The 56,971-nt window shown below is 59.4% G+C and carries 54 protein-coding genes and 4 tRNA genes (2 of these 58 cut by a window edge); 32 read left to right on the plus strand and 26 right to left on the minus strand.

What is annotated here, in order from left to right:
• The 6 genes from msrQ to QOL84_RS22640 all read right to left on the minus strand — a co-directional run.
• On the minus strand, positions 1-398 hold the 5' portion of the coding sequence (gene msrQ / locus QOL84_RS22615) for a protein-methionine-sulfoxide reductase heme-binding subunit MsrQ (RefSeq protein WP_129395522.1). The gene continues 226 nt to the left of window position 1, outside the view; the window shows 398 of its 624 coding nt (coding positions 1-398); it begins with the start codon at positions 396-398; its stop codon lies beyond the left edge, outside the window.
• Positions 398-1,411, minus strand: coding sequence for a protein-methionine-sulfoxide reductase catalytic subunit MsrP (gene msrP, locus QOL84_RS22620; protein WP_283438681.1), 1,014 nt, complete (start codon positions 1,409-1,411; stop codon positions 398-400). Before msrP ends, msrQ begins: the two co-directional genes overlap by 1 nt.
• Before the next feature lie 63 nt (positions 1,412-1,474).
• The gene (gene pssA / locus QOL84_RS22625; RefSeq protein ID WP_016983477.1) at positions 1,475-2,332 is read right to left on the minus strand and encodes a CDP-diacylglycerol--serine O-phosphatidyltransferase; all 858 of its coding nucleotides are present in this window, start codon (positions 2,330-2,332) and stop codon (positions 1,475-1,477) included.
• Positions 2,333-2,479: 147 nt separating this feature from the next.
• On the minus strand, positions 2,480-3,496 hold the full coding sequence (gene ilvC / locus QOL84_RS22630) for a ketol-acid reductoisomerase (protein WP_007948647.1): 1,017 nt from the start codon (positions 3,494-3,496) through the stop codon (positions 2,480-2,482).
• A 48-nt stretch (positions 3,497-3,544) separates the two neighbouring features.
• On the minus strand, positions 3,545-4,036 hold the full coding sequence (gene ilvN / locus QOL84_RS22635; protein ID WP_003176102.1) for an acetolactate synthase small subunit: 492 nt from the start codon (positions 4,034-4,036) through the stop codon (positions 3,545-3,547).
• 2 nt (positions 4,037-4,038) lie between these two features.
• Positions 4,039-5,763, minus strand: coding sequence for an acetolactate synthase 3 large subunit (locus QOL84_RS22640; protein ID WP_129395525.1), 1,725 nt, complete (start codon positions 5,761-5,763; stop codon positions 4,039-4,041).
• A 399-nt stretch (positions 5,764-6,162) separates the two neighbouring features.
• Between QOL84_RS22640 and QOL84_RS22645 the strand changes: the two genes are divergently transcribed.
• Complete coding sequence (locus tag QOL84_RS22645; RefSeq protein ID WP_283438682.1) at positions 6,163-6,579, plus strand: DUF4124 domain-containing protein; 417 nt, start codon at positions 6,163-6,165, stop codon at positions 6,577-6,579.
• A gap of 148 nt (positions 6,580-6,727) precedes the next feature.
• Here QOL84_RS22645 and QOL84_RS22650 read toward each other — a convergent pair whose 3' ends face one another.
• The 3 genes from QOL84_RS22650 to mrcB are packed head-to-tail and all read right to left on the minus strand — an operon-like array spanning position 6,728 to position 10,153.
• Entirely contained in the window at positions 6,728-7,063 is a 336-nt protein-coding gene (locus tag QOL84_RS22650) for a YqcC family protein (RefSeq protein WP_123535502.1), read from the minus strand.
• Positions 7,063-7,812: a tetratricopeptide repeat protein gene (locus QOL84_RS22655; RefSeq protein ID WP_283438683.1), complete on the minus strand. Its 750-nt coding sequence runs from the start codon at positions 7,810-7,812 to the stop codon at positions 7,063-7,065. The genes QOL84_RS22650 and QOL84_RS22655 overlap by 1 nt, the downstream gene beginning before the upstream one ends.
• A 16-nt stretch (positions 7,813-7,828) precedes the next feature.
• Positions 7,829-10,153, minus strand: a complete 2,325-nt coding sequence (gene mrcB / locus QOL84_RS22660) for a penicillin-binding protein 1B (protein ID WP_283438684.1) — start codon at positions 10,151-10,153, stop codon at positions 7,829-7,831.
• Between the two features lie 117 nt (positions 10,154-10,270).
• Here mrcB and QOL84_RS22665 point away from each other — a divergent pair, with 117 nt between their 5' ends.
• From QOL84_RS22665 to QOL84_RS22680, 4 genes are all read left to right on the plus strand, one after another.
• Positions 10,271-11,827: a bifunctional aminoglycoside phosphotransferase/ATP-binding protein gene (locus tag QOL84_RS22665; RefSeq protein ID WP_283438685.1), complete on the plus strand. Its 1,557-nt coding sequence runs from the start codon at positions 10,271-10,273 to the stop codon at positions 11,825-11,827.
• A gap of 90 nt (positions 11,828-11,917) precedes the next feature.
• Positions 11,918-12,262: a pentapeptide repeat-containing protein gene (locus tag QOL84_RS22670; protein ID WP_007909940.1), complete on the plus strand. Its 345-nt coding sequence runs from the start codon at positions 11,918-11,920 to the stop codon at positions 12,260-12,262.
• Between the two features lie 280 nt (positions 12,263-12,542).
• Positions 12,543-12,815 carry a TfoX/Sxy family protein gene (locus tag QOL84_RS22675; RefSeq protein WP_003228231.1) on the plus strand — a complete coding sequence of 91 codons (273 nt, stop codon included), beginning with the start codon at positions 12,543-12,545 and terminating at the stop codon, positions 12,813-12,815.
• Positions 12,816-12,831: 16 nt separating this feature from the next.
• Complete coding sequence (locus QOL84_RS22680; protein ID WP_283438686.1) at positions 12,832-13,626, plus strand: Crp/Fnr family transcriptional regulator; 795 nt, start codon at positions 12,832-12,834, stop codon at positions 13,624-13,626.
• Between the two features lie 233 nt (positions 13,627-13,859).
• Here the strand turns inward: QOL84_RS22680 and QOL84_RS22685 are convergent, their stop codons facing one another.
• From QOL84_RS22685 to QOL84_RS22700, 4 genes are read right to left on the minus strand one after another with little or no spacing between them, the layout of a single operon-like run.
• Positions 13,860-14,711: a ChaN family lipoprotein gene (locus QOL84_RS22685; protein ID WP_283438687.1), complete on the minus strand. Its 852-nt coding sequence runs from the start codon at positions 14,709-14,711 to the stop codon at positions 13,860-13,862.
• A gap of 21 nt (positions 14,712-14,732) precedes the next feature.
• Complete coding sequence (locus QOL84_RS22690) at positions 14,733-15,500, minus strand: heme ABC transporter ATP-binding protein (protein ID WP_283438688.1); 768 nt, start codon at positions 15,498-15,500, stop codon at positions 14,733-14,735.
• Positions 15,500-16,483 carry a FecCD family ABC transporter permease gene (locus QOL84_RS22695; protein WP_283439467.1) on the minus strand — a complete coding sequence of 328 codons (984 nt, stop codon included), beginning with the start codon at positions 16,481-16,483 and terminating at the stop codon, positions 15,500-15,502. Before QOL84_RS22695 ends, QOL84_RS22690 begins: the two co-directional genes overlap by 1 nt.
• Before the next feature lie 50 nt (positions 16,484-16,533).
• Positions 16,534-17,406, minus strand: coding sequence for a heme/hemin ABC transporter substrate-binding protein (locus tag QOL84_RS22700; protein ID WP_283438689.1), 873 nt, complete (start codon positions 17,404-17,406; stop codon positions 16,534-16,536).
• Between the two features lie 166 nt (positions 17,407-17,572).
• Here QOL84_RS22700 and QOL84_RS22705 point away from each other — a divergent pair, with 166 nt between their 5' ends.
• Positions 17,573-17,890, plus strand: a complete 318-nt coding sequence (locus QOL84_RS22705; protein WP_283438690.1) for a Rieske (2Fe-2S) protein — start codon at positions 17,573-17,575, stop codon at positions 17,888-17,890.
• On the opposite strand, the gene sfsA is transcribed toward QOL84_RS22705, so the two are convergent.
• Positions 17,887-18,600, minus strand: a complete 714-nt coding sequence (sfsA, locus tag QOL84_RS22710) for a DNA/RNA nuclease SfsA (RefSeq protein WP_283438691.1) — start codon at positions 18,598-18,600, stop codon at positions 17,887-17,889. The two genes, QOL84_RS22705 and sfsA, sit on opposite strands and share 4 nt — an antisense overlap.
• The gene (locus QOL84_RS22715) at positions 18,600-19,772 is read right to left on the minus strand and encodes a pyridoxal phosphate-dependent aminotransferase (RefSeq protein ID WP_283438692.1); all 1,173 of its coding nucleotides are present in this window, start codon (positions 19,770-19,772) and stop codon (positions 18,600-18,602) included. Before QOL84_RS22715 ends, sfsA begins: the two co-directional genes overlap by 1 nt.
• 334 nt (positions 19,773-20,106) lie before the next feature.
• Between QOL84_RS22715 and dksA the strand changes: the two genes are divergently transcribed.
• From dksA to QOL84_RS22795, 16 genes are all read left to right on the plus strand, one after another.
• Complete coding sequence (dksA, locus tag QOL84_RS22720; protein WP_008080850.1) at positions 20,107-20,550, plus strand: RNA polymerase-binding protein DksA; 444 nt, start codon at positions 20,107-20,109, stop codon at positions 20,548-20,550.
• A 197-nt stretch (positions 20,551-20,747) separates the two neighbouring features.
• Complete coding sequence (gene gluQRS, locus QOL84_RS22725) at positions 20,748-21,644, plus strand: tRNA glutamyl-Q(34) synthetase GluQRS (RefSeq protein WP_283438693.1); 897 nt, start codon at positions 20,748-20,750, stop codon at positions 21,642-21,644.
• A gap of 77 nt (positions 21,645-21,721) precedes the next feature.
• Positions 21,722-21,898: a hypothetical protein gene (locus QOL84_RS22730; RefSeq protein ID WP_003176118.1), complete on the plus strand. Its 177-nt coding sequence runs from the start codon at positions 21,722-21,724 to the stop codon at positions 21,896-21,898.
• The gene (locus QOL84_RS22735; RefSeq protein WP_283438694.1) at positions 21,882-24,836 is read left to right on the plus strand and encodes a sensor histidine kinase; all 2,955 of its coding nucleotides are present in this window, start codon (positions 21,882-21,884) and stop codon (positions 24,834-24,836) included. The genes QOL84_RS22730 and QOL84_RS22735 overlap by 17 nt, the downstream gene beginning before the upstream one ends.
• 22 nt (positions 24,837-24,858) lie before the next feature.
• Positions 24,859-26,292, plus strand: a complete 1,434-nt coding sequence (locus tag QOL84_RS22740; RefSeq protein ID WP_283438695.1) for a sigma-54-dependent transcriptional regulator — start codon at positions 24,859-24,861, stop codon at positions 26,290-26,292.
• A 734-nt stretch (positions 26,293-27,026) separates the two neighbouring features.
• Complete coding sequence (locus QOL84_RS22745) at positions 27,027-28,430, plus strand: polynucleotide adenylyltransferase PcnB (RefSeq protein WP_283438696.1); 1,404 nt, start codon at positions 27,027-27,029, stop codon at positions 28,428-28,430.
• A gap of 3 nt (positions 28,431-28,433) precedes the next feature.
• Positions 28,434-28,919 carry a 2-amino-4-hydroxy-6-hydroxymethyldihydropteridine diphosphokinase gene (gene folK / locus QOL84_RS22750; protein ID WP_283438697.1) on the plus strand — a complete coding sequence of 162 codons (486 nt, stop codon included), beginning with the start codon at positions 28,434-28,436 and terminating at the stop codon, positions 28,917-28,919.
• Positions 28,920-29,317: 398 nt separating this feature from the next.
• A complete protein-coding gene (gene panB / locus QOL84_RS22755) occupies positions 29,318-30,118 on the plus strand; it encodes a 3-methyl-2-oxobutanoate hydroxymethyltransferase (protein WP_129395543.1) in 801 nt (266 codons plus the stop codon).
• Positions 30,115-30,975, plus strand: coding sequence for a pantoate--beta-alanine ligase (gene panC, locus QOL84_RS22760; protein WP_283438698.1), 861 nt, complete (start codon positions 30,115-30,117; stop codon positions 30,973-30,975). The genes panB and panC overlap by 4 nt, the downstream gene beginning before the upstream one ends.
• 150 nt (positions 30,976-31,125) lie before the next feature.
• Positions 31,126-31,506, plus strand: coding sequence for an aspartate 1-decarboxylase (gene panD, locus QOL84_RS22765; RefSeq protein ID WP_003205654.1), 381 nt, complete (start codon positions 31,126-31,128; stop codon positions 31,504-31,506).
• 231 nt (positions 31,507-31,737) lie between these two features.
• Complete coding sequence (pgi, locus tag QOL84_RS22770; RefSeq protein ID WP_129395546.1) at positions 31,738-33,402, plus strand: glucose-6-phosphate isomerase; 1,665 nt, start codon at positions 31,738-31,740, stop codon at positions 33,400-33,402.
• 263 nt (positions 33,403-33,665) lie between these two features.
• Entirely contained in the window at positions 33,666-35,603 is a 1,938-nt protein-coding gene (acs, locus tag QOL84_RS22775) for an acetate--CoA ligase (protein WP_283438699.1), read from the plus strand.
• 51 nt (positions 35,604-35,654) lie between these two features.
• Positions 35,655-36,527 carry an oxygenase MpaB family protein gene (locus QOL84_RS22780; RefSeq protein WP_283438700.1) on the plus strand — a complete coding sequence of 291 codons (873 nt, stop codon included), beginning with the start codon at positions 35,655-35,657 and terminating at the stop codon, positions 36,525-36,527.
• Positions 36,528-36,675: 148 nt separating this feature from the next.
• Positions 36,676-37,692, plus strand: a complete 1,017-nt coding sequence (locus QOL84_RS22785) for a class I SAM-dependent rRNA methyltransferase (RefSeq protein ID WP_283438701.1) — start codon at positions 36,676-36,678, stop codon at positions 37,690-37,692.
• Between the two features lie 198 nt (positions 37,693-37,890).
• Positions 37,891-40,842, plus strand: a complete 2,952-nt coding sequence (locus QOL84_RS22790; protein ID WP_283438702.1) for a DUF748 domain-containing protein — start codon at positions 37,891-37,893, stop codon at positions 40,840-40,842.
• Positions 40,842-41,138 carry a DUF2845 domain-containing protein gene (locus tag QOL84_RS22795; protein ID WP_283438703.1) on the plus strand — a complete coding sequence of 99 codons (297 nt, stop codon included), beginning with the start codon at positions 40,842-40,844 and terminating at the stop codon, positions 41,136-41,138. Before QOL84_RS22790 ends, QOL84_RS22795 begins: the two co-directional genes overlap by 1 nt.
• Before the next feature lie 234 nt (positions 41,139-41,372).
• On the opposite strand, the gene QOL84_RS22800 is transcribed toward QOL84_RS22795, so the two are convergent.
• Both QOL84_RS22800 and QOL84_RS22805 read right to left on the minus strand, forming a co-directional pair.
• Complete coding sequence (locus QOL84_RS22800; protein ID WP_129395552.1) at positions 41,373-41,726, minus strand: BON domain-containing protein; 354 nt, start codon at positions 41,724-41,726, stop codon at positions 41,373-41,375.
• Between the two features lie 299 nt (positions 41,727-42,025).
• The gene (locus tag QOL84_RS22805) at positions 42,026-42,448 is read right to left on the minus strand and encodes a pilin (RefSeq protein ID WP_283438704.1); all 423 of its coding nucleotides are present in this window, start codon (positions 42,446-42,448) and stop codon (positions 42,026-42,028) included.
• A gap of 226 nt (positions 42,449-42,674) precedes the next feature.
• On the opposite strand from QOL84_RS22805, the gene pilB reads away from it, so the two are divergent.
• From pilB to yacG, 5 genes are read left to right on the plus strand one after another with little or no spacing between them, the layout of a single operon-like run.
• Positions 42,675-44,375, plus strand: coding sequence for a type IV-A pilus assembly ATPase PilB (gene pilB, locus QOL84_RS22810; RefSeq protein ID WP_283438705.1), 1,701 nt, complete (start codon positions 42,675-42,677; stop codon positions 44,373-44,375).
• A 2-nt stretch (positions 44,376-44,377) separates the two neighbouring features.
• Entirely contained in the window at positions 44,378-45,595 is a 1,218-nt protein-coding gene (locus QOL84_RS22815) for a type II secretion system F family protein (RefSeq protein WP_283438706.1), read from the plus strand.
• A 1-nt stretch (position 45,596) separates the two neighbouring features.
• Positions 45,597-46,469 carry a prepilin peptidase gene (locus QOL84_RS22820; protein ID WP_283438707.1) on the plus strand — a complete coding sequence of 291 codons (873 nt, stop codon included), beginning with the start codon at positions 45,597-45,599 and terminating at the stop codon, positions 46,467-46,469.
• Positions 46,466-47,089, plus strand: a complete 624-nt coding sequence (gene coaE / locus QOL84_RS22825) for a dephospho-CoA kinase (RefSeq protein WP_283438708.1) — start codon at positions 46,466-46,468, stop codon at positions 47,087-47,089. The genes QOL84_RS22820 and coaE overlap by 4 nt, the downstream gene beginning before the upstream one ends.
• Complete coding sequence (gene yacG / locus QOL84_RS22830; RefSeq protein ID WP_129395558.1) at positions 47,086-47,286, plus strand: DNA gyrase inhibitor YacG; 201 nt, start codon at positions 47,086-47,088, stop codon at positions 47,284-47,286. The genes coaE and yacG overlap by 4 nt, the downstream gene beginning before the upstream one ends.
• Before the next feature lie 6 nt (positions 47,287-47,292).
• Here the strand turns inward: yacG and QOL84_RS22835 are convergent, their stop codons facing one another.
• Positions 47,293-47,508, minus strand: coding sequence for a hypothetical protein (locus tag QOL84_RS22835; protein ID WP_007909901.1), 216 nt, complete (start codon positions 47,506-47,508; stop codon positions 47,293-47,295).
• Between the two features lie 65 nt (positions 47,509-47,573).
• Positions 47,574-48,263, minus strand: a complete 690-nt coding sequence (locus QOL84_RS22840; protein WP_283438709.1) for an energy-coupling factor ABC transporter permease — start codon at positions 48,261-48,263, stop codon at positions 47,574-47,576.
• A gap of 179 nt (positions 48,264-48,442) precedes the next feature.
• Here QOL84_RS22840 and QOL84_RS22845 point away from each other — a divergent pair, with 179 nt between their 5' ends.
• The 5 genes from QOL84_RS22845 to QOL84_RS22865 all read left to right on the plus strand — a co-directional run bounded on the left by QOL84_RS22845 (position 48,443) and on the right by QOL84_RS22865 (position 51,872).
• The gene (locus QOL84_RS22845) at positions 48,443-49,069 is read left to right on the plus strand and encodes a DUF1780 domain-containing protein (RefSeq protein ID WP_064392452.1); all 627 of its coding nucleotides are present in this window, start codon (positions 48,443-48,445) and stop codon (positions 49,067-49,069) included.
• Positions 49,066-49,593 (plus strand): MOSC domain-containing protein, encoded by a 528-nt coding sequence (locus tag QOL84_RS22850; RefSeq protein WP_129395560.1) that lies wholly within the window; start codon positions 49,066-49,068, stop codon positions 49,591-49,593. Before QOL84_RS22845 ends, QOL84_RS22850 begins: the two co-directional genes overlap by 4 nt.
• 51 nt (positions 49,594-49,644) lie before the next feature.
• Entirely contained in the window at positions 49,645-49,818 is a 174-nt protein-coding gene (locus tag QOL84_RS22855) for a DUF3094 family protein (RefSeq protein ID WP_003228304.1), read from the plus strand.
• A 63-nt stretch (positions 49,819-49,881) separates the two neighbouring features.
• Positions 49,882-51,180 carry an NAD(P)/FAD-dependent oxidoreductase gene (locus QOL84_RS22860; RefSeq protein WP_095121769.1) on the plus strand — a complete coding sequence of 433 codons (1,299 nt, stop codon included), beginning with the start codon at positions 49,882-49,884 and terminating at the stop codon, positions 51,178-51,180.
• A gap of 284 nt (positions 51,181-51,464) precedes the next feature.
• A complete protein-coding gene (locus tag QOL84_RS22865) occupies positions 51,465-51,872 on the plus strand; it encodes an HvfA family oxazolone/thioamide-modified RiPP metallophore (RefSeq protein WP_129395561.1) in 408 nt (135 codons plus the stop codon).
• Between the two features lie 121 nt (positions 51,873-51,993).
• Here the strand turns inward: QOL84_RS22865 and QOL84_RS22870 are convergent.
• The 7 genes from QOL84_RS22870 to rluD form a co-directional block, all read right to left on the minus strand.
• Positions 51,994-52,070 (minus strand) — tRNA-Pro (locus QOL84_RS22870).
• A 94-nt stretch (positions 52,071-52,164) separates the two neighbouring features.
• Positions 52,165-52,240, minus strand: a tRNA-Lys gene (locus tag QOL84_RS22875).
• Between the two features lie 5 nt (positions 52,241-52,245).
• Positions 52,246-52,322, minus strand: a tRNA-Pro gene (locus QOL84_RS22880).
• A gap of 9 nt (positions 52,323-52,331) precedes the next feature.
• A tRNA-Asn gene (locus QOL84_RS22885) sits at positions 52,332-52,407 on the minus strand.
• Positions 52,408-52,704: 297 nt separating this feature from the next.
• A complete protein-coding gene (clpB, locus tag QOL84_RS22890) occupies positions 52,705-55,269 on the minus strand; it encodes an ATP-dependent chaperone ClpB (protein WP_283438710.1) in 2,565 nt (854 codons plus the stop codon).
• Positions 55,270-55,398: 129 nt separating this feature from the next.
• A complete protein-coding gene (pgeF, locus tag QOL84_RS22895; protein WP_283438711.1) occupies positions 55,399-56,121 on the minus strand; it encodes a peptidoglycan editing factor PgeF in 723 nt (240 codons plus the stop codon).
• Positions 56,118-56,971 carry the 3' portion of a 23S rRNA pseudouridine(1911/1915/1917) synthase RluD gene (rluD, locus tag QOL84_RS22900; protein ID WP_122592797.1) on the minus strand. 109 nt of this gene lie beyond the right edge of the window, so 854 of the gene's 963 nt are visible here — the last part of the coding sequence; its start codon lies off the right edge, out of view; the stop codon is at positions 56,118-56,120. The genes pgeF and rluD overlap by 4 nt, the downstream gene beginning before the upstream one ends.

Below are 56,971 nucleotides of genomic sequence, written 5' to 3' on the forward strand. Positions count from 1 at the left end.
CTGTAGCGATTGGACGTCACCGCCAACGCCAACAAGCCAAGAAAACCCAACGCCCCTACTATTATGTATGGCCGCTTGCGCAACTCGACTGCCAACTGCGACCAATCGAAACCAAGGATAAACGCCATATAGCTGCACAGGTGCAGCACCACATAGGCGAAACACCAAAGCCCCAACTGCCGGCGTACGGCAATCCACCCCGCCCACCCGGTCAGCTTCTGCATAGGCGTCATGCTCAGGGTAATCAACAACAACACCAATGTTCCCAAGCCCAGCCGATCCACCAACACTTTGCCGGGATCGGGCCCAAGCAAATCCTCAAGCGCCTGATACAGCCAGAGCATCGGCCAGATTGCCGCCGCGATGAAAACGCCTATACGCCAGAACGGATACCGCATCAATAGTTCTTCCGCAGATCGAGCCCTGTATATAAAGAAGCGACTTCATCCGAGTAGCCATTGAACATCTGCGTATCGCGCACGTTCGGTTTAAACAGGCTGTTCGGCAACCGTCTCTCCCGCGCCTGCGTCCAGCGTGGGTGATCAACCGTTGGATTCACATTCGCGTAAAACCCATACTCATCCGCCGCGATGCTCTGCCAAGTGGTTTTCGGCTGCTCGCTGACCAGACTGATACGCACGATGGATTTGACGCTCTTGAAGCCATACTTCCAAGGCACTACCAAACGCAGCGGCGCACCGTTCTGATTCGGCAACTCGCGGCCATACATACCCACCGCCAGAATTGCCAACGGATTCATCGCCTCATCCAGACGCAAGCCTTCTACATAGGGCCAGTCGATCAAGGCGAACCCAGAGCGCTGCCCCGGCATGGTTTTGGGATCCTGCAGAGTCTCAAAGCGGATGTACTTTGCATTGGCGTTCGGCCCAACTTGCTTGAGCAGCGCCGAGATTGGAAAGCCGATCCACGGAATGACCATCGACCACGCTTCTACACAGCGCAGGCGATAGATACGCTCTTCCAGCTGATACGGTTTAATAAAGTCTTCCAGCGCATATCGCCCTGGCTTATCCACCTCCCCGTCTACCACCACACTCCACGGTTCAGTTTTCAGCGAACCAGCATTCGCCGCCGGATCACCCTTGTCGGTACCGAACTCATAGAAGTTGTTGTAGTGGGTTGCATCTTTATAAGGCGTGATCGCCTCATCCTTGACATTGACCGCCCCCCACTGGGTAGACGACAGCTTCTCGTCAAACCAGGCAGGCGCTTTGCCGGGCTCGACATCGGCGTATCGGGCGGCATCCTCGGCACTGGCCCAGCGCGGCAGGCTACTGACGGCAATACCGGCAGCAGTAGCCCCCAACAATTGGCGGCGAGAGAGATAGATATTTTCAGGCGTGACATCCGACTCATGGCAGTCAGACGCTTTGGGGATTTTGATCAGCATGACAACTCCGCAGCTTTGGAGGACAGATGCACCCATAGACTGCGGAGTATGCGTGAAATTACATCACTCGGCTTTTTTGTGCCGACGAAGATGCAACAGGTACTGCACCGGACCGGAAGCTGCGTAGGCGAGGAACACCAACAGCAGAATGCGCGGTGGGTCACTGAACACCACGGCAAACACCAGCACAACGGCGAGAATCGCTACGAACGGTACACGGCCCTTCAAGTCCAGCTCTTTGAAGCTGTTGTACTTGATGTTGCTGACCATCAGCATGCCGGCAGCCGCGACCATCAGTGCGACCAGAAACGACATCTTCGAACCCTGAATGCCGTAATCGCTGAACGCCCAGACAATACCCGCGACCACACCGGCAGCCGCCGGACTGGCCAGACCGATGAAGTAGCGTTTATCAGCCGTGCCAACCTGTGTATTGAAGCGCGCCAGACGCAACGCCGCCCCCGCCACATAGATGAAGGCGACCATCCAGCCGACCTTGCCCATGTCGCCCAATGCCCAACCGAACGCCAGCAACGCCGGCGCAACACCGAACGCGACCATGTCAGACAGGGAATCGTACTCGGCGCCGAAGGCACTCTGCGTATTGGTCATGCGCGCCACACGACCGTCGAGGCCGTCGAGCACCATGGCGACGAAAATCGCGATCGCGGCAAACGCGAAATACTTGCTCGCGTTCGCCGAGTCGCCAGCACTCAGGGCAGCCTGGGCGCTCATCGAGTTGATGATGGAATAAAACCCTGCGAACAGGTTCGCAGTGGTGAACAGATTCGGCAGCAGATAGATACCACGATGCCGGACTTTACGACCTTCTGCGTCGTGCCCTTCTTCGATGTGTTCATCGATGGGCAGCAGGCTTTCGGCGTCAGAAGCCTTGTTCGGCTCTTCGGGACGTTCGCTCATGGACATTACCTTGCAACGGTTTGGAGAAATTTCGACAGGTGCCTGAGGACGACAGTTCGGCCACAAACGCTGCAGCTTTATACCAGAACCACCAGCTCAAACGAAAAAACGCGGCCGAGGCCGCGTTTTCCCTACAAGAATGACGACTTAGTTTTTGGCTTTGTCGACGATCTTGTTGGCACCGATCCACGGCATCATGGAGCGCAGTTGCTCGCCGATGATTTCGATACCGTGAGCGGCGTTGTTACGACGCTTGGCGGTCATCGAAGGGTAGCCGGTTGCGCCTTCGCTGATGAACATTTTGGCGTATTCGCCGTCCTGAATACGTTTCAGGGCGTTGCGCATGGCCTGACGGGACTCGGCGTTGATCACTTCCGGGCCAGTCACGTACTCCCCGTATTCGGCGTTGTTGGAGATCGAGTAGTTCATGTTGGCGATACCGCCTTCGTACATGAGGTCAACGATCAGCTTCAGTTCGTGCAGGCATTCGAAGTAGGCCATTTCCGGCGCGTAGCCAGCTTCAACCAGGGTTTCGAAACCGGCTTTAACCAGTTCAACGGTACCGCCGCACAGAACGGCTTGTTCGCCGAACAGGTCGGTTTCAGTCTCGTCCTTGAAGGTGGTTTCGATGATGCCGGTACGACCGCCACCAACGCCAGCAGCGTAGGACAGTGCAACGTTTTTGGCGTTGCCCGAGGCGTCCTGGTAGATCGCGATCAGGTCAGGGATACCGCCGCCCTTGACGAACTCGGAACGTACGGTGTGGCCCGGAGCTTTCGGCGCGATCATGATCACGTCGAGGTCGGCACGCGGAACAACCTGGTTGTAGTGGATCGCGAAGCCGTGGGAGAAGGCCAGGGTGGCGCCTTTCTTGATGTTCGGCTCGATTTCGTTCTTGTACAGAGCAGACTGGAACTCGTCCGGAGTCAGGATCATGACCAGGTCGGCAGCAGCAACGGCGGAAGCAACGTCAGTCACTTTCAGGCCGTGAGCTTCAGCTTTGGCAACGGTGGCCGAACCTTTACGCAGACCAACAGTAACGTCAACGCCGGAGTCTTTCAGGTTGCACGCTTGGGCGTGGCCCTGGGAACCGTAACCGATGATGGCAACTTTCTTGCCCTGGATGATCGACAGGTCGCAGTCTTTTTCGTAATAAACTTTCATGAAATTCCCCTATATATCCAGGCCGTTCAGGCCATTCACTAATTTGGTTTAGATGCTGAGTACTTTGTCGCCGCGGGCAATGCCGGTCACGCCGCTGCGGACGGTTTCCAGAATCGATGCGGTGCCGATGGACTGAATGAAGCTGTCGAGCTTGTCGCTGGTACCGGTCAATTGAACGGTATACACGCTGGCACTGACATCGACGATCTGTCCACGGTAAATATCGGTGGTGCGTTTGATCTCGGCGCGCTGGGCGCCAGTGGCCTTGACCTTGACCAGCATCAGTTCGCGCTCGATGTGAGCGCTTTCCGACAGGTCCACCAGCTTGACCACTTCGATCAGCTTGTTCAGGTTTTTGGTGATCTGCTCGATGACTTCATCGTGGCCAACGGTGGTCAGCGTCAGACGCGACAGGGTCGGGTCTTCGGTCGGGGCCACGGTCAGGCTTTCGATGTTGTAGTTGCGCTGCGAGAACAGGCCGACTACGCGAGACAAAGCGCCGGGTTCGTTTTCCAGAAGCAAGGAAATAATGTGCCGCATGATTAAGTACGCTCCGTCTTGCTCAGCCACATGTCGCGCATCGAGCCGTCTTTGATCTGCATCGGATAGACGTGCTCGCTGGTGTCGACCGAAACGTCGATGATCACCAGGCGATCCTTCATGGCGAACGCTTCTGCCATCTTCGACTTCAGATCTTTCGATTCGGTGATGCGTACGCCGACGTGGCCGTAGGCTTCAGCCAGCTTGACGAAGTCAGGCAGCGATTCCATGTAGGAGTGCGAGTGACGGCTGCCGTAGCTCATGTCCTGCCACTGACGAACCATCCCCAGAACACCGTTGTTCAAGATGACGATTTTCACTGGCAAGCCATATTGCAGGCAGGTCGACAGTTCCTGGATGTTCATCTGGATACTGCCTTCGCCGGTGACGCAGGCAACGTCGTCATCCGGGAAGCTCAACTTGATACCCATGGCCGCCGGGAAACCGAAGCCCATGGTGCCCAGGCCACCGGAGTTGATCCAGCGATTCGGCTTGTTGAACGTGTAGTACTGCGCAGCGAACATCTGATGCTGGCCCACGTCGGAAGTGATGTAGGCATCGCCCTTGGTCACTTCGCAGAGGGTTTCGATCACGGTCTGCGGCTTGATCACGCTGCCGTCGCCCTTTTCGTAAGGGAACAGGCCGCGATCACCACGCCATTCATCAACCTGCTTCCACCAACTGGCCACGGACTCCTTGTTCGGGGTCTCGCCGATTTCCTTGAGGATCGCGACCATTTCGGTCAGGACGCTCTCAACCGGACCAACGATAGGCACGTCGGCCTTGATGGTCTTGGAAATCGAAGCCGGGTCGATGTCGATGTGAATGATCTTGGCGTTAGGGCAGAACTTCGCCGGGCCATTGATCACGCGATCGTCAAAACGCGCGCCGACCGCCAGGATCACGTCAGCGTGGTGCATCGCCAGGTTGGCGGTGTAGCTGCCGTGCATGCCGAGCATGCCGATGAACTGACGATCAGTACCAGGGAAACCGCCGAGGCCCATCAAGGTGTTGGTCACTGGCAGGTTGAGCATTTTCGCCAGTTCGGTCAGCGGTGCGGAACCGTTGCCGAGAATCACGCCGCCACCGGAGTACATGACCGGGCGCTTGGCCGCCAGGAGCATTTCTGCCGCCTTGCGAATTTGTCCGGAGTGACCGCGAACGGCCGGGCTGTAGGAACGCAGCTTGGCTTTCTTCGGGAAGATGTATTCGAACTTCTCGGCCGGGTTGGTCATGTCTTTCGGGATATCGACCACGACCGGGCCCGGACGACCGGATTGCGCCAGGTAGAAGGCCTTCTTCATGACTTCCGGGATTTCCGAAGCGTGTTTGATCATGAAGCTGTGCTTCACGATCGGCCGGGAAATACCGATCATGTCGGTTTCCTGGAACGCGTCGGTGCCGACCATGGTGCTTGGCACCTGACCGGAAATGATCACCATTGGAATCGAGTCCATATAGGCCGTGGCAATACCGGTGATGGCGTTTGTGGCGCCTGGACCGGAAGTCACCAATACCACGCCGGCTTTACCGGTGGCACGGGCATAGCCGTCAGCCATATGGGTTGCCGCTTGTTCGTGACGAACCAGGATGTGATTCACTTCCGGTTCTTTGAACAGGGCATCGTAAACATGCAGGAGAGCACCACCCGGGTACCCGTAGATATATTTGACGCCTTCGTCACGCAAAAAGCGGACGAGCATCTCACCGCCAGATAAAAGCTCCACGTTGTTCACCTCTAAAACGCCAGAATACCGTCCACAAAAAAGGGGCGGGTCTTAATAGGTTTACTTCTCGGCAGAGCATGAGCGACGGTGGTCGCCGACTACGTCAGCACTGACTGAGCAAGTATTGGGATCGTCCCAAGTGTTGCGGGCCTTTCCCACCCAGCGCGAGGTAACGCGTTGCGGGTGTAACAGGTCGGCGCGGATGTGCGCCTCATGATCTACCGAGTGGGTCTGCTTCTGGCAGTCCCTCTACAGCGGACTTTGGATTCTTCTGTTTCGCCCTCTCCAAGTCAAGTCGTCTGTGTGGTTAATTGTGGGTAAGCACATGAGAACGCAAGAAAAAACCTGAAAACCGCTACTCTGTTAGTGTCAATTGCGCAATTTTGCCAAGGAATCAGCATGCGAACGCTCCTTCTCACTCTGCTGATCGGCCTCAGCCCATGGTGCATGGCCGCTCAAATCTACAAATGGGTCGATGCCCAAGGGGTCACGCACTTCGATGCGCAGCCACCAGCGGGCCAATCATCCACTACCGTGCAGACGCCCTCCTCGCCCCCGCCGAAACCTGCGGCAATGCCGGGCAGCGGTGCGCTCGGTGATCAGAAGGCTATCGATGACAAGGTGAAGAAACAGGTGGCTGATCAACAGACGCAGCTCAAGCAGTTTTGCGAGCAGGCACGGACCAACCTTGCGCAATTGCAGAACAATCCGCGATTGAGGGAGGAAGTAGAGGGACAGTTACGCCGGCTGGATGATGCGCAGCGTCAGGAGCGCATCGTCGAGGCGCAGAAACAGATCGCACAGAATTGCGAGTAGACACCAATGTAGGAGCTGCCGAAGGCTGCGATCTGTTGATCTTGCTTTAAAAACAGGATCAAAAGATCGCAGCCTTCGGCAGCTCCTACAGTTATCCGCTGCCCGCCGTAAAAAGGATTGAGGCGGTGCCAGCCCGCAAAGGATCGGTTTAGCGCGAGGCGGTGATCAGCAGGTCGAACTCTTTGAGCAGTACCTGAAGCTGACGATCCTTGCCCTGCAGGTTGCGCTGGGCGAAGACCATTTCAGCCATTTCCTGAATACCCGAAGCGTTCGGCAATGGCAGGTCCTGTTCGAGGATCATCTTCATCCGCGGCAGGAAAATCCATTGCAGCCACTGTTCGAAGTCCAGCGTATCGACCGAAAACGGCTCAACACTGCTCAGCGCCTCGACCGACGGCGAAACCTCATCCCACCAGCCCTGCGTGCGCAGTTCACGCTCGATCAGCAACAGCTGATCGGCGATTTTCGGGAAACGGGCATCCATCACAGCGAAACCTTGGCCTTCTGACGGGCCTGAGCGGCGCCGGCGGAATCACCTTGTTTCTCACGGGACTGAGCGATGATTTCCCACAAGTTGGCCTGCAAGTCCGGACGGCCATTAGCCATGGTCAACGCACGACGGGCGAACTGTTCAGCTTGCGGCGCATCGCCCTGGGCCATGCGCACTTGCGCCAGGCGATAAAGGACTTGCGGCTCACGCGGAGCGACCCGTTGCGCACGCTCCAGGCTGGAGGACGCACCATTGAGATCGCCGCCGGCCTGTTGCTGTTGAGCGGTGGTCAGCAAGGCGAGCACCGGACCATCCAGTTGCTCGTCGGCCGACAAGCCACCGCCACTGCTGGCCGATGGAATCCCGCTCGGCGTCGAAGGCATGCTGTAGCTTCCGGAATTGACCGGAGCCGACTCTACCGGCGAAGGCGTGTACGGCCCCGACGTGATCCCACCGGACGCCGGACCCGGCACGATTGGCGAAGAGCTGATCGGCGTCGACACGGCGGCGCCACCACCCGGCACCATCACCACCACACCGGTATCGCCTTGCGGGATCGCCTGAGTCTGGCCCTGCACAGGACGTTTCACGGTCGTTTGACGGAAACCGCCATTGGCCGAAATGCGCTCGCTGTTGGACACCGCAGTCCCGGAGTCAACCACCGGAATCGAACCATGCTGTACGGTAGAGCAGCCGCTGAGCAAAGCCACGGCGGTCACCGCTGGAATCAACCACTTGTTCACTTGAAACCCTCTTTGCTTAATTCATCCAGCCCTTGACCCAATCCATCACCGATTCGCCGGAGGCAGGTGTTTCACCTGCACACGAGGCGCCGGGTGGCGGTTCGCTGCCGCGAATATACGGCATCTGCACCGCTCCGGGGCAGTTGGCATCGGAGCCCTGCCCGGTACGCGAATCGACCCACGCCTGTACGACGTTATCCGGCTGCGGCATGTCCAGCGGCAGCGGATCGGCCTTGCGCATGAAACTGGTCCAGACCTGCAGCGCACCGGTCGCACCGGTGAACGGCGTCTTGCCGTTGTCGTCGCGCCCCAGCCACACCACTGCCAGCAGATCCTGGCTGAAACCGGCAAACCAGCTGTCGCGGGAATCGTTACTGGTACCGGTCTTGCCGGCCAGCGTCAGAGTCTTGGGCAACACGTTGTAAACCGAGCTGCCGGTGCCTTCACGCATCACGCGCTGCATGGCGTTCTGGATCAGGTAGATAGACGCAGGGTCGAAGCGCTGTTCAATCTGGAACGGATAACGCTTGAGCGGCTCACCCTCGGCGGTCAGCACGCTGCGAATTCCGCGCATCGGCGTATTGAAACCGCCGTTGGCCAGCGTCTGGTACATGGTCGCGACTTCGATAGGAGTCATGCCGCCCGCACCGAGCAACATCGACGGGAACGCCGGAAACTCACGCGTCACGCCCAGCCGACTCAAGGTCTTGAGCACGTTCGGCACGCCGACTTCCAGGCCAAGACGCGAGGTCGACAGGTTGTAGGAATGCGCCAGCCCCTGATAAAGGAACACGGTGCCGTGGGAGCGACGGTCATAGTTCTGCGGTTTCCACACCTGGCCGTTCGCGCCTTTGACCGACAACGGATCGTCCGACAGCCAACTGGTCAGCGTGTACTGACTCGGTTTTTCCAGCGCCGTCAGATAAACCGCGGGCTTGATCAACGAGCCGACCGGCCGCACGGCATCCAGTGCCCGGTTGAACCCGGCGTAACTGGCCTGACGGCTGCCGATCATCGCCTGCACTTCGCCGGTTTCCGGATTGGTCACGACCATTGCCGCTTCGACGTCATCGGAACCCTTGCGCCCCGACAGACGCTTGAAGGTATCGTTGACCGACGCCTCGGCTTTCATCTGCAGGATCGGATCGAAACTGGTGAAGATGCGCAGGCCTTCTTCGGTCAAGTCTTCGTCGCGATAATCTTCACGCAGCTGACGTTTGACCAGATCGATAAAGCCCGGGAACGAGCTGTCGGCCAGTTTGCCGCGAGTGGTCACGCCCAGCGGCATGTTCTTCGCAGCGGCCACTTGCTCGGCAGTCGCAACGCCTTGTTGCTCAAGCACGTCGAGCACCAGGTTACGACGTTCCAGTGCACGCTCGGGGTTGCGACGCGGATTGTAATAGGACGGGCCTTTGACCATGCCGACCAACAGCGCAACTTGATGCAACTTCAGTTCGGACAACGGCTGACCGAAGAAGAACTGGCTGGCCAAGCCGAAACCGTGCACCGCGCGCTGGCCGTCCTGACCGACAAAGACTTCATTGAGGTACGCCTCAAGGATTTCCTTCTTGTCGTAATGCAGTTCCAGCAACAGCGCCATCATCGCTTCAGTGAGCTTGCGGGTCAGGCTGCGTTCGCTGGTCAGGTAGAAGTTTTTCACCAACTGCTGGGTCAGCGTACTGCCGCCCTGAGTCATCTTGCCGCCAGAAGTGTTGACCCAGACTGCCCGGGCAATCGATTTCGGCGACACACCCCAATGGCTGTAGAAATCGCGATCTTCCACAGCGACCAGGGTTTCGAGCAGGTACGGCGGCACTTGGTCGATCTTGATCAGGATTCGGTCTTCCAGGTTCTTCGGATAAATCCCGCCGATCATCAGCGGCTCGAGACGGACCACGGACAATTTCGAACCGTTGGTCGCCGACAGTTCAGCCACATAATCGCCGGAGAAACGCACGCGCACCGGTTGCGGTTTCTCCAGACCTTCATAGAACTGGAAGCCACGGGTGTTCAAGTCGACAGTATTGCCGCTGACGGCTGCGGCGCCGGGGCCGTTGCTCACGGCTTCGCGGCGATAGCCAAGGGCATCGAGTTCGGTGAGGAAATCTTCCTTGCTGAGCTTTTGTCCGACGAACAGCTCGAGCGGGCGCGCGTAGACCTTGGCCGGGATGGTCCAGCGCTTGCCGGAGAACTTCTCCTGCACCACGGCATCGAGGTAAACGGCGAAGCCGGCCAGCACCACAAGGCCGACCAGACTGAGTTTAATGGCCCAGCTCAACCACGGGCTCAGGCCCTTGGAAGGTGGTTTTTTCTTGGTACGGGGAGATCGGGTTCGAGTCATGGCGGCGGATTATACGCACTTTATTCACACTCAACAGGAGCGCTCCGAGGTTTGCGTAAGGCTGGCGAGCGGCCATAATGGCCGCCTCGAATTTCCCCCGTCTCTGAAGGATCGCCCGTGAGCCAATCACTGATCGCTGCCCTGCAAAACCCGGCCCTCTATCCGCACCCTGTCGAAGGGTTCCAGGTCATCGAAACCCATATTTCCTGGGTGATCCTCACCGGTCCCTTTGCCTATAAAGTGAAGAAGCCAGTGAATTTCGGCTTCCTCGACTTCACCGGTCTCGACGCGCGCGCACATTTTTGCGCTGAAGAGCTGCGCCTGAACCAACGCCTGACCGACGATTTGTATCTCGAAGTGTTGCCCGTCACCGGCAGCGTCGAGGCACCGCAACTGAACGGCGACGGCCCGGCCATCGAATACGTGCTGAAAATGCGCCAGTTCCCACAGACCGGGATGCTTAGCACCCTGCAAGCGAATGGCGAGCTGACCACCCAGCACATCGACGAAATGGCCGAGCAGATCGCCCGCTTCCACCTCACTGCACCCAAAGTCCCAGCCGAACACGACGCTGGCACCCCGGACAGCGTGATGGCGCCAGTTTCGCAAAACTTCGAGCAGATCCTGCCATTCCTCAGCGACAAGAACGATCTGCTGCAACTCAACGCACTGAAGGCCTGGGCCGAAAGCAGCTTCGAGCGTCTAAAACCACTGTTCGCTCAACGCAAGACCGAAGGCTTTACCCGTGAGTGCCACGGCGACATCCACTTGGGCAACGCCACCGTCATTGACGGTAAAGTGGTGATCTTCGACTGCATCGAATTCAACGAACCGTTCCGCTTCACTGACGTCTGGGCCGACACCGGTTTCCTCGCGATGGACCTCGAAGACCGTGGCCTGAAATCCCTCGCGCGTCGTTTGATCAGCCAGTACCTGGAGCTGACCGGCGACTATCAAGGCCTGGAGGTGCTGAACTTCTATAAAGCCTACCGCGCACTGGTTCGCGCCAAGGTTGCGCTGTTCAGCATGCCGGCAGACGCGACCCCGGTGCAGCGCGCAACCACCCTGCGCCAGTACCGCAACTACGCCAACCTGGCGGAAAGCTACAGCACCATTCCTTCGCGCTTCATGGCTATCACCCACGGTGTTTCCGCTGTCGGCAAGAGCCGCGTGGCCATGCGCTTGGTCGAAGCGCTGGGCGCGATTCGCCTGCGTTCCGACGTTGAACGCAAGCGCCTGTTCGGCGAGCAGACCGTTGCCAACGATGTGCAGGCCGGCATTTATAGCGCTGATGCCAGCGTTGCGACCTACGCCCGCCTGCACGAAATCGCTGAAGTGATCCTGCACGCCGGTTTCCCGGTGGTGATCGATGCGACTTATCTCAAACGCGAGCAGCGTGACAGCGCAGCGAAAATCGCTGAAGCCACCGGCACGCCTTTCCTGATTCTTGACTGCAATGCGCCGCAAGCGGTGATCGAGAGCTGGCTGGCGATTCGTCAGGCCGATAAACAGGATCCGTCCGACGCCACCCTGGCCGTGATCGAAGCACAACAGGCCAATCGCGAAGCGCTGACGCCGGAAGAAATTCTGCGCAGCAAACGCGTGCAGACCAATGAATCCGGCACGCTGGACACCGTGGTCGCGCAGATCCGTCAGCGCCTGCCAGGCCTGTAAGAAACTATTTCGGCCGTGAAGCCCTCGCTTGCTTCACGGCCGTCAAATAGTGGCACTATACTGGCGTCATAAAACCAACGGTGATATGACATGAGCCAGCCGAAACTTCTCGACACCCCGCTATATGCCTTGCTGCACAAAGACGACATCACAGGTTTCAACAAAGAGCGCCCACAGGATGGCCCGATCGACATGGTCGGCGGCGATTTTCGTGGTCTGGATCTGCGTGAACTGAACGCCGATGGCGTGGATTTCCGGGACGCGTACTTCCGATCTGCCGATCTGCGTGGCATCGATTTCCGCAATGCATCGCTGGAAGGTGCAAGCCTCGCGCACGCACAGATTTCCGGTGCGTACTTCCCGCCGGAGCTGAGTGCCGACGAGATTCTGATGTCGATGAATTTCGGTACGCGCCTGCGTTATCGCACTCGCTGATACTTTCAACTCTCTCTGACACGACACCTTTCCCCTGTGGGAGCGGGCTTGCTCGCGAAGGCGTAGTGTCAGTCGACACCTCTGGCGGCTGATCGGACGCCTTCGCGAGCAAGCCCGCTCCCACATTTGTTTCCGCATTTCCTCCCTCCTTTTTGCGTTCGCAGCCCCTTTCTTAGAAGCGTTTGCGTTGAATCCGACCAAACAACCACGCTTTTCCTACTGATGGCTACACTCCTGAGAAGCTCGCCCACGCACCATTCGGCCGTCGCAAGGAGGCTTGATGAATGATGAACTGCAACACCTGAAGAATCTTGGCAAGACGTCGGCGCAATGGCTGCATGCCGTGGGCATCCACAGCGCCTCGGACTTGCGTCGCCTGGGCGCGGTGGACGCCTACCGGGCCGTGCGTACCCGAGGGTTTCGCGCATCGAAGGTGTTGCTTTATGCGATTGAGGGCGCGTTGATGGATGTGCACTGGAACGACATCCCCGCCGAACGCAAGGACGCCCTGAACAAACAGCTCGAAGCCATTTCCTCGCGACACAAGAACTGAACGGGCGCTGACCGCCATGTATTTACTGGGGGAACAATCGGCGCACGCCGACGCACTGATCAATCGTTTGCAGAGTTTGCCTGGGCAATGGCTCGAAGGCCTGGCGCCGTGCGGGCCGACTGTCGAACTGCAGGCAACGGATGATCTGCTCGCGCAGTTGCCAGACGACCAATTGTTTCTGCTCAGCGAAGGCGTGATCAACGGCTGCATCGGCGCGCGGCCACTGTTTTATTGGCAGGAAGGTGATTTGATCGGCCTCCAGCAGGGTGATGATTGGGGTGACTGCCGCTTGTGCAGTGACGGGCCATTGCGCTTGCAACCCTACCGGCGCAATCAGTTTTTCCAGCACCTGTTTGCTGATTCTTCCCGAGCGGATCAATTCCTTGAATACCTGCTGGGGCAAATGGCGATCCTCGCCCACGCCGTGGCGGAACTGAAGCCGCGAGAGTTTCGCAGCACCAACGGCTTCAAGCGGGTCGAGGCGGGAGAGGTACTGATCCAGCAGGGGGACGCCGCCGATCATGTGTTTGTGATCATCGACGGGCATGCCGAGGCATTTGTCGATGGGCAAAAGGTTGGCGATGTGCCCAAGGACGAGATTTTCGGCGCCATGGCGGTATTCACTGGCGAGCCGCGCAACGCCACGGTAATCACTCGCGAGCCGAGCACGGTAATGCTGATTCCCGGCGATCAATTTTTGAGCATGACTCGCTCAAATCCGAAGATCGCGCACAGCCTGATCGAGAGCATGGCGCGGCGTATCGGCCAGCTCAACAAACAGATCACTCAATTGACGACCGCCAAGGGCTAGCGCGCAGCCCTTTGTTTTCGGGGCGTTCCGGCCATTCCACAGACTAAATCAAATAAATCCAGAATCAGTGGTTGACTCGGTAATGAGAATCGCTATGATTATCACAACTGGTCGCGAGATCAGTCGATATTCTGAAAAGCCCTTGGTTCGGACTCTCAGATTATCTCCTCATCAGGCTAATCACGGTTATTTGACCCGGTTTTTTACCGGGTCTTTTTTTGCCTGTGGAAAAGTCATTTGCCGAATTGTTTGCGCATCTGCTTGCAGTAATCCTGCTTCGGCGTCGCGGGTGTGTACCAGACGTAATCGGCCATCGCCGCCGTCATCTCGCTGCCCTGCTCCGCCAGCATCAACACTGTGGGTGCCTGAGCAGCGCCCAAATCCAGCAAGTGCACCGGCACCCCGACATCCTTGCGCGCATGCCAAGCGCCGGCCAGCAACATGGCTGGCGTCGGCGCAGCCAACAAACGCTGTGCCATACGCCGATCGCGCTGTTGCTGAACGGCGAGCATTGCCGGCATTTGCGACTTGGGCAGCAGACCACAGTGGGAATCGCTGATTTGTTCCAGTAACGTCGTCTTCACCGAATCGGCGTTACTGCGCTCACCACTTAACCCAGGCGGCTTGCGGTAAACGGCGCGGATTTCGCCGTCATCCAGATTGGCCGCCAGCAGTGGATAAGGTTGTGCAAGGGCGAAACGGACGATTGGCCCATAGAGGTTCCAGTCCCAACCGTCCTGCCAGGCCAATGCCGCAGGAAGATCAGCGGCGGGCGAGGCCGACTGGCGCTGGGCATCGACGTTGGGTTGCTGATCCGGCGTGAGCATTTCCAGCGACAGGCTGCCCTGCGGTCGCCTTTCACCCAGCGACTGCAATAACCATAACTGCACGGCGTGATGATCGGCGTTGTCGTGCTGCTCGCCAATGATCAGCCGTTCAGGCGCAGCGAGCCGGTCGATCAGTTCCTGCGCCGTCAGCAACTGACCACTGCGCAAATCGCGAATCTCGCCATTGACGGGCGGCGGCGCAACAACGTGCTGACACCCCGCAAGCACCACCAACGCCAACAGCCACAGCCCACGCATGCACTCACCTCGACGGGGAAATCAACGGGCGATGATCAGCGGATGCCCACGCTCCGGGTGCGGCTGCACCAATACTTCAAGACCGAACACCGCTTTCAGCGAGTCCGGCCGCAAGACTTGCTCGGGGGTATCCAGCGCCACCGGACGCCCACCCTCAAGCAGCAACACCCGATCACAATAACGCGCCGCCAGATTCAAATCATGCAGGATCACCAGCACCGCCGCCCCGCGATCGGCAAACTCGCGCACGGCCTGCAAGGTTGTGTGCTGATGCAGCGGGTCGAGCATCGACGTCGGTTCATCCAGCAACAGGGTTTGCCCGGCCTGACCCGGCCAGAGCTGTGCCAGCACCCGCGCCAGATGCACACGCTGGCGCTCGCCGCCGGACAACGCCAGATAACTGCGGCCGCTCAGATGCCCGGCATCCGCCGCGGTCAGTGCTGCGGCGACAATTTCCTCATCGCGCACCCGGCCGCTTTGATACGGCAAGCGGCCCATGCCGACGACTTCTTCAACGCGAAAGGCGAAGTCCAGGGTCGACACCTGCGGCAGTACCGCCAGACGTTGAGCGCGTTGTGTGCCCGTCCAGTGATTCAGCGCCTCGCCGTCGAGCGAGACCTCGCCCTCGCTGGCGCTCAGTTCACCGCACAGCGCCCCGAGCAACGTGCTTTTGCCAGCACCGTTCGGCCCCAACACGCCCAGCACCTCGCCCGGCTCAAGTTGCAGGGTGACGCCACTGAGTACCGTTTTGCGCCCACGCTGGATCTGCAGATTGTGCGTACGCAACATCAGGCACGCCCTCGCAGCAGCAGATAAAGAAAGAACGGTGCACCGATAAATGCCGTGACAATACCGATCGGTAACTCCGCCGGCGCCAGCGCCAGACGCGCGACCAGATCGGCGAGCAGCAACAGGCTCGCCCCGGCCAGCACCGATGCCGGCAGCAACACCCGATGATCAGGACCGGCCAGCAAACGCACCAGATGCGGCACCACCAGGCCAACGAAACCGATCATGCCCGCCGCTGCCACCGCCGCGCCGACACCCAGCGCGGTGCAGAACACCAATTCACGCTTGAGCCGCTCGACGTCGATGCCCAGGTGCCCGGCCTCCGACTCACCGAGCAGCAAGGCATTCAGTGCCTTGGCCCGACGCGGTAACCACAGCGCCACGCCAGCACTGATGATCAACAATGGCCACAACCGCGCATAACTGGCGCCATTGAGGCTGCCCAGGTTCCAGAACGTCAGCGTGCGTAACGTCGCGTCATCCGCCAGATAAGTGAACAGCCCCACCGCTGAGCTGGCCAGCGCCGTCAGGGCAATCCCCGCCAGCAACATGGTCGCGACGTTGGTCTGGCCGTTGCGTCGACCGAGTCGATAGACCAGCGCCGTCACCCCGAGGCCGCCGAGAAACGCGCAGACCGACAACAGATAGGGCCCGAACCATTCCGGCAAACCACCAAAAAACGATCCGCCGACAATCGCAATCGCCGCACCCAACGCCGCACCGCTGGAAACACCGACCAGCCCCGGATCCGCCAGCGGATTACGAAACAGGCCTTGCATCGCCACGCCAGACAAGGCCAACACACCGCCGACCGCCAGCCCGAGCAAAGTACGCGGCAGACGAATCTGCCCGAGAATCAGCTCAGCCTGCTCCAGACCCTCTGGCGCCAGTGGCACACCGAGCATGCGCAATCCCGCGCGCAACGTATCGAGCAACGGCAGGCTGACCGGCCCCAACGCCAGTGACAGCCAGATCGCCAGCAAACACAGGAGCGTCAGGCCGATGAACAAGCCACGGGGTTTTACCAATGTGGTCATTGGCCGCTCTTGGCCGGATAGAAACCGTCAGACAGGGTTTTCAGCGCTGTCGGCAGACGCGGACCGAGGCCACCGACCAGCAGCGTCGGGTCCAGCTCCAGCACGCGCCCGGTCTTGGCGGCGCGGCTTGAATTGAGAATCGGGTTTTCCTTGAACAGCGCAGCTTTCGCCGCCTCACCGGTCAACGCACGGTCAGCGAATACCAGCACCTCAGGATCGAGGCTGGCGAGGGACTCCACGGAAAACGGCTTATAGCCGGTGTGGGTGGCGAGATTGTGTCCGCCGGCCTGTTGCAGCAGCCAGTCGGCGGCCGTGTCCTTGCCCGCGATCAAAGGCTTGCCACCGGCATGACCGAGCAACAGCAACACGCCCGGCGCTTTCTGTTTGACCTGAGCTTGCGCGACACGCGACTTCTGCGCATCGAGTTGCTGTTGATAACTTTGCAGCAGTTGCGCAGCCTGTGGCTTGGCGCCCAGCAACTGGCCCAGATGAGTGACATTCTTCTCCAGCGTCGGCAGATCCGGCTGGGCCGAGAACAACTCGACCTGAACCTTCGCCGCTTTTACCTGCGCAAGCACTGGGGGCGGACCCATTTCTTCGGTGCCGATCAGGATGTCCGGGCGCAGACTGAGAATGCCCTCAGCGGAAAGGCTGCGCTGATAACCAATGCTCGGCAGCGCCTTCAATGACTGCGGATGCTGGCTGGTGGTGTCGACGCCGACCAGTTTCGACTCGCCACCCAAGGCGCTGACCCACTCTGACAATGCGCCGCCGGCACTGACCCAGCGTTGCGGCAAATCAGCCGCTGCAGCCTGGTGGCTGAGCAAAAGTGCGACACACAGCACAGCAACGCGGGTACTCAGGCGCATACACAGCTTCCTTGAACAAGGTTTTTCCCGGGCATCGGGATGACAGGCCAAGTATCCTCGACATCTGCCAGCCGCCCTGCGGACGAAGGCCGCCATTTGATAATTGTTTGCATTTAAACGTCAAGCTCGGACATATCCAGACACGAGCCGACACTAGAGGATAGTCATGAAGTTTCTCTGCGCAGGCGCCGATCTGGCTGAAGCGAAAAGCCGTGGTTTCGAGATCGACGGCAACAAGCTGTTCGCCGTGCGCCGCAGCGGCCAGGCCTATGTCTACCTCAACCGCTGTCCACACCGTGGGGTGGGACTGGAATGGCAACCCGACCAGTTTCTCGACCCGAGCAACAGCCTGATCCAGTGCGCCACCCACGGCGCCCTGTTTCTGATCGAGGACGGTGAATGCGTTGCCGGGCCTTGCGCCGGGCAAGCCCTCACCGCCATCCCGTGCCGCGAAGACGCGCAAGGCCTGTGGATCGATGTTTAACCGTTGAGCAACACGTCGAGGCGCCGGTCGATGACCATCTCTTCATGGCTCAAGCGCACGCCGTACGCTAGCACCTCGACGCCGCAAGCGACCGCCTCAAGCAGTGCGTCTGCGTAGGCCGAATCGATTTCCCTCGCAGGACGCACCGCTTCGATCCCGCTCAGATTGACGCAATACAACTGCACCGCCCGAATACCGTCACGCGCCAGATGCGCCAGCTCACGCAGATGCTTGGCGCCACGCTGGGTCACCGCATCGGGAAACGCCGCCACGGCCGTACCATCGAAGCCCAAGGTGACGCTCTTCACTTCGACATAAGCCGGGCCGCTTGGGTATTCGAGGCGGAAATCGATACGGCTTTTTTCCTGACCGTAAGCGACTTCACGCTTCAACGCGGTAAACCCGTTTAATTCGGTGATCACGCCAGCCTGCAAGGCCTCTTCGACCAAGCCGTTGGCGCGCCCGGTGTTCACACAAAACAGCCGCCCTTGCGGGGTTTCGCCGACTTCCCAAGTGCCGGGCAACTTGCGCTTGGGGTCATTGGAGCGACTGAACCAGACCTGCCCGCCCTCGACCTGACAGTTGAGCATCGAGCCAGTGTTTGGGCAGTGAATAGTCAACAACTCGCCGCTAACGGTTTCGATATCGGCGAGAAAACGCTTGTAACGACGAATCAGTCGCGCTTCTTCAAGAGGAGGATAAAAGCGCATCAGCCGTGCCAGCTATTCAGGCCACGCGCGATGCGCTCCACCGCTTCCTGTAAGCGAGGGAGGTTTTGCGTGTAGGCAAACCGCACATGGTGGCTGGCCTGATAGCGACCGAAGTCGAGTCCCGGGGTAAACGCGACATGCTCGGTTTCGAGGAAATGCCGGCAGAACGCGAAGGCATCGCCGCCGAACTGGCTGATATCGGCGTAAAGGTAGAAGGCGCCTTCAGGTTCAACGGCGATGTTGAAACCGAGCTCGCGCAATGCCGGCAGCAGGAAGTCGCGACGACGGCCGAACTCGGCGCGGCGCTCTTCCAGAATGGCGATGGTGTCTGCTTCGAAGCAGGCCAGTGCCGCGTATTGCGCCATGCTCGGGGCACTGATGTAGAGGTTTTGCGCGAGTTTTTCCAGCTCGCTGACTGCGGCATCAGGCGCTACCAGCCAACCAAGACGCCAGCCGGTCATGCCGAAGTATTTTGAGAAACTGTTCAACACAAAAGCGCTGTCATCGACTTCCAGCACGCTGGCGGCGTCAGTGCCGTAAGTCAGGCCGTGATAGATCTCATCCACCACCAGATGTCCGTGTCGGGCCTTGATGGCTGTGGATAACCCGGCCAGCTCATCGCGGGTCAGGATCGTACCGGTCGGATTGGCCGGCGATGCGACCAGTGCGCCGACGCTGTCGTGATCCCAATGTCGCGCAACCAGATCCGGGGTCAGTTGATAACGCACGTCCGGCCCCACAGGAACAAGCTGCGCCGCGCCTTCGACCAGGCGCAGGAAGTGCCGGTTGCACGGGTAACCCGGATCCGCCAGCAGCCAGTGTTTGCCGGGATCGACCAGCAAAGCGCTGGCCAGCAGCAGCGCGCCGGAGCCGCCCGGGGTGATCAGAATCCGCCGTGGATCGATGTTCAGGCCATATCGCGATTGATAAAACCCGGCAATGGCTTCGCGCAGCTCGGGAATGCCGCGCGCGGCGGTGTAACGCGTCTTGCCTGCCGTCAGCGCCGCTTGCCCGGCACGGATGATCGGCTCGGCCGTAGTGAAGTCCGGCTCGCCGATTTCCAGATGGATCACATCGTGGCCTTCGGCCTGCAATTCATTGGCCCGCGCCAGCAGCGCCATCACATGGAACGGTTCGATCGCACGACTGCGCGCACTGTAGGGCTGAGCCATTGGCTTTCCTTCGACGGGAAAAAAGAGACGATTCTACCCATCTGCCGGAACGAGCGAGAACCCGCAGCGGTCACAGCCTCAAGAACGCTGGACTGTAACGATACGAGCGTACGCTCCAGGATTGACTAAAATCAGTGATTGAACAGGTCTTCAACACCACCAGACACGGCTTGCCAAACATTTGCAAGCGCCACCCGCCGGGGCCTCGACATCCGGGAGTAGCGCAGGCCGAATTGATCTGGTAAGTTCGCCCGCTTGCAGCCGCAGGGCCGGCAGGTGTCGGTGATGGAGCAATCCTGCGCAATGGATTACAAGAGTAGAGGCGGTCCATTTCATGCCCACCCAAGCAAAGCAACAGCAGAATCAGACGATCAGCGGTTTCGAACCTTATGTTCCGGCGAAAGGTGAAGAGTACATGGGCGCCCCGATGCGCGCGCACTTCACCAAGGTCCTGAACAAGTGGAAACAGGAGTTGATGCAGGAAGTCGACCGCACCGTTGACCACATGAAGGACGAAGCAGCCAACTTCCCTGACCCGGCCGATCGTGCCAGCCAGGAAGAAGAGTTCGCCCTTGAGCTGCGCGCCCGCGACCGCGAGCGCAAGCTGATCAAGAAAATCGACAAGACGCTGCAACTGATCGAAGACGAAGAGTACGGTTGGTGTGATTCGTGCGGCGTCGAGATCGGTGTAAAGCGCCTCGAAGCACGCCCTACGGCCGACATGTGCGTCGACTGCAAGACCCTGGCGGAAATCAAGGAAAAGCAGGTCGGCAAGTAACCTCGACCTGAACGAAAAACGGAGCGTGCGAACGCTCCGTTTTTGTTTCTGACGTTTGCCATTGGCTCTTGTGGGAGCGAGCCTGCTCGCGAAAGCGCTGTGTCATTCAACATTTGATCGTCTGACACCACGCTTTCGCGAGCAGGCTCGCTCCCACAGGTTGACCTGCGTATAGCCTGAAAAGTAGCTTCGTTTCCATGACTGCCAAGACATCCCCCGCCTACATCGGCCGCTTCGCCCCAACCCCCAGTGGCCACCTGCACTTCGGTTCGCTGGTTGCCGCCCTCGCCTCCTACCTCGACGCCCGTTCGGTCGGCGGTCGCTGGCTGGTGCGCATGGAAGATCTCGATCCGCCCCGTGAAGAACCCGGAGCGCAAGCCGCGATCCTCAAGGCGCTGGAAAGCTATGGCTTCGAATGGGATGGCGACATGGTGCGCCAGAGCGATCGGCATGACGCTTACGCCGACGTGCTCAACAGCCTGTTCAATCATGGCCTGGCCTACGCGTGCACCTGCTCGCGCAAACAGCTCGAAGCGTACAACGGCATTTATCCTGGCCTGTGCCGCAATGCCGGCCACGATCAACAAGACGCGGCAATCCGCCTGCGCGTGCCGGAGCTGGAATACCACTTCATCGACCGCGTGCAGGGCGAGTACCGTCAACACCTCGGTCGCGACGTCGGCGATTTCGTCATCCGCCGGCGCGACGGCCTCTACGCCTATCAATTGGCCGTGGTGCTCGACGATGCCTGGCAAGGCATTACCGATATCGTCCGTGGCGCCGACCTGCTCGACTCGACACCGCGCCAGCTCTACCTACAAGAACTGCTCGGCATGCGCCAGCCGCGATACCTGCACTTGCCGCTGATTACCCAGCCGGACGGCAACAAACTCGGCAAGTCCTACCGTTCGCCGCCGCTTGAAGCCGATCAGGCCACACCGTTGTTACTACGAGCCTTGCGCGCTCTGGGGCAAAACCCTGGCGCCGAACTGGCCCACGCCTCACCTCAAGAGTTGCTCAACTGGGGCAGCGCGCACTGGGATGCCAGCAAGATCCCGCGCACACTGACCCTGCCCGAGGCGCAACTGCTATGACGACACTTGCAGTCGCGCGCCCATCCGTTACCATCGCCGCACGTTTTCGGGCACGCGCATAAAAAAGAGAGGCCGGGATGTACATCTATCGCTTGGTCCTGCTTTTAGTCGTGGGGATCTACCTGTTTTCCCCCGCCATCATGGATTGGTGGATCGACGCTACGGGCGCCTGGTATCGCCCCTATCTGCTTTGGCTGATCCTCATAGTCGTGACCTTCATCCTGCAGAGCCAAAAAGATGCCGATGAGCTTTAGTCTGACCCAGATGATCCTGATCAGCGCCGCGTACCTGGCGACGCTGTTCGGCGTTGCCTGGGTCAGCGAACGGGGCATGATCCCGCGCGCGATCATTCGTCACCCGCTGACCTACACCCTGTCGCTGGGGGTTTACGCCAGTGCGTGGGCGTTCTACGGCACGGTCGGCCTGGCGTATCAGTACGGCTACGGTTTTCTCTCCAGTTACCTCGGTGTGTCCGGCGCGTTTCTATTGGCGCCGGTGCTGCTCTATCCAATTCTGAAGATCACCCGCACCTATCAACTGTCGTCGCTGGCGGATCTGTTTGCCTTTCGTTTCCGCAGTACCTGGGCCGGCGCTCTGACCACGATCTTCATGCTGATTGGCGTGTTGCCGTTGCTGGCCTTGCAGATTCAAGCGGTGGCCGACTCCATCGGCATTCTCACCGGCGAACCGGTGCAGAGCCGCGTGGCGCTGGCGTTCTGTGCGCTGATCATCCTGTTCACGATTTTCTTTGGCTCCCGCCACATCGCAACTCGCGAGAAACACGAAGGCCTGGTGTTCGCGATTGCCTTTGAGTCGGTGATCAAACTGGTCGCCCTCGGCGGCGTCGGCCTCTATGCCTTGTACGGCGTGTTCGACGGCCCGCAGCAACTTGAGGTGTGGCTGCTGCAAAACCAGACCGCCCTTGCTGCGCTGCACACGCCATTGCAGGAAGGCCCGTGGCGCACGCTGCTGTTGGTGTTCTTCGCTTCGGCGATCGTGATGCCGCACATGTATCACATGACGTTTACCGAAAACCTCAACCCGCGCTCGCTGGTCAGCGCAAGTTGGGGTTTGCCGCTGTTCCTGCTGCTGATGAGCCTGGCAGTGCCACTGATTCTCTGGGCCGGCCTCAAGCTCGGCGCCACGACCAACCCGGAATATTTCACCCTCGGTATCGGTATTGCCGCTAACAGTAAACCGCTGGCATTGCTCGCCTATGTCGGCGGTTTATCGGCAGCCAGCGGCTTGATTATCGTCACCACGCTGGCGCTATCGGGAATGGCGCTGAACCATCTGGTGCTGCCGCTTTATCAGCCGCCGGCCGAAGGCAACATCTACCGCTGGCTGAAGTGGACGCGCCGCGCACTGATCGTCGCGATCATCATGGCCGGCTTCGGTTTCTATCTGATGCTCGGCGCCGAGCAGGATCTGGCCAACCTCGGCATCGTCGCATTTGTGGCGACCCTGCAATTCCTCCCTGGGGTGTTGTCGGTGTTGTACTGGCCGACCGCCAACCGTCGCGGCTTTATCGCCGGTCTGCTGGCGGGGATTCTGGTCTGGGTGGTGACCATGTTGTTGCCGCTGGTCGGCAATCTGCAGGGGTTCTACATCCCGCTGCTGAACATGATTTACGTGCTCGACGACACCAGTTGGCACATGGCCGCAATCGCCTCGCTCGCCGCCAACGTCTTGATGTTCACGCTGATCTCGCTGTTCACCAATGCCAGCCCGGAAGAGGCCAGTGCCGCCGAGGCCTGCGCGGTAGATAACGTCCGTCGCCCGCAACGTCGCGAACTGCACGCCGCCTCGCCGCAGGAATTCGCCACACAACTGGCCAAACCGCTGGGCGCCAAGGCGGCGCAGAAAGAAGTCGAGCAAGCACTGCGCGACCTTTATCTGCCCTTCGACGAGCGCCGCCCGTATGCCCTGCGCCGTTTGCGCGACCGCATCGAAGCCAACCTCTCAGGCCTGATGGGCCCGAGCGTGGCGCAGGACATGGTCGAAACCTTCCTGCCGTACAAGGCTGGCGGTGAAAACTATGTGACCGAAGACATCCACTTCATCGAAAGCCGCCTCGAGGATTACCACTCGCGCCTCACAGGACTGGCTGCCGAACTCGATGCCCTGCGCCGTTACCACCGCCAGACCTTGCAGGAACTGCCGATGGGCGTCTGCTCGCTGGCCAAGGATCAAGAGATCCTGATGTGGAACAAGGCCATGGAAGAACTCACCGGCATCGCCGCGCAACGCGTGGTCGGTTCGCGCCTGAGCACCATTGGCGAGCCGTGGAAAGAATTGCTGCAAGGCTTCATCAATCTGCCCGACGAGCATTTGCACAAACAACACTTGGCCCTCGACGGCCAGACGCGCTGGCTCAACCTGCACAAAGCGGCGATCGATGAGCCGTTGGCACCGGGTAACAGCGGTCTGGTGTTACTGGTCGAGGATTTGACCGAAACGCAGATGCTCGAAGACAAACTGGTGCACTCCGAACGTCTGGCCAGCATCGGTCGACTTGCGGCGGGCGTAGCTCATGAAATCGGCAACCCGGTCACCGGCATCGCCTGTCTGGCGCAAAACCTGCGCGAAGAGCGCGAAGAAGACGACGAGCTGACGGAAATCAGCGGCCAGATTCTCGAACAGACCAAACGCATATCGCGCATCGTTCAGTCGCTGATGAGTTTTGCCCACGCGGGCAGCCATCAGCACAGTGACGAGCCCGTCTGTCTGGCCGAAGTGGCCCAGGATGCCATCGGGCTGCTGGCGCTGAACCGGCGCAATTTCGAAGTGCAGTTCTACAACCTCTGCGATCCCGATCACTGGGTCGAAGGCGATCCGCAGCGACTCGCCCAGGTCTTGATCAATCTGCTCTCCAACGCCCGCGACGCCTCGCCGCCGCACAGTGCGGTACGGGTCAAGAGCGAAGCCGGCGAACACACGGTCGATCTGATCGTTGAAGACGAAGGCAGCGGTATTCCGAAGAACATCATGGACAGATTGTTCGAACCCTTCTTCACCACCAAGGATCCTGGCGAAGGCACCGGTCTGGGCCTTGCACTGGTCTATTCCATCGTTGAAGAGCATTATGGACAAATCACCATCGACAGCCCGGCTGATGTACAAAGCCAACGCGGCACCCGTATCCGGGTGACCTTACCGCGTCATGTCGAAGCGACGTCCGCTGTGAACTGAGACCGTCGAGAGTATCGAATCAATGCCGCACATTTTGATCGTCGAAGACGAAACAATTATCCGCTCCGCCTTGCGCCGCCTGCTGGAACGTAACCAGTACCAGGTCAGCGAAGCCGGTTCAGTGCAGGAAGCACAAGAACGCTTCACCATTCCTACGTTCGATCTGATCGTCAGCGATCTGCGTTTGCCGGGCGCTCCGGGCACCGAGCTGATCAAGCTCGGCCAGGGCACGCCGGTGCTGATCATGACCAGTTACGCCAGTCTGCGTTCAGCGGTCGACTCGATGAAGATGGGCGCGGTGGACTACATCGCCAAGCCTTTCGACCACGATGAAATGCTTCAGGCCGTTGCACGGATCCTGCGTGATCGCCAGTCGGCTCCGGCTGCCGGCGAAGCGGTTGCCAGCAAATCGGCCAATGGCAGCGGCAAATCCGCCGTCGACAACAGTAACGGCGAGATCGGCATCATCGGTTCCTGTCCACCCATGCAGGACCTGTACAGCAAGATCCGCAAAGTCGCACCGACCGATTCCAATGTGTTGATCCAGGGCGAGTCCGGTACCGGTAAGGAACTGGTGGCCCGTGCCCTGCACAATCTGTCGAAACGCGCCAAGGCGCCGATGATCTCGGTGAACTGCGCGGCCATCCCGGAAAGCCTGATCGAATCCGAACTGTTCGGCCACGAAAAAGGCGCGTTCACTGGCGCCAGCGCCGGGCGCGCGGGTCTGGTCGAAGCGGCGGATGGCGGCACCTTGTTCCTCGACGAAATCGGCGAACTGCCACTGGAAGCTCAGGCCCGCCTGCTGCGCGTGTTGCAGGAAGGCGAAATTCGCCGGGTTGGTTCAGTGCAATCGCAGAAAGTCGATGTGCGCCTGATTGCGGCCACCCACCGGGACCTGAAAAGCCTGGCGAAAATCGGCCAGTTCCGTGAAGACCTTTATTACCGCCTGCACGTGATCGCCCTGAAACTGCCTGCGCTGCGCGAGCGCGGTGCCGACGTCAACGAAATTGCCACGGCTTTCCTCGCTCGCCAGAGCGCACGCATCAACCGTACCGACCTGAAATTTGCTGCGGATGCCGAACAGGCCATCCGTCATTATTCCTGGCCAGGTAACGTGCGTGAGCTGGAGAACGCCGTCGAGCGCGCGGTGATTCTCAGCGAAAGCCCGGAAATCTCGGCCGAGCTGCTGGGCATCGACATCGAGCTGAGCGATCTGGAAGACGACGAGTTCATCGGTCTGCCGCCACAAACGGCGGGTAACGCCAGCAGCAGCCATGAGCCGACCGAAGACCTGTCGCTGGAAGACTACTTCCAGCACTTCGTCCTCGAACATCAGGACCACATGACCGAGACCGAACTGGCGCGCAAACTGGGTGTCAGCCGCAAATGTCTGTGGGAACGCCGTCAGCGCCTGGGCATCCCACGGCGCAAGACCGGGGTCGCCAGCGAGAGCTGAACGTTACCTGTCGAGTGTGCGGGTAACGCTTGAAGATGTGAAAAAACTGTTACCTCAGTCGATTCACGTAACAGAAGCCGGGGTTATCGGTAACGAAACCCCGGCTTTTTTTCGCCCCGAGAAAACGGTTATATCGACCTAACCCTTTGTTTTACTGGGTTTCGCAAAAGTTGGCACGACCCCTGCTATATGTTTGGTACAAGAACAATAACAAGCAATGCACAAGACAATAAAAATAAGACGAATCGACTCACGCACAATAAAAACAAGACGGCGAGAGGCGCAGCTAACTGATTCTTTTGGAGAGGCGTTGTATTTGGGGCTTGCCCCACGACCAGGCCGAGAACAACAAAAACTGTCCTAAGACAGAGCCTGTACTGGTTGGATCGTAAGATCACTGCAATTCAGCGACCAAAGCAATCCGTTTGCTCTTGGCTCCCGATTGGGAGGGTCATGAAGGTAAAGCTTCATGGCGAGGGCACTCAACAAAAACAAGAAGCCCGAATCAATAATAAAAAGAGCACGCAACTACTTCTTGGGGAGCTTCGGCTCCCCTTGTGGTTTCTCCCTCCCGGCAAAATCCTTCGAATTTCCCTTGCTCGACCCTTGCTGCTTGCGGCTTACAGCTCAAATCTGCCGTGTCCTACACCATCCCCCGACTAAATGCTAGAATCTGCGCCCATCATGCGGTCATTCTTTGGTATGGCCGAACATTCCTTCAAACAGTGCATCCCATGCTGAAGAAGTTGTTCCAGTCATTCCGAACTCCCGTGCGTCGTACGCAACACATCCGCAGCACCCCTGAAGTGCTCAACAGCGGCCAACATTCGCTGCAGAAAACGCAGTTCAGCCGCTATGCGGTGAATATCGTCGAACGTCTGCAAGGTGCCGGTTACCAGGCTTATCTGGTCGGCGGTTGCGTGCGTGACATGCTGCTGGGCATCACGCCCAAGGATTTCGACGTCGCCACCAGCGCCACACCCGAGCAAGTCCGTGCCGAATTCCGCAATGCGCGGATCATCGGCCGTCGCTTCAAACTGGTGCATATCCACTTCGGTCGCGAAATCATCGAAGTCGCGACCTTCCGCGCCAATCACCCGCAAAACGAAGACGACGAAGACAGCAACCAGTCTTCGCGTAACGAGAGCGGGCGGATTCTGCGCGACAACGTTTACGGCACCCTGGAAGAAGACGCGCAACGCCGCGATTTCACCATCAACGCCCTGTATTACGATCCGGTCAGCGAGCGCATCCTCGATTACGCCAATGGCGTACACGACATCCGCAATCACCTGATCCGCTTGATCGGCGATCCGAAGCAGCGTTACCAGGAAGACCCGGTACGCATGCTGCGCGCCGTGCGTTTTGCCGCCAAGCTCAACTTCGGCATCGAAAAGCACACTGTGCAGCCGATCCGTGAACTGGCACCGATGCTGCGCGAGATCCCTTCGGCGCGTCTGTTCGAAGAAGTACTCAAGCTGTTCCTCTCGGGGCACGGCGCGATCACCTTCGAAATGCTCGTCGATCTGCAACTGTTTGCGCCGCTGTTCCCGGCCAGTGCCGATGCACTGGAACACAACCCGGAATACACCCACACGCTGATCAGCGAAGCGCTGACCAACACCGACCTGCGCATCAAGCAGAACAAACCGGTGACCCCGGCGTTCCTGTTTGCCGCGCTGTTGTGGCCTGCCCTGCCGGCCCGCGTGTTGCGCTTGCAGGAACGGGGCATGCCGCCGATTCCGGCGATGCAGGAAGGCGCGCACGAGTTGATTGCTGAACAGTGCCAGCGTATCGCGATTCCGAAGCGCTTCACCATGCCGATCCGCGAGATCTGGGACATGCAGGAGCGCCTGCCACGTCGCAGCGGCAAACGTGCCGACCTGTTGCTGGACAATCCGCGTTTCCGCGCCGGTTACGACTTCCTGCTGCTGCGTGAAAGCGCTGGCGAGGAGACTGATGGCCTCGGCGAATGGTGGACGGACTATCAGGACGCCAACGAAAGTGAGCGTCGCGACATGATCCGCGACCTCAGCGGCAAGGACGAGGGCGGCAGCGGTGCTCCGCGCAAACGTCGCCGCAGTGGCGGTTCCAAGCGCAAACGCGCCGGCGCCCCGAGCGCTTCGACCGGCGAGTAACGCATGGAACGCATCTACATCGGCATGGGCAGCAACCTCGCTGACCCTGCCGAACAATTGCGCAGCGCCGTCGAGGCGCTGGGGCAATTGCCGCAGACGACCCTCGCCGGTGTTTCCGCCTTCTATCAAAGCGATTCGTTGTTGCCCGGCCAACCGCGTTACACCAACGCGGTTGCCGCGCTCGACAGCGCGCTCGCCCCTCTGCAACTGCTCGATGCGTTGCAGGCGATCGAGAATGATCAGGGCCGCGAACGTCTTGAGCGCTGGGGTCCGCGCACACTGGATCTGGACATTCTGCTGTTCGGCGATCGACTGATCGACGAGCCACGCCTGAAAGTCCCGCATTACCAGATTCAGGAACGCGCCTTCGTGCTCTATCCCCTCGCCGAACTGGCTCCGCCGGAGCTGCGCCTGCCCGACGGCCGCAGCCTTCCCGACCTGCTGGCCGCCTGCCCGTTCGTCGGCCTCGAACGCCTCCCGACAGATTGATTGCAATCCCCTGTGGGAGCGAGCCTGCTCGCGAAAGCGGTGTGTCATTCAACACCATGTTGACTGATCCGCCGCCTTCGCGAGCAGGCTCGCTCCCACATTGGTTTATTCCTCACCCAGGATTTTTGTCGGACAAAAAGCCCTCGAATCAGGCCCGTCGTGCCGCTGAATCGCATCAGTAACGCCGGTAACACTCCCCTCGTAACATTGCGGTAACACACGCAATTGACTTCCTGTTGGCTCATCACGACTATAGGCGTCCCGCTGCCGCCAACCCGGCACATACGGGCGCAATCCAGGCCTTATAAGCACGACAAAAGAGCGTGCGCCTGAGTAGATGAAGAATCACGCGCGTTACTCGCAGTAGTTTCCAGAGCGCCTGAACGAGGATTTTTTACATGCCAGCCATCACCCTGACCACGCTCCAGAGCCTCAAGCAGAAAGGTGAAAAGATCACCATGCTGACTTGCTATGACGCGACCTTCGCCCAAGCCTGCAACGAAGCTGGTGTCGAAGTGCTGCTGGTGGGCGACTCCCTCGGCATGGTCCTGCAAGGTCATGACAGCACTTTGCCGGTGACCACCGCAGAAATGGCCTACCACACCGCCAGCGTCAAACGCGGCAACACCGACGCGCTGATCCTCGCCGACCTGCCCTTCATGGCCAACGCCACCCTCGAACAAACCATGAGCAACAGCGCCATGCTGATGCAGGCCGGCGCGCACATGATCAAGGTCGAAGGTCAGTTGTGGCTGGCCGAGTCGATCCGTCTGCTCGCCGAACGCGGTGTGCCGGTCTGCGCGCACATGGGCCTGACCCCGCAAGCGGTGAACATTCTCGGCGGCTATAAAGTGCAGGGCCGCAACGAGAACCAGGCGCGGCAGATGCGTGCCGATGCGATCTCGCTGGAACAGGCCGGCGCGGCGATGCTGCTGCTCGAATGCGTACCGAGCGAACTGGCCGCAGAAATCAGTCAGGCAGTGAAGATCCCGGTCATCGGCATCGGCGCCGGTAACGCCACCGACGGTCAGGTGCTGGTACTGCACGACATGCTCGGCCTGTCGATCACTGGCCGCGTACCAAAATTCGTCAAGAACTTCATGCACGGCCAGGACAGCATCCAGTCCGCACTGAAGGCTTACGTCAGCGAAGTCAAAGCCACCACGTTCCCTGGTATCGAACACGGATTCTCTGCATGAACACCGTAAAAACCGTACGCGAACTGCGCGCCGCCGTCGCCCGCGCGCGCAAAGAAGGCAAGCGCATCGGCTTCGTGCCGACCATGGGCAACCTGCACAGCGGCCATGTTGCGCTGGTGACCAAAGCCACCCAACGCGTGGACTTCGTCGTCGCGAGTATTTTCGTCAACCCGCTGCAATTCGGCGCCGGCGAAGACCTCGACAAGTACCCTCGTACCCTCGCAGCCGATCAGGAAAAACTTCTTGAAGCCGGTTGCTCCCTGCTGTTCGCGCCGACGGTCGAGGAAATGTACCCCGACGGCATGGCCGGGCAGACCCGGGTCAGCGTGCCGCAACTGTCCGAAGGCCTCTGCGGCGCCAGTCGTCCGGGGCACTTCGAAGGTGTCGCGACGGTGGTCAGCAAGCTGTTCAACATGGTCCAGCCGGATCTGGCGATTTTCGGCCAGAAGGATTATCAGCAACTGGCGGTCATCCGCGCGTTGGTGCATGACCTGAACATGCCGATCCAGATCATTGGCGAGCCGACCGTACGCGCTGCCGACGGCCTGGCGCTGTCGTCGCGCAACGGCTTCCTCAATGAGGAGCAACGCGCGGTGGCTCCGGTGGTCTATCGCTCGCTGAGCAACATTGCCGAGTCGATCAAGCAAGGCGAACGCGACTTCCCGGCGCTGATCAACGCTCAGTTGCAACAACTCGAAGCCGCTGGCCTGCGTCCGGATTACCTGGAAATCCGTCACGCCCTGACCTTGCGTCCGGCGACGGCTGAAGACCGTGACCTGGTGATTCTGGTGGCCGCGTTCCTCGGCACTACACGGTTGATCGACAACCTGCACCTGAATCTCGATACCTCGGTTTAACGGCAAGATCAAAAGATCGCAGCCTGCGGCAGCTCCTACCTATTCGCTCTGTAGGAGCTGCCGCAGGCTGCGATCTTTTGCGTTGTATTGCCGGCCCCAAAGCCTTCGGGCACACTGCCCGCCGTTCGATTCCAACCCGGGAAACCCCTCATGCACGCGATCATGCTCAAGGCCAAACTGCACCGCGCCGAAGTCACTCATGCGGTGCTCGACTACGAAGGTTCGTGCGCCATCGATGGCGAATGGCTGGACTTGTCTGGCATCCGTGAATACGAGCAGATCCAGATTTACAACGTCGACAACGGCGAGCGTTTCACCACCTACGCAATCCGTGGCGAAGAAGGCTCGCGGATGATCTCGGTCAACGGCGCCGCCGCGCACAAGGCCAAGGTCGGCGACCGGGTGATCATCTGCGCCTACGCCCACTACAGCGAAGCGGAGCTGGTCAATTTCAAGCCGCGCATGCTCTACATGGCCCCGGGCAATGAGCTGAGCCATACCAGCAATGCCATCCCGGTTCAGCTCGCCTGATCGCGTTATCGCCCCGCTCACCCTCCGTTGGTCGGCCAGTTCCCGCTCTCGATGTTAAAAAAGTACAGGGATCTGGTCAGACAAAGTCAAGACAGAACGCAGCGCGAGGTTTACTGTATTCGCCCTGTGTCCAGAAATCGTGTCGACACAGTTGGCCCCACGCCCAAACATGGCGTGTCGTGGCTGTTCAGTGTTCAAAAGGCCGTTCAAGTAAAAAGGAAAACCGCAGCGATGGCGTACTACCGCACTCCTCACGACGTTACCGCTCTGCCCGCCTGGCAAGCGTTGAAAGATCACCGCCAAGCCATGCAGGATTTCAGCATGCGCGAAGCCTTCAACGCCGATCCGCAGCGCTTCAATCAGTTCACCCTCAGCAGTTGCGGACTGTTTCTCGATTATTCGAAGAATTTGATCAACGCCGAGACCCGCAATCTGCTGGTGGGTCTGGCCAATGAAGTCGATCTGAAGGGCGCAATCAAAGCGCTGTTCGACGGCGAAATCGTCAACTCGTCCGAAGGCCGCCCGGCGCTGCACACCGCCCTGCGCCGCCCGGTGGGCGACAAGCTGTCGGTCAACGGCGTCAACGTGATGCCGGAAGTCCACAAGGTGCTCAACCAGATCACCGATCTGGTCGGGCGCATTCATGACGGTCTGTGGCGTGGCTACACCGAGAAGCCGATCACCGACGTGGTCAATATCGGCATCGGTGGCTCGTTCCTCGGCCCTGAGCTGGTCTCCGAAGCGTTGTTGTCGTACGCGCAGAAAGGCGTGCGTTGCCACTATCTGGCGAACATCGACGGCAGCGAGTTCCACGAACTGACGCAAAAACTGCGTGCCGAAACTACGCTGTTCATCGTTTCGTCGAAGTCCTTCAACACCCTCGAAACCCTGAAAAACGCTCAGGCCGCACGTGCCTGGTACCTGGCGCAGGGCGGTTCGGAAGCCGAGCTGTATCGTCACTTCATCGCCGTTTCGAGCAACAACGCCGCTGCCGTGGCGTTCGGTATCCGCGAAGAAAACATCTTCCCGATGTGGGACTGGGTTGGCGGTCGTTATTCGCTGTGGTCGGCGATCGGTTTGCCAATTGCTCTGGCCATCGGCATGTCCAACTTCAAGGAACTGCTGTCCGGTGCCTACACCATGGACCAGCATTTCCAGACCGCGCCGTTCGAACAGAACATGCCGGTGCTGCTGGCGTTGCTCGGTGTCTGGTACGGCAACTTCTGGGGCGCGCAAAGCCACGCGATCCTGCCGTACGACCACTACCTGCGCAACATCACCAAGCACTTGCAACAGCTGGACATGGAATCCAACGGCAAGAGCGTGCGTCAGGACGGCACCGCCGTATCGACCGATACCGGTCCGGTGATCTGGGGCGGCGTCGGCTGCAACGGTCAGCACGCCTACCACCAGTTGCTGCATCAAGGTACCCAACTGATTCCGGCCGACTTCATCGTGCCGATCGTCAGCTTCAACCCGGTCTCCGACCACCACCAGTGGCTGTACGCCAACTGTCTGTCGCAGAGCCAGGCGCTGATGCTCGGCAAGACCTTGCCGGAAGCCGAGCAAGAGTTGCGCGACAAGGGCATGAGCGAAGAGCAGGTGCACAAACTCGCACCGCACAAGGTGATCCCGGGCAACCGTCCGAGCAACACCCTGGTGGTTGAACGCATCAGCCCGCGTCGTCTCGGCGCACTGGTGGCAATGTATGAGCACAAAGTGTTCGTGCAAAGCGTGGTCTGGGGCATCAACGCCTTCGACCAGTGGGGCGTGGAACTGGGCAAGGAACTGGGCAAAGGCGTCTACAACCGCCTGGTCGGCAGCGATGAAAGCAACGCTGACGATCCGTCCACTCAGGGCCTGATCAACTACTTCCGCGGTCGTCACCGCGGTTGATTGGATGGCTCGGCCCACAGGCTTTGGCTCAACCCAAATCCTTTGGGCACAGAGATCCTTTGTAGGAGTGAGCCTGCTCGCGATAGCGGTGTATCAGTCAGCGTTGATGTTGAATGACACACCGCTATCGCGAGCAGGCTCACTCCTACAGTTGTTTTAGGGGGGCATTTATCAGGCTCAGTCATCAGGTTACCTATCCGGCTTGAACCCTTTGCACTCTCGGCGCATCTTTATTCTTCGCACAACAAGAATAAGGAACCGTCATGTTCGATATCAGCACGTTCCCCAAAGCCGATGCCGTCCGCCGGGCTGCTCAGTTGAGTCAGGACGACTATCAGCGCCTGTACCGCGAATCCATTGAACACCCCAGCACCTTCTGGGCCGAACAGGCCACGCGCTTCCTCGACTGGAGCACGCCGTGGCAGACCGTTCAGCGCTACGACCTGAAAACCGGTGAAGCCGCCTGGTTTGCCGGGGGCAAACTGAACGTCAGCTACAATTGCATCGACCGCCACCTGGAACAACGCGGCGAGCAGACCGCCCTCCTTTGGGAAGGCGACGACCCTGCGGAATCAGCGCAAATCACTTACAAAAAACTCCACCACCATGTCTGCCGGCTGGCCAACGTGCTGAAAAGCCGTGGCGTGAAGAAAGGCGACCGGGTGTGCATCTACATGCCGATGATCCCCGAAGCCGCGTACGCCATGCTCGCCTGTTCGCGGATTGGCGCGATCCATTCAGTGGTGTTTGGCGGATTCTCCCCGGACTCCCTGCGTGACCGCATTCTCGATGCCGACTGCCGCACCGTGATCACCGCCGACGAAGGCGTGCGCGGCGGCAAGTTCGTGCCGTTGAAACAGAACGTCGACAAAGCCCTGCTAAGTTGCCCGGACGTCAGCACCGTGGTGGTGGTCGAACGCAGCCAAGGCAAGGTCGACTGGGTCGAGGGCCGCGACCTCTGGTATCACCAGGCCGTGCGCGATGTCAGCGACGATTGCCCGCCGGAGCCGATGGATGCCGAAGACCCGCTGTTCATCCTCTACACCTCCGGCAGCACCGGCAAACCCAAAGGCGTGCTGCACACCACCGGCGGCTATTTGCTGCAAGCCGCGATGACCTTCAAGTACGTGCTCGATTACCGCGACGGCGAAGTGTTCTGGTGCACCGCCGACGTCGGTTGGGTTACCGGCCACAGCTACATCGTCTACGGCCCGCTGGCAAACGGCGCGACCACGTTGATGTTCGAAGGCGTGCCGAGCTACCCGAGCAGCTCACGATTCTGGCAGGTGATCGATAAACACAAGGTCAACATTTTCTACACCGCACCCACCGCCCTGCGTGCGTTGATGCGCGAAGGGGCCGAACCGTTGAAGGAAACGTCGCGCGCCAGCCTCAGATTACTCGGCAGCGTCGGTGAGCCGATCAACCCGGAAGCGTGGGAATGGTATTTCAATGTGGTCGGCGAACAACGCTGCCCGATTGTCGATACCTGGTGGCAGACCGAAACCGGCGGCATCATGCTCAGCCCGCTGGTCAGCGCCCAACGGATCAAACCGGGCTGCGCCACCCAGCCAATGTTTGGCGTGCAACCGGTGCTGCTCGACGAGCAAGGCAAGGAAATCAAAGGCGCTGGCAGCGGCGTGCTAGCGATCAAGTCGAGTTGGCCGGCACAGATCCGTAGCGTCTACGGCGACCCGCAGCGAATGGTCGACACTTATTTCAAACCCTACCCCGGTTACTACTTCACTGGCGACGGCGCGCGCCGCGACGAGGACGGTGATTACTGGATCACAGGGCGCATCGACGATGTGATCAACGTCTCCGGCCATCGCATCGGCACCGCCGAAGTGGAAAGCGCGCTGGTGCTGCACGACAGCATCGCCGAGGCCGCTGTGGTCGGTTACCCGCACGACGTCAAAGGCCAGGGCATCTACGCCTTCGTCACGCCCATGAATGGCGCCGAGCCGAATGACGATCTGAAGAAGGAACTGCTGGCCCACGTCAGCAAGGAAATCGGCAGCTTCGCCAAACCGGACCTGATCCAGTGGGCGCCGGCCTTGCCGAAAACCCGCTCAGGCAAGATCATGCGGCGCATCTTGCGCAAGATCGCCTGCAACGAACTCGACAGCCTCGGTGACACCTCGACGCTGGCCGATCCGAGTGTGGTGCAGGGTTTGATCGACAAGCGCCTCAATCAGTAACACTTCGGGCGCGGCCAACCGGTCGCGCCCGCCCATCTTCACAGAGTGGTCATGGAATTCATCCGCAGTCGCATCGAACAGCAACTCATGAGCCTGACCGGGTTGTCCCTCGGCCAACTCGACCTGGAAAATCCCAAGGGCGATCCCGGCCTGTTCGGCCCCGACTCGATCAGTTGGCAGGTGCACGGCGATTTCAGCAGCATGTTGATCGGCGGCATCAGCGCATTATTGCTGCAAGCCCTGCATCCACTAGCGCTGGCTGGGGTTTGGGATCATTCGAACTTTCGCCAGGACATGCTCGGACGCTTGCGCCGCACCAGTCAGTTTGTCTCCGGCACCACGTTTGGCTCCAGGCGTGATGCCGACTGGTTGATCGAGAAAGTCCGCACCATTCACCTGCAAGTGGTCGGCACCGCGCCGGATGGCCGACCTTATGCGGCGAGCGATCCGGACCTGCTGACGTGGGTGCACGTGGCCGAGGTCAGCAACTTTCTCGGCGCCCATTTACGTTATCGCAATCCGCAGTTGTCCGTTTCGGATCAGGATCGTTACTACGCGGAAATCGCCGTGGTCGCCGAACGTCTGGGCGCACGCGATGTGCCCAAGTCGCGGCTGGCTGTGGCCGAATATCTGCAAGGCATGCGCCCACAGTTGCTGTGCGATGGCCGCAGCCGTGAAGTCTTGCGCCTGTTATTGGCCGCGCCGGCGCCGAGTGCTCTGGCGCGACCGTTTGGCGATCTGATGATGAAGGCGGGGATTGATCTGCTGCCGGACTGGGCCAGCGACATGCTTGATGTCCGCCAGAGCTCGTTGCAACGTCAACTGATTCGCGCCAGCGTCAAACGCAGCGCGCCCATGCTGCGCTGGGCGATGCGCAATGGCTCGGTGCAACGTGCCAAACGCCGGATGGGTTTGATCACCTGAAAGCATCGCGAGCAGGCTCACTCCTACAGGAGATTCGTATGCAACATAACTCCCTTGTAGGAGTGAGCCTGCTCGCGATGGTAGCCACTCGATCGCTCGCCAAGCTGATAAACTCCCGCGCCCCCATTCTCTCCAGCAAGGCGCATGCATGTCTTCCTTGAATCAGGCGCTGCGCGCCGCCCTCGATCAACGCCAGGATTTGCTGGCCGAGCTGCACCGCCAGGGCACCGATTGCTATCGGCTGTTCCACGGCAGCCAGGAAGGCGCCGGCGGTCTGACCATCGACCGCTACGGTCCGCAATTGCTGGTGCAGAGCTTTCACCAGACGCTGGAGCGTGACGAACTGCTGCAATTGCACGGCATGGTCAACCAGACCCTGGGCCTGGAAACCCTGCTGGTCTACAACGACCGCTCCCGTGGCAATTCGCGCATTGATCGTGAAGACAGCGTCTATAAAGCCGACGACGCGGCGCTGGCCGATCTCGTCGGTCACGAATGGGGCCTGAATTATCGCGTGCGCGGACGCCACGCCGGACAGGATCCGTTGCTGTTCCTCGACCTGCGCAACACGCGCGGCTGGGTCAAGGATCACGCCAAAGGCAAAAGCGTACTCAACCTGTTCGCCTACACCTGTGGCGTTGGCCTCAGTGCGGCAGCCGGTGGCGCGCGTGAGGTGTGCAACCTGGACTTCGCCGAAGGCAACCTGGCGGTCGGTCGCGAGAACGGTCTGCTCAACCCGCAATTGCCCGAGATGCAATTCATCCAGTCCGATTACTTCCCGGCGATCCGCCAACTCGCCGGCCTGCCGATCAGTCAGCGCCGCGGGCAGAAGCTGCCGAGTTATCAACGCCTCGATCAGCGTCAATACGATCTGGTGCTGCTCGATCCTCCGGCCTGGGCCAAAAGCGCGTTCGGCACCGTCGACTTGCTGCGCGACTATCAGAGCCTGCTCAAGCCAGCGCTGCTGACCACCGCCGACAATGGCGTGCTGATCTGCTGCAACAACCTGGCGAAAGTCAGCATGGACGACTGGCGCGAACAAGTCCTGCGCTGCGCCGAAAAGGCTGGCCGCCCGGTGCGTGAGTGGAGTGTGATGACCCCGGGTGCGGACTTCCCATCCATGGATCAGCAACCGCCACTGAAAACCCTGATCCTGCAGCTATAAGAAGATCCCTGTAGGAGCTGCCGAAGGCTGCGATCTTTTGATTTTGTCTTTTTTAAAACAAGATCAAAAGATCGCAGCCTTCGGCAGCTCCTACACAGTCGTGCATATTTCCAGACAAATCTGAACAATCCTGACCCAAGCGATGTACTTCGGAACCAGAATCGCGTGCCATACTCCAAGGCACTCCGATTCAGACAGATGAAGCCGCACATGCCCAAAGGATTGATTCGCGCAATAGGCGCCTTGTTGACTGCTCTGGCCCTTTACAGCCTGCTGGGGTTTCTGATTTTGCCGGGCATTGCCCTGCGCGTGGCCAACCAGCAACTGGCTAACTACGCCACGGTGCCGGCACACATCCAGCGCATCGAGCTCAACCCGTTCAGCCTTGAGGTCACCCTGTGGGGTCTGGTCATTGGTGAGCCGGGCAAGGAGCAGGTCGGTTTCGAACGCCTTTACGCCAACCTGCAAATCGACAGCCTGTGGACAAAAGCGCTACACCTGTCCGACATCGAGCTGGACAAACCGAAGAGCGAAATTCTCTTCGCCAAAGACGGCAAGCTCAACCTGCTCGGCCTGTTCAATGTACCGCCAAGCGAACCGACACCGACCGATCCGAACGCCAAACCCTTCCCGCTGCGCATCGACAACATCAAACTCGCCGGCGGCGTCGTGCACTTCCAGGATGTGCGTCCCAGCGAGCCCATCGAATTCCTCTACGACGACTTGAGCTTCGAGCTGAAAAACCTCAGCACCTTGCCCGAAGACAGCGCCGACATGACTCTGGTCGCCATCGGCCCTGCGGGCGGGCGGATCGACTGGAGCGGTAATTTCAGCCTGATCCCGTTCACCTCCGAAGGCACCCTGAAAGTCACCGACGGCAAGATGAAAGCGTTCTGGCCTTACGTGCGCGACTCCGTGCCGCTGGTGCTCGAAGACGGCGTGATCAGCCTCAGCACTGAATACAAACTCAATCTGTCGAAACAAACCGAACTGCTGCTGAACAACGTCGCGGTGAGCATCGCGCCTTTCGCGATCAAGGCTCCGGACGGGCGCCAGCTGGCGAAACTCGAACGCCTCGACGTCAGCGAAACCAGCGTTGACCTGGCCAAACAGCAGGTAGTGGTCGGCAAGATCCGCAGCCAGAAACTCGAAACCTGGGCCGCGCTGGAAGCCGACGGCCAACTGGACTGGCAAAAACTGTTCGCCAGCCAACCGTCGAAACCCGCCGCCAAAGCTGCTGCCGAACCGGCCAGTACACCGGCCGCCGCAGATTCGCCGAAAGCCGAACCGACAGCGCCGAGCAAACCGTGGCAGGTACTGCTCAAAGACGTGCAGTTGCGCAACTACACCGTCCATTTGGCTGATCGCTCGGCGAATCCGCCGGTGGCGCTGGATATCACGCCGCTGAACGTCGACCTGGAGGGTTTCGACAGCCTCAACGGCTCGCCCTTCAAGCTCAAGCTCGAGAGCGGGCTGGGCAAGCAAGGCAAGATCAGCGCCGACGGCACGGTCAATCTGGCACCGGTCAACGCTCAGCTCAACGTCAAGACCCAGGACATCGACCTGCGTGTCGCGCAGTCCTACATCAATCCGTTCATTCGCCTGGAACTGCGCAGCGGCATGCTCGGCAGTGACCTCAAGGTCAATCTCAAGAGCACCGCACCGTTGGCGCTCAGCGTGACCGGGCGTGCACAGATCGATCAACTGCACACCCTCGACACCCTGAAAACCCGCGACTTCCTCAAGTGGCAGCAAGTGGTGGTCGAAGGCCTGAACTATCAACACGGCGACAGCCTGTCGATCGACAAGGTCAATCTGTTCCAGCCGTATGTGCGCTTCATGATCAACGACGATCGCACCACCAACATCGACGACCTGCTGATCCCGCAGCCCGCCGACGGTGGCGCAAAAACCGCCGCGGCCAAACCAGCCAGCAAAGACAAGCCGCTGGGCATTCACATTGGCGCTATCGCGATCAATGACGGCTCGGCCAACTTCGCCGACTTCAGCCTGACACCGAACTTCGCCACTGCCGTGCAGCAACTCAACGGTCAGATCGGCACCATCGACAGCCGTCAGGCGAAACCGGCCAGCGTCGACATCAAAGGCAAGGTCGACCGTTATGCGCCAGTGACCATCAAGGGCGCGGTCAATCCGTTCGACCCGATGGCCAGCCTCGACATCGCCACCAGTTTCAAACGCGTCGAGCTGACCACCCTGACCCCCTACTCCGGCAAGTTCGCCGGTTACCGGATCCGCAAGGGCCGGCTCAATCTCGACCTGCATTACCTGATCACCAAGGGCCAGCTCAAGGCCGAGAACAAAGTGGTGGTCGAGCAACTGCAACTCGGCGAAAAAGTCGACAGCCCGGACGCCGTCAGCCTGCCGCTGAAACTGGCGATCGCCTTGCTCAAGGACGTCGACGGCAAGATCTCCATCGAATTGCCCGTCACCGGCGACTTGAACAATCCGCAGTTTAGCGTGATGCCGATTGTCTGGCAGACCCTGCGCAACCTCATTGTCAAAGCCGCTGCAGCACCCTTCAAGATGATTGGCGGGCTGATCAGTGGCGGCGGCTCGGAAGACCTTGGCACCGTGTCGTTTGCGCCCGGCTCCAGTGACCTGAGCAAAGATGCTGAAGCGGCGCTGGTGAAACTCTCCCAAGCGCTGAAGGAGCGTCCGGCCCTGCGCCTGGAAATCGAAGGCACAGCCGCCAAAAGCAGTGACGGACCGTTGCTCGCCGAGCAACGCCTGGAACGTGAATACCAGTACAACTACTACAAGATGCTCCAGCGCCGTGGCGACAAGGTGCCGGCTCAAGCGTCCTTGCTGCAAGTGCCGGACGGCGAGAAAGGTCCGCTGCTCGAAGGCATTTATCGCACCCGTCTGAAAACCCAGCCACCGGCCGAATGGAAGGATCTGGGCAAGGAAGAACGTACGGCAAAAATGCGTGAAGGCATCATCCAGTTCTGGAGCAGCAGTGATGTACTGCTGCGTCAGCTCGGTCAGGACCGCGCCAGCAGCATCAAGGATTATCTGGTCGACAAGGGCCAACTCGCGGATGACCGGGTGTATTTCATCGACGCCAATCTTGGTGAAGCCGAAAGCGATGGCCGGGTGGTGACGCAAATGCATCTGGATGCCGAATGATGAACAGCAAATGGATCGCTGCGCTGGCCCTGACGCTCGCGGCCGGTCACGCATCGGCGTCCGATACCCTGCGCTGTGGCAGTCAGTTGGTCAGCCTCGGCGACCGTTCCAGCGAAGTCCTGCAGAAGTGCGGCGAACCGGTGGGGCGTGATGTATTGGGCTACAAGCGCAGCGCCAATCGCCGCGAGGAGTTTCAGGTCGAGGAATGGACGTACGGGCCTAACAACGGCATGTACCAATACCTGCGCTTTGAAGGCAATCGACTGCGGCAGATCAACAGCAAACGCGGTAACTGAAAGAGCAAAAGATCGCAGCCTGCGGCAGCTCCTACATTGGAATGCGTTTCCCTGTAGGAGCTGCCGCAGGCTGCGATCTTTTGCTTCTAGGAAATAGAACAAGCCCCGACACAAGTGGCGGGGCCTGTAATGGCTACATCCGTGTAACCGTTCGCATGAACTCTAAAGTTGCGGCAGACGTATGGCTCGGCCCGTCTGTCGCGCCCTCTCCCGGTCCAGGCGAGAAGTCATGCCTTACTCGGCTTTCAGGCCGTCAGCGGAGACCGCTTTGACGCCTTTGATTTTCTTGGTGATGTTCACTGCGGTGGTTTTCTGAGCTTCGGTGATCGCTACAGTCGACGACAGCGACACAACGCCTTTGTTGGTTTCTACTTTGATGTCGGTGCCTGGAATGCCTTTTTCGGTCACCAGGTCGCTTTTGACTTTGGTAGTGATCCAGGTATCGGAAGTACTTTCTTTAGCCTTGGTCATTTCACCGGCGGCCAGGGTCATAGGAGCCTGGGTAGCCTGGGTGGTTTGTGCGAAAGCGCCGGTCATGGTCAGGGTCAGCGCGGTAGCAGCAGCGGCAGTGATAGCGAACTTCTTCATACGAGTAACTCCTGTTTTTCTGGAAAGTCTGCTGTGTGTCTTGTCAGCAGGGTTACGGTAGATATTGCGAACGCTGTGCCAACTTTTTCAAAGAGATAAAATCGTTATAAATCAAATAGTTACTAATAACGCAAATTTTCGGATTCATGCAATTTGCATGACTGCGGATTAAATCGCATGCAAGTTGCGGTTTTTTGGAAAGTTCCTAACACGCTGAAATTATTGAAGCTTTTGTGAAGTGCCGGGCAATGAAAAATGCCCCGCAGTGCGGGGCATTTGGTTCAGCTCCAAAACGCGGATCATGTACCGCTGGCGGTGCAGCCTTTTGGCGAATAATCCGGGGATACCGTAGTACCGCAAGACCAGCCGTTGGCAGCGGTACGGGTCAGCGTAATGGTTTTGCCCAGCACAGGGGCCGGAGCATTGGCGATCGTGCAAACAATTGTGCCCGCGCCATCGGCAGCAGTGCCCGAAGCGGTCAGCGCGCAGTTGGATGTGGTGGTGCCGGCATCCCCTTTGACCAGAGCGAGCGTCGGGTTGGTACCTTGATTGATGGTGTCTTCGAACGGCACTTTCAGTGCGCTAATTTCCGCCAGGCCCGCCGTTACCTTGGATCGCGCCTGATATTTGGAGTACTGCGGCAAGGCGATGGTCGCCAGAATGCCGATGATCGCCACAACGATCAGCAGCTCGATCAGAGTAAAACCTTGTTGTTTTTTCATAGACACGCTCCATGCATGAGTCGAAATCTCATGATCTGAACAAGGATCAGCACAGCCCATGCCAACGCCGTCCAGGCCCCGTGCATTGGCCGGGAAGCGCAAGCAACGCCGTTTCCTACAACCTGCAACCGCACTATCTGACACTTTTTGTCACCTGCACCTGACGTGTTTGGCGCTGTCACTTGACTAGGCTATAAGTCATGAACTGCTAGCGTGCGGAATCCCCATGAATGACATCGCTCTGAGCGGTCTGGCCAAGCAATTGGTGCAGGCCGAACTGCTTACGGAAAAAAGCGCCCAGCAGGCCTGGCAGCAGGCCCAGCGCAATCGGCTGTCGCTGGTCAGTTATCTGGTGCAGAACAAACTGGTGAAGAGCTCGCAGGTGGCGGAAATCGCCTCGGAGCATTTCGGTATGGCGTTCCTTGATCTCAATTGCCTGGACAAGGAAACCCAGCCCAAGGGACTGGTCAGCGAAAAACTCGTGCGCCAGCATCACGCCCTGCCCTTGTGGCGGCGCGGAAACAAGCTGTTCGTGGGCATTTCCGACCCGAGCAACCATCAGGCGATCAACGACATCCAGTTCAGCACCGGGCTGAGTACCGAAGCCATTCTGGTCGAGGACGACAAACTCACCGAAGCCATCGAAAAATTCTTCGACACCCACGCCAGTGGCCTCGAAGACATGGCCGATGTCGATCTCGACGGCCTTGATGTCGAAGCCATCGACGACAGCAAGCAGGACGCCATTGCCGGACTCGACGCCGACGATGCGCCGGTGGTGCGTTTCGTCCACAAGATGCTGCTCGACGCGATCAAGAGCGGCTCGTCCGACCTGCACTTCGAACCTTACGAGAAGAACTATCGAGTGCGCGTGCGCACCGACGGCATGCTGCGCGAAGTGGCCAAGCCACCGATCCAGTTGGCCGGGCGCATTGCCGCGCGCCTGAAAGTCATGGCCAGCCTCGATATCTCGGAACGGCGCAAACCGCAGGACGGGCGGATCAAGATGCGCCTGTCGAAGAGCAAGTCGATCGATTTCCGGGTCAACACGCTGCCGACCCTGTGGGGCGAAAAAGTCGTGATCCGGATTCTCGACCCGTCCAGCGCGCAGATCGGCATAGATGCCCTCGGCTATGAACCGGCGCAGAAAGACCTGTACATGGCTGCACTCAAGCAACCGCAAGGGATGATCCTGGTCACCGGCCCGACCGGCTCGGGCAAGACCGTGTCGCTGTACACCGGCCTGAATATCCTCAACACCGTCGACATCAATATTTCCACCGCCGAAGACCCGGTGGAGATCAACATGGAAGGCATCAACCAGGTCAACGTCAATCCCAAGCAGGGGCTGGACTTTGCCCAGGCCCTGCGCTCGTTTCTGCGACAGGACCCGGACGTGATCATGGTCGGCGAGATACGTGACCTGGAAACCGCCGAGATCGCCATCAAGGCGGCACAGACCGGTCACTTGGTACTGTCGACCCTGCACACCAACAGCGCCGCGGAAACCCTGACCCGTTTGCACAATATGGGCATCCCCGGTTTCAACATCGCCACGTCGGTCAGCCTGATCATCGCCCAGCGTCTGGCGCGCAAGTTATGCAGCCACTGCAAGAAAGCCATCGAGATCCCTCGCGAAACCCTGCTCAAGGAAGGTTTCCCCGAGGAACGCATCGGCCATTTCACGATCTACGAGCCGCTCGGTTGCGATCACTGCAACGGCGGATACAAGGGTCGCGTGGGGATTTATGAAGTGGTGAAAAACACACCGGAGCTGCAACGACTGATCATGGCCGAAGGCAACTCGCTGGAAATCGACAGCCAGATGCGCCGCGACGGCTTCGACGACCTGCGCACCTCAGGGCTGCACAAGGCCATGCAAGGCATCACCAGCCTTGAAGAAATCAACCGGGTCACCAAGGACTGAACATGGCGGTCAAGGCAGCGAAAATCAGCATCTATGCCTGGGAAGGCACGGACCGCAAAGGCAGCAAGGTCACCGGGGAACTGAGCGGGCAAAACCCCGCACTGATCAAGGCGCAGCTGCGCAAACAGGGGATCAACCCTGGCAAGGTGCGCAAGAAGTCCGCCTCTTTGCTGAGTTTCGGCAAACGCATCAAGGCGCAGGACATCGCCCTGTTCACCCGCCAGATGGCGACCATGATGAAGGCCGGCGTGCCGCTGTTGCAGTCGTTCGACATCATTGGCGAAGGCTTCGAAAACCCGGCCATGCGCAAACTGGTGGACGACGTGAAACAGGAAGTCGCGGCCGGTAACAGCTTCGCCACGGCCCTGCGCAAGAAGCCGCAATATTTCGACGAGTTGTATTGCAACCTGGTCGATGCCGGCGAGCAGTCCGGCGCCCTCGACACGCTGCTCGAGCGGGTCGCGACCTATAAGGAGAAAAGCGAACGCCTGAAGGCCAAGATCAAGAAAGCCATGACCTACCCGACGGCGGTGTTATTGGTCGCGGCCGTGGTGACCGGGATTCTGCTGGTAAAAGTGGTGCCGCAATTCCAGTCGGTATTTTCCGGTTTCGGCGCCGAGCTGCCCGCCTTCACCCTGATGGTCATCAGCCTGTCGGCGTTCATGCAGCAATGGTGGTGGGCGATCCTCGGCGTATTGGTGGTGGCGATTTTCGGCACCCGTCATGCGCTGAAAACATCTCAGGCCTTGCGCGACCGCAAAGACACCTGGCTGCTGAAACTGCCTCTGGTCGGCACGCTGCTGTACAAGTCCGCCGTCGCCCGCTTCGCCCGCACCCTGTCGACAACGTTCGCCGCCGGTGTGCCGCTGGTCGAGGCGCTCGACTCGGTTGCGGGTGCCACCGGCAACGTGGTGTTCAAACGCGCGGTGCTGCGGATTCGTCAGGACGTCTCGACCGGTATGCAGCTGAATTTTTCCATGCGCTCCACCGGGGTCTTTCCCAATATGGCCGTGCAGATGACCGCGATCGGCGAAGAGTCCGGTGCGCTGGACGAGATGCTCGACAAGGTCGCCGGGTTTTACGAAGAGGAAGTGGATAACATGGTCGACAACCTCACCAGCCTCATGGAGCCATTCATCATGGTGGTGCTGGGGGTGATCGTCGGCGGGCTGGTCGTGGCCATGTACTTGCCGATCTTCCAACTCGGCTCAGCGATCTGACATGCCTATCGACGAACTGTTTGCCCTGTATCCGCTGGCCTTTGTTTGCACCGCGTTGCTGCTCGGCCTGGTGGTCGGCAGCTTCCTCAACGTGTTGATCTGGCGTCTGCCGAAAATGCTCGAGCGCGATTGGCGTCAGCAGGCCCACGACGTATTGGGCTTGCCTGCCGAACCACCGCTGCCCACCTACAACCTGATGCTGCCGCACTCCGAATGTCCGCATTGCGCGCATCGAATTCGCGCGTGGGAAAACATTCCGCTGCTCAGTTATCTGGCGCTGCGCGGACGTTGCTCAGCCTGCGCGGCAGCGATCAGCAAACGTTATCCACTGACCGAACTGGCCTGCGGCTTGCTCTCGGCATTCATCGCCTGGCATTTCGGTTTTGGCTGGCCGGCCGCTCTGCTGATCTTCCTCAGCTGGGGGTTGCTGGCGATGAGCTTGATCGACATCGAGCATCAACTGCTGCCTGATGTGCTGGTGCTGCCGTTGCTGTGGCTGGGTCTGATCGTCAACAGTTTCGGGCTGTTCGTGCCGCTGCATGACGCGTTGTGGGGCACCGTCGCCGGTTACATGGCGCTGTGGTCGGTGTTCTGGCTGTTCAAGTTGCTGACCGGCAAGGACGGCATGGGCCATGGCGATTTCAAGCTGCTGGCGTTGTTCGGCGCCTGGGGCGGTTGGCAGATTCTGCCGCTGACGATTCTGCTGTCGTCGTTGGTGGGCGCGGTGATCGGGGTGATTCTGTTGCGTTTGCGCGCGCAGGAAACCTCCACGCCAATCCCTTTCGGCCCCTATCTGGCAATTGCCGGCTGGATTGCCATGCTCTGGGGTGGTCAAATAACCGACTTCTATTGGCAGTTTGTCGGTTTGAAATGAATACCCTTGTGGAAAAACCCTGGATTCTCGGCCTGACCGGCGGCATTGGCAGCGGCAAAAGCGCGGCGGCCCAGCACTTCATCGACCTTGGCATCCATGTTGTGGATGCCGATCATGCGGCGCGCTGGGTGGTCGAACCGGGACGTCCGGCGCTGGCGAAGATTGCCGAACATTTCGGCCCCGGCGTGTTACAAGCTGACGGCACACTCGACCGTGCGGCCTTGCGCAAACTGATCTTCGAGATTGCAGAGGAGCGCCGCTGGCTCGAAGCCCTGTTGCATCCGTTGATCGCAGAAGAGATCGCCCATCATCTGGCGCTGGCAAAATCGCCTTACGCGATTCTGGTTTCGCCGCTGTTGATCGAGTCCGGGCAATACGCGATGACCCAGCGCATCCTGGTCATCGATGCCCCGCAACAACTGCAGATCGAACGCACCTTGCAGCGTGACCAGACCAGCGAGCAGCAGGTTCAGGCAATCCTCAAGGCGCAATCAAGCCGTGAAGACCGTGTGAGCCGTGCCGACGATGTGGTGGTCAACGACCGCGACCTCGCTTGGCTGCAGAGCGAAGTCGAGCGTCTGCATCAGTTTTACCTGACTTTATCCGGAGGCCAAGCATGAGCCAGATCCCCACCGTTGAATGCCCAACCTGCGGCGCCCCCGTGGAATTCACGCCTGAAAGCGAATTTCGTCCATTCTGCTCCGCGCGCTGCAAACTGATCGACCTCGGCGCCTGGGCCTCTGAAGAACACAAGATTCCAGTCGCACCGGATGCCGAGGACGAAATGTTTTCCGGGGACTTCGACCCGCGTCACTGATCCCGTTCAGGGGCGCATAAAGCCGTAGTCCTGATCGTCGTCGAGGTTTTCCGCGAGAAAGCGCAATTCGTCGGCCAGGTCTTCGGCGTTGCGCACGGCCTTGCTTTGTTGCACCACCGCACTGAGCAAAGCGCGCAAACTCAAGCCGGGGTCAAACCCCACCTCCTGCGCCATGTCCAGACTTTGCCGGGTTTCCTGCCTCGCCCACTCGTAAACACTCATGCCGCTGCTCCTGAAGGGATTTGCGCGAGCATGAAATTTCCCGTGGATGGCCGGTTTGATGTGGATCAAGACTTCCGATCGTCGTCCTTCCACGGCGCCGAAAGGTAGCGGGTGCGGTTGAAGGTCTCCAGCCATTCCGGGCAGAACACCACCAGGGCGCTGATGACCATGCCGTTGATGAACGCCTCGGGGAAAATGATCAGCCACAGGTAACCGATGAAGTCTTCGAGCCATTCCGGCATGGCGAAGAGACCGTCGTACCAGAGCAGCGTCAGGCTCAGCAGCAGGCAAAACAACGCCGACAGCGCGGCAGCCAGAAACCCCGAACAGAAAATATAAACGAAGGGATTACGCGGCTGCGCACGTTCGACCAGAATCGCCACGCACTCGGTGATCAGCACGGGCAGCAAAATAAACAATGAGCCGTTGACCCCCATCGCCGCGAGATCCTGGCGCCCGAGCAACACCAGACCGATTTGCGCCACCAGCCCGCCAACAATCGCCAAGGGCCAGTCCAGCAGCAAGGTCACCGCCGTCATACCGATAAAGTGATACGACACGCCGGTGTCGAAATCCCTGCGCACCAGCCACAGCAGAAACAACGCGAACACCGTGCCGAACAGCAGGTGTTGACGACGACTGTCACTGAACAATTCGAGCCACGGCACCCTCAAGACCGCCCAGAGCAGCGCCGGCAAGTAAATCAGCCAACCGAATGTCAGACTTGCCGTCGAAAGCAGTTCAGCCCCAATCATGACTCCCTCACCCTCCATCGACATTACCCTATAGGAGCTGCCGCAGGCTGCGATCTTTTGATCTTGTTCTTTTTACAGTCAAAAGATCGCAGCCTTCGGCAGCTCCTACAAGGCCGAGGTGAACGGGCGGTGCAAGCAAAGCTTTCAGCTTGTCGCATTTGGACGCTAAGCTTGGGCTTATGGATGACTCAGATTATTTACGCCTGCTGACCATCGCGGCCGAGCAGGCCAACGCGTTCCTGTCCAATGCCCGCAAATGGGAGCGTGAGCGTTGGGTTTGCCAGCGCCTGCTGCAAGGCTTGAATATTCCCTACCGCGTCGACGAATTCGCGCCGGCCGGTGAACCGCCGGACGTGCTGTTTCGCGAAGCCAATTTCGAAGTGTTCTTCGTCCTCGACGAGGGGCGTCGGCTCAATGACGAATGGCGCGATGAGTTGCAGCGCCGCCGCAGCGCGTTTTCTCTCAGCCAACTGGTTCGCCGCGAAGCCAAGCCCAAGCGCATCCCGGCCAATGAATTCCTCATGCGACTGGCACCGACCTTGCGCAAAAAAGCCCACAACTACAAAGAGCGCGGCATGGATCTCGGTGAACTGGACATCATCGCCTTCGCCAGCCTCAAGCGCGAAGTGCTCGACTTGAACAGCCACTTCCCGCCGCCCACCGAGTATCTGCGTCAGGGCTGGCGCTCGTTGTCGCTCGTCGGCCCGACCTTCGCCCGCGTGCTGTTCGCTCACCCGGACGCGCCGGACTTTCTGCGCAGCAACCTTGGCCGCAGCATCGTCTTCGATGTCGGGATCAGCCTGTGACACCACTTCAGCAATTGATCGCGGATGTGCCGCAGACCGGATGTGTACGCTGGATCGGCGTGCGCCCCGAATCCCGTGGGCCGATGATCGAACTGGATGCGGTGGAAGCGCGGCTGGAAGCAGGGCTGACCGGCGACCACGCCCGCCCCGGTGTGCGTAATGCGCGTCAAGTGACGCTGATCCAGTTCGAACACTTGGCGGTGATCAACGCATTGATGGGCCGCCCTGACGATCAACCGGTGAAACCTGAAGATCTGCGGCGCAATCTCGTTATCAGCGGTATCAATCTGTTTAGTCTGAAAGGTCGGCGCTTTCGCATCGGTCAGGCAATATTCGAAACCACGGGCTGGTGTCAGCCTTGCGCACGCCTGCAGAACAACCTTGGCCCCGGCACCTTTCAGGCCGTGCGCGGGCATGGCGGAATTACTGCGCGAGTGTTACAAAGCGGGATCATTCGCCTCGAAGACAGGGTGAGCGTCGAGCCGGTTCCGGACAGCGGCTATGCTCCGTTCAACCCCGGATAAAAACCGCTGTAGCTTGCGCCCATTCAGCAACGTCTACCTGACGAGGCAATTATGACCAGCCGCCTGAACCCCGAAGACCAGAAACATGTCGAAGAGTACCTGCAACTGTCCCAACATCGAGTCGAGCGCCGGCCTTTCCGGCCGTGGATGCTCCTCGTGCTGGTGCTGGCAGTGACCATTGGTCTGGGCCTGTTGAGCCGATTAATCAGTTACCTGACGCTGTGAGCTGCTTGGCGCTCGCTTGGGTAACCGCACCGATTTCCTTTAAAAACCTTGCGAGTTATCCCTATGTCCCATCGTATTGTTATTGTCGGCGGCGGCGCCGGCGGTCTGGAGTTGGCTACCCGTCTGGGTAAGACTCTGGGCAAGCGCGGCACGGCCAGTGTGATGCTGGTCGACGCCAACCTGACGCACATCTGGAAGCCTTTACTGCACGAAGTGGCCGCCGGATCGCTGAACTCCTCCGAAGACGAACTCAACTATGTTGCCCAGGCGAAATGGAACCACTTCGAGTTCCAGCTGGGGCGCATGAGCGGGCTTGATCGTGCGCAGAAGAAAATCCAGCTAGCGGCGACCTACGACGAAAACGGCGTCGAGCTCGTCCCGGCGCGTGAAGTGCAATACGACTCGCTGGTGATCAGCGTCGGCAGCACCACCAACGATTTCGGCACTCAGGGTGCGGCGCAACACTGCCTGTTCCTCGATACCCGCAAACAGGCCGAGCGCTTCCACCAGCAACTGCTTAATCACTATCTGCGTGCACATGCCGGCCAGACCGACGTGATCGAGCAGATCAGCGTGGCCATCGTCGGCGCGGGCGCCACAGGCGTCGAGTTGGCGGCAGAACTGCACAACGCGGCGCATGAACTGGCCGCTTATGGCCTGGACCGGATCAAACCGGAAAACATGCACATCACCTTGATCGAAGCCGGCCCACGGGTGTTGCCAGCCCTGCCCGAGCGCATCAGCGGGCCAGTGCACAAGACCCTGGAGAAACTCGGGGTCAATGTCATGACCAACGCATCGGTCAGCGAAGTGACCGCAGACAGTTTGATCACTGCCGACGGCAACGAGATCAAGGCCAGCCTGAAAGTCTGGGCTGCCGGTATCCGTGCGCCGGGTTTCCTCAAGGACATCGATGGCCTGGAAACCAATCGCATCAATCAACTGCAAGTGCTGCCGACCCTGCAAACCACCCGTGACGAAAACATCTTCGCTTTCGGCGACTGCGCAGCCTGCCCACAACCGGGCACCGATCGCAACGTGCCACCGCGTGCACAAGCAGCGCACCAACAGGCCTCCTTGCTGGCCAAATCGCTGAAATTGCGCATCGAAGGCAAGACCCTGCCGGAATACAAGTACACCGATTACGGCTCGCTGATCTCGCTGTCGCGTTTCTCGGCTGTGGGTAACTTGATGGGCAACCTGACCGGCAGCGTGATGCTCGAAGGCTGGCTGGCACGGATGTTTTACGTGTCGCTGTACCGCATGCACCAGATGGCGCTGTACGGGCCGTTCCGCACGGCAATGCTGATGCTGGGCAGCAAGATTGGTCGCGGCACCGAGCCACGCCTGAAGCTGCATTGATATAAGACCTGTAGGAGTGAGCCTGCTCGCGATAGCGGTGTGTCAGTCGACATCATTGTTGAATGACACACCGCTATCGCGAGCAGGCTCACTCCTACATTTGATTTGTGATTCTGTCTCGTAATGTATCTGCGTCGGTAATATCTAACCTGCGCTTACAAACTCCCCCGCTGCGCGACACAGTCGCGATACACCGCCACCGCCTAATGGTCACACCCGAGCAACACCTGCTCAGGCAATCGTCCTTAACGTGTGGTTGCGCAGCGCAGCCCAGGAGAATGTATATGTCCCGTACTTCGACTCTCGGTAAAAAATCCATTGGCCTGATCGGCGCCGCGCTGGCTGGCGGTCTGATGCTGTCCGGCTCGGTATTCGCCGCGCAACCATTGGCCCAGGGTTACATGGTCGCTTCTGCAGAAACCTCGGTAAAAACCCCTGAAGGCAAATGTGGCGAAGGCAAGTGTGGCGATGCGTCGATGGCCAGGACTGACAGCGATGGCGACGGCAAGGTATCCCGGGCGGAGTTTCTGAAAGTGGCGCCGAAGTCCGACTTCGACAAGATCGACACCAACCATGACGGTTTTATCGATGAGCAGGAGGCCTACAACAATGTGAAGGCCAACTTCGAAGCCAATGGCAAGAAAATGCCCAAGGGGCTGTTCGAACATCTGAAAGATCAAGACGGCGCCTGATTGCCAGGAAAAACCAGGCCGCGCGCTCTTCCGGGAGACGCGGCTTTTTTGCGTCTGCTGTCCGCCAGTAAACGTCGGGCAAAAAAAATCCCCGTATCTTTCGATACGAGGATTTTTAATATGGTCGGGGTAAGGGGATTCGAACTCCTGACATCCTGCTCCCAAAGCAGGCGCGCTACCGGACTGCGCTATACCCCGGTAAAAAAAAGGCGACCTTTCAGTCGCCTTCTTCGATCAGGGCTTTTGGCCTCTGATCTTAAGATTCGATTCCAGCGTTAACTGGTTTCAAAAATGGTGGGTCGTGTGGGATTCGAACCTACGACCAATTGGTTAAAAGCCAACTGCTCTACCAACTGAGCTAACGACCCAAAAATGGTCGGGGTAAGGGGATTCGAACTCCTGACATCCTGCTCCCAAAGCAGGCGCGCTACCGGACTGCGCTATACCCCGGCTTGAAATTGGCTCCGTGACCAGGACTCGAACCTGGGACCCAATGATTAACAGTCATTTGCTCTACCGACTGAGCTATCACGGAACTACATATTTCAATTTACAACGGTGAAACTTACTGCTTCCAGTCACTCGCTCGCATCGCTGCGTTCGTGTGTCTGAGGCGCGCTATTCTACAACCTAGAACACCTCTGTCAACCCCCTAAATTGCTTTCAAGTTAATGATTTGCAACTTATTTCAGATTTCAACTCAGTGAGCTGAGACCGTCTTGGCGACTGACTGCGGGGCGCACTTTACAAGCCTTTTCCTTTGAGTTCAACAGCCTAACGAAAAAAAAGGCCCCACAAGGTGGGGCCTGCCAATTTTCATTGGTGTTCGGACTTAGTTGAAAACGATTTCGTCGTTCTCAACCGCGCCGGTTGCCGTGTCGCCAGGCATGAAATGACCCGAGAGGATCAATTGCGCCAGCGGGTTTTCGATCCAGCGCTGGATCGCCCGTTTCAAAGGACGTGCGCCATACACCGGGTCGTAGCCGACAGCGATCAGCTTGTCCATCGCTTCCGGGCTCAGTTCCAGCTTCAGCTCGCGCTCGGCCAGACGGCTGCGCAGACGGCCCAACTGGATCTCGGTAATGCCCGCGATCTGATCCCGCGCCAGAGGCTCGAAAATCACCACTTCGTCGACCCGGTTGATGAACTCCGGGCGGAAGTGCGACGTCAGCGCATCCATCACCGCAGCACGCTGCGCTTCACGATCACCGACCAGTTCCTGAATCTGCACAGAGCCGAGGTTCGAGGTCATGACAATTACCGTATTGCGGAAGTCCACCGTGCGGCCATGGCTGTCGGTCAGGCGACCATCTTCAAGCACTTGCAGCAGGATGTTGAACACATCCGGGTGCGCCTTCTCGACCTCGTCCAGCAGGATCACCGAGTAAGGCTTGCGACGCACCGCCTCGGTCAGGTAACCGCCCTCTTCGTAGCCGACGTATCCCGGTGGCGCACCGATCAGGCGAGCCACGGAATGTTTCTCCATGAACTCGGACATGTCGATCCGCACCATCGCCTCTTCCGTATCAAAGAGGAATTCGGCGAGCGCCTTGCACAGTTCGGTTTTACCGACACCGGTCGGGCCGAGGAACATGAACGAGCCGCTCGGACGATTCGGGTCGGACAGCCCGGCGCGCGAACGCCGTACTGCGTTAGACACGGCAACTACGGCTTCTTCCTGACCGATCACCCGTTTGTGCAACAAGCTTTCCATCTTCATCAGTTTGTCGCGCTCGCCTTCGAGCATTTTCGACACCGGAATGCCGGTCCACTTCGACACGACTTCGGCGATCTCTTCTTCAGTCACCTTGCTGCGCAGCAACTGGTTCTCGCTTTTGCCGTGCTGATCGACCATTTGCAGGCTGCGCTCCAGATCCGGGATCACCCCGTACTGCAACTCGGCCATGCGGTTCAGGTCGCCTTTGCGGCGCGCCGCTTCCAGTTCCTGACGCGACTGTTCGATCTTCTGCTGAATCTGTGCAGAACCCTGCACCTCGGCTTTCTCCGAGTTCCAGATTTCTTCCAGATCGGAATACTCGCGCTCCAGACGGACGATTTCTTCCTGGAGTTTCTCCAGACGTTTCATCGCCGCTTCGTCGCTTTCTTTCTTCAGCGCCTGGGATTCCACCTTCAACTGAATCAGCCGACGCTCAAGACGATCGAGCACTTCCGGCTTCGAATCGATTTCCATGCGGATGCGGCTGGCGGCCTCGTCGATCAGGTCGATGGCCTTGTCCGGCAACTGCCGGTCAGTGATGTAGCGATGGCTGAGCTTGGCCGCGGCGATGATCGCGCCGTCGGTGATCGCCACCTTGTGGTGAACCTCGTAACGCTCTTTAAGGCCGCGCAGGATCGCGATGGTGTCTTCTTCGCTCGGCTCATCCACCAATACTTTCTGGAAGCGTCGTTCGAGCGCCGCGTCCTTCTCTATGTATTGGCGATACTCGTTGAGCGTGGTCGCGCCGACGCAGTGCAACTCGCCGCGCGCCAGTGCAGGCTTGAGCATGTTGCCGGCGTCCATCGAGCCTTCGCCCTTACCGGCGCCGACCATGGTGTGCAGCTCGTCGATGAACAGAATGATCTGCCCTTCCTGCTTCGACAGCTCGTTGAGCAGTGATTTCAGGCGCTCTTCGAACTCACCACGATACTTGGCACCGGCGATCAGCGCGCCCATGTCCAGCGACAGCAGACGTTTGCCTTTAAGGCCGTCCGGCACTTCGCCGTTGATGATGCGCTGCGCCAGACCTTCGGCGATCGCGGTTTTACCCACGCCAGGCTCACCGATCAGCACCGGGTTGTTCTTGGTGCGGCGTTGCAGAACCTGAATGGTGCGACGAATTTCGTCATCACGGCCGATCACTGGGTCGAGCTTGCCGTCTTCGGCGCGCTTGGTCAGGTCGACAGTGTATTTATCCAGCGCCTGACGCGACTCTTCGTGGTTGGCGTCATTCACTGCCTCGCCGCCCCGCAGGTTATTGATCGCGTTTTCCAGGGCTTTCTTGCTCACGCCCTGGCCGAGCAGCAACTTGCCAAGCTTGCTGTTCTCGTCCATTGCCGCGAGCAGCACCAGTTCGCTGGAGATGAACTGATCACCTTTCTGCTGAGCCAGACGGTCGGCCTGATTGAGCAGGCGCGCCAAATCCTGCGACATGTTGACGTCGCCGGTCGGGTTCTGGATTTTCGGTAATTGGTCGAGCTCTTTGGTCAGCTCTTTACGCAAGCTGTTGACGTCGAAGCCGACCTGCATCAGCAGAGGTTTGATCGAACCACCCTGCTGTTCAAGCATGGCTTGCATCAAGTGCGCCGGCTCAATCGCCGGATGATCGTGGCCGACTGCCAACGACTGGGCGTCGGACAAGGCCAACTGTAATTTGCTGGTTAAACGGTCTATTCGCATAAGTCACCTTCCTTTTGAGCAGGCCGGACCTAAAAACCATCCTGAATAAAGAAACCTGCCAGATACCACTGTAGATGCGGTCGATTCTGGGAGATTCAAGCGTCAAAGAGTTGATGCAGATCAGAGAGTTTAGCGGGTGAGCCAAACGAGGGAGGCGAAGCGACCGGTGCGCGACGCACGACGGTAGGAGAAGAAGCGCGGATCGGTCACGGTGCAGAAACCGCCGCCGTAAACCGCTGTAACTCCTCGGGCGGCCAGACGTAGGCGCGCCAGTAAATAGATATCCGCCATGAACTTGCCGGCATTGTCGCCCGGTACGAACGCTTCTGCTGCTTCAGGCAGTTGATTGATGAAGACTTCCCGCACTTCCGGGCCGACTTCAAAGGCTTTCGGGCCAATCGCCGGACCGAGCCAGACAAGAACGTCCTTGGCCGGAACATCGAGGCTATCGAGCGTCGCTTCAAGTACACCCGCCGCCAGACCACGCCAACCGGCATGGGCCGCCGCCACGCGAGTGCCAGCGCGATCGCAAAACAACGCTGGCAAGCAATCAGCCGTCATCGCCGCACAGGCGATACCGGGTGTTGCTGTCCAACTGGCATCTGCGGTCGCAACAATGCCCGGATCAGCATGCGCCACGGCAATCCCGTGCACTTGCTGCAACCAGGCAGGCTGTATAGAGAAGTGATCGGTCAGGCGCCGACGGTTCTCGGCAACAGCCTCAGGACGATCATCGACATGATCGCCCAGATTGAGGCTGTCGAACGGCGCCTCGCTGACACCACCCTCGCGAGTGGTAACGCAGGCTTTGACGCTGGCCGGCGCGGGCCAGTCCGGCGTCAGCCAGTTCATCCGATGAATGCCTCGCGATCCTGCTTGAGCAGGGTCAGCAACCAGACGAAATCTTCTGGCAGCGGCGATTCCCAGCTCATGCGCACACCGGTCGTCGGATGATCCAGCTCAAGGAAACGCGCGTGCAGGGCCTGACGCGGGAAATGCTTGAGCGATTCAACCATCGTCGGGTTAGCGGCTGGCGGAATGCGGAAACGACCGCCGTACGCCGGGTCGCCGACCAACGGGAAGTTGATGTGCGACATGTGCACACGGATCTGGTGGGTACGACCGGTTTCCAGCTTCACCCGTACGTGGGTGTGCGAGCGGAAACGCTCCAGCACGCGGTAGTGGCTGACGGCAGGCTTGCCGCCTTCCATCACTGCCATGCGCTGGCGCTGCTGGCCGTGACGACCGATCGGGGCGTTGATCTTGCCACCGGCGGTGACCACGCCGATCACGATGCACTCGTAGATCCGGCTGACGCTGCGACTCTGCAATTGAGTAACAAGCTTGGTCTGGGCCTGAATGGTCTTGGCCACCACCATCAGACCGGTGGTGTCCTTGTCCAGACGATGCACGATACCGGCGCGCGGGACATTGATGATGTCCGGCACGTGGTGCAGCAAGGCATTGAGCAAGGTGCCATCGGCATGACCGGCAGCCGGGTGCACCACCAGGCCCGCAGGCTTGTTGATCACCAGGATGTCGTCGTCTTCATAGACGATGTCGAGCTCGATGTCCTGGGCGATCCACTCGCCCTGGGCTTCCTGCTCGGCAGTCAGCTCAAGGATGGCACCGCCATGCACGATGTCGCGAGGGCGGATGACCGCCCCGTCCACAGTCAGGCGACCTTCTTTGATCCAGGCGG

This window comes from Pseudomonas helmanticensis (assembly GCF_900182985.1).
Taxonomy (GTDB): domain Bacteria; phylum Pseudomonadota; class Gammaproteobacteria; order Pseudomonadales; family Pseudomonadaceae; genus Aquipseudomonas; species Aquipseudomonas helmanticensis.

Bases quoted from the DNA above. Each gene is read 5' to 3' on its own strand.
- msrP (WP_283438681.1), bottom strand. From the start codon at position 1,411: ATGCTGATCAAAATCCCCAAAGCGTCTGACTGCCATGAGTCGGATGTC.
- pssA (WP_016983477.1), bottom strand. From the start codon at position 2,332: ATGAGCGAACGTCCCGAAGAGCCGAACAAGGCTTCTGACGCCGAAAGC.
- ilvC (WP_007948647.1), bottom strand. From the start codon at position 3,496: ATGAAAGTTTATTACGAAAAAGACTGCGACCTGTCGATCATCCAGGGC.
- ilvN (WP_003176102.1), bottom strand. From the start codon at position 4,036: ATGCGGCACATTATTTCCTTGCTTCTGGAAAACGAACCCGGCGCTTTG.
- QOL84_RS22645 (WP_283438682.1), top strand. From the start codon at position 6,163: ATGCGAACGCTCCTTCTCACTCTGCTGATCGGCCTCAGCCCATGGTGC.
- QOL84_RS22650 (WP_123535502.1), bottom strand. From the start codon at position 7,063: ATGGATGCCCGTTTCCCGAAAATCGCCGATCAGCTGTTGCTGATCGAG.
- mrcB (WP_283438684.1), bottom strand. From the start codon at position 10,153: ATGACTCGAACCCGATCTCCCCGTACCAAGAAAAAACCACCTTCCAAG.
- QOL84_RS22670 (WP_007909940.1), top strand. From the start codon at position 11,918: ATGAGCCAGCCGAAACTTCTCGACACCCCGCTATATGCCTTGCTGCAC.
- QOL84_RS22675 (WP_003228231.1), top strand. From the start codon at position 12,543: ATGAATGATGAACTGCAACACCTGAAGAATCTTGGCAAGACGTCGGCG.
- QOL84_RS22680 (WP_283438686.1), top strand. From the start codon at position 12,832: ATGTATTTACTGGGGGAACAATCGGCGCACGCCGACGCACTGATCAAT.
- QOL84_RS22685 (WP_283438687.1), bottom strand. From the start codon at position 14,711: ATGCGTGGGCTGTGGCTGTTGGCGTTGGTGGTGCTTGCGGGGTGTCAG.
- QOL84_RS22690 (WP_283438688.1), bottom strand. From the start codon at position 15,500: ATGTTGCGTACGCACAATCTGCAGATCCAGCGTGGGCGCAAAACGGTA.
- QOL84_RS22700 (WP_283438689.1), bottom strand. From the start codon at position 17,406: ATGCGCCTGAGTACCCGCGTTGCTGTGCTGTGTGTCGCACTTTTGCTC.
- QOL84_RS22705 (WP_283438690.1), top strand. From the start codon at position 17,573: ATGAAGTTTCTCTGCGCAGGCGCCGATCTGGCTGAAGCGAAAAGCCGT.
- sfsA (WP_283438691.1), bottom strand. From the start codon at position 18,600: ATGCGCTTTTATCCTCCTCTTGAAGAAGCGCGACTGATTCGTCGTTAC.
- QOL84_RS22715 (WP_283438692.1), bottom strand. From the start codon at position 19,772: ATGGCTCAGCCCTACAGTGCGCGCAGTCGTGCGATCGAACCGTTCCAT.
- dksA (WP_008080850.1), top strand. From the start codon at position 20,107: ATGCCCACCCAAGCAAAGCAACAGCAGAATCAGACGATCAGCGGTTTC.
- gluQRS (WP_283438693.1), top strand. From the start codon at position 20,748: ATGACTGCCAAGACATCCCCCGCCTACATCGGCCGCTTCGCCCCAACC.
- QOL84_RS22730 (WP_003176118.1), top strand. From the start codon at position 21,722: ATGTACATCTATCGCTTGGTCCTGCTTTTAGTCGTGGGGATCTACCTG.
- QOL84_RS22735 (WP_283438694.1), top strand. From the start codon at position 21,882: ATGCCGATGAGCTTTAGTCTGACCCAGATGATCCTGATCAGCGCCGCG.
- QOL84_RS22740 (WP_283438695.1), top strand. From the start codon at position 24,859: ATGCCGCACATTTTGATCGTCGAAGACGAAACAATTATCCGCTCCGCC.
- QOL84_RS22745 (WP_283438696.1), top strand. From the start codon at position 27,027: ATGCTGAAGAAGTTGTTCCAGTCATTCCGAACTCCCGTGCGTCGTACG.
- folK (WP_283438697.1), top strand. From the start codon at position 28,434: ATGGAACGCATCTACATCGGCATGGGCAGCAACCTCGCTGACCCTGCC.
- panB (WP_129395543.1), top strand. From the start codon at position 29,318: ATGCCAGCCATCACCCTGACCACGCTCCAGAGCCTCAAGCAGAAAGGT.
- panC (WP_283438698.1), top strand. From the start codon at position 30,115: ATGAACACCGTAAAAACCGTACGCGAACTGCGCGCCGCCGTCGCCCGC.
- panD (WP_003205654.1), top strand. From the start codon at position 31,126: ATGCACGCGATCATGCTCAAGGCCAAACTGCACCGCGCCGAAGTCACT.
- pgi (WP_129395546.1), top strand. From the start codon at position 31,738: ATGGCGTACTACCGCACTCCTCACGACGTTACCGCTCTGCCCGCCTGG.
- acs (WP_283438699.1), top strand. From the start codon at position 33,666: ATGTTCGATATCAGCACGTTCCCCAAAGCCGATGCCGTCCGCCGGGCT.
- QOL84_RS22780 (WP_283438700.1), top strand. From the start codon at position 35,655: ATGGAATTCATCCGCAGTCGCATCGAACAGCAACTCATGAGCCTGACC.
- QOL84_RS22785 (WP_283438701.1), top strand. From the start codon at position 36,676: ATGTCTTCCTTGAATCAGGCGCTGCGCGCCGCCCTCGATCAACGCCAG.
- QOL84_RS22790 (WP_283438702.1), top strand. From the start codon at position 37,891: ATGAAGCCGCACATGCCCAAAGGATTGATTCGCGCAATAGGCGCCTTG.
- QOL84_RS22795 (WP_283438703.1), top strand. From the start codon at position 40,842: ATGAACAGCAAATGGATCGCTGCGCTGGCCCTGACGCTCGCGGCCGGT.
- QOL84_RS22800 (WP_129395552.1), bottom strand. From the start codon at position 41,726: ATGAAGAAGTTCGCTATCACTGCCGCTGCTGCTACCGCGCTGACCCTG.
- QOL84_RS22805 (WP_283438704.1), bottom strand. From the start codon at position 42,448: ATGAAAAAACAACAAGGTTTTACTCTGATCGAGCTGCTGATCGTTGTG.
- pilB (WP_283438705.1), top strand. From the start codon at position 42,675: ATGAATGACATCGCTCTGAGCGGTCTGGCCAAGCAATTGGTGCAGGCC.
- QOL84_RS22815 (WP_283438706.1), top strand. From the start codon at position 44,378: ATGGCGGTCAAGGCAGCGAAAATCAGCATCTATGCCTGGGAAGGCACG.
- QOL84_RS22820 (WP_283438707.1), top strand. From the start codon at position 45,597: ATGCCTATCGACGAACTGTTTGCCCTGTATCCGCTGGCCTTTGTTTGC.
- coaE (WP_283438708.1), top strand. From the start codon at position 46,466: ATGAATACCCTTGTGGAAAAACCCTGGATTCTCGGCCTGACCGGCGGC.
- yacG (WP_129395558.1), top strand. From the start codon at position 47,086: ATGAGCCAGATCCCCACCGTTGAATGCCCAACCTGCGGCGCCCCCGTG.
- QOL84_RS22835 (WP_007909901.1), bottom strand. From the start codon at position 47,508: ATGAGTGTTTACGAGTGGGCGAGGCAGGAAACCCGGCAAAGTCTGGAC.
- QOL84_RS22840 (WP_283438709.1), bottom strand. From the start codon at position 48,263: ATGATTGGGGCTGAACTGCTTTCGACGGCAAGTCTGACATTCGGTTGG.
- QOL84_RS22845 (WP_064392452.1), top strand. From the start codon at position 48,443: ATGGATGACTCAGATTATTTACGCCTGCTGACCATCGCGGCCGAGCAG.
- QOL84_RS22855 (WP_003228304.1), top strand. From the start codon at position 49,645: ATGACCAGCCGCCTGAACCCCGAAGACCAGAAACATGTCGAAGAGTAC.
- QOL84_RS22860 (WP_095121769.1), top strand. From the start codon at position 49,882: ATGTCCCATCGTATTGTTATTGTCGGCGGCGGCGCCGGCGGTCTGGAG.
- QOL84_RS22865 (WP_129395561.1), top strand. From the start codon at position 51,465: ATGTCCCGTACTTCGACTCTCGGTAAAAAATCCATTGGCCTGATCGGC.
- clpB (WP_283438710.1), bottom strand. From the start codon at position 55,269: ATGCGAATAGACCGTTTAACCAGCAAATTACAGTTGGCCTTGTCCGAC.
- pgeF (WP_283438711.1), bottom strand. From the start codon at position 56,121: ATGAACTGGCTGACGCCGGACTGGCCCGCGCCGGCCAGCGTCAAAGCC.